Below are 55,530 nucleotides of genomic sequence, written 5' to 3' on the forward strand. Positions count from 1 at the left end.
GCTTGCTTCACCGCAAATCCGCCGCATAATCACAAAAACCAGATGAGCCAGATCCTCTCTTAGCTCAGGCGGCCATCTGTCCCAAAATCCCTGACGACGGACAGTCTCCGATAATCCCACGCTCCCGGATTCCTAGCCAAAGCTTGAGTAAGAAATCATCGAACTCATGCTCATGGATAACCGCGTTCCCATGTTCATTAAAGTTTGTGAAAGTTGTCAGATATCCCACTCTGGAGAAGTCACGACAGATGAAAACTTCGCCTTGTGAGTAGCGTCGTCGCACTACGCCTTCTGAATAAAAATTCGTTACTTCGTTCTCATGTTCAATATTGTTAGCGGCTTTAGTCAGAGCTTCCGATAACCTCGAAGGATCGCCACAGTATCGGATTGTGAACTGCCCCTGAATGCTGTTCCGGTCAATCGCGTGACTATCGAATTCAGTTTCTAAGGTGGTAGGAATAGTAACCACTATTGGCGAAGTAGATGCGAAGATGTTGCCTATTCGGACTTCGATCTCAGTATCCATGTTGGGTAAAGTACGAGTAACGCTCCGTTTAGGCCAATTAACTATTGCCCCAACTACCAAGCCAACTGGTATTAGAAACCATAACAACCATGCATAGGGTTCAATATCGGTCCTGAATTTAGTCAGAAGCCCAATGCTAAAAGCTGTCCAACCGACGCCAAGTGGTGCAAAGGTCATGCTCCAAAAATTTGGTGACTTGAGTAACTGTTTGATCTGCCATCTAAAAATTTTCATTGCAAACCCAGAGATTGATAAATGCTGTCTTTGTAATAGTAAGGTCCAGTTTCTCCTCGCGCTTTTAAGGCCGAGTGATTATGCGGCCAATCACCGAGAGCGTGTTCGATTATCTTGGCGTTAAAGCTGACATGCACAGCCAACTTGTCGCGCAGAAGTGGAGGGCAGTTGTTGGTGTCTTGATACCTAAGCCCGTTGAGATTGACACCAATGATGGGCATATCTCGCTTCAAAGCTTGTTCAATCTCCCAGCGCACAAACTTATATAAGAATTTCGTGCTGTTTCCGATAAGCAAGACAAAGGTTTTGCTATGTCTCATACGTTCCTGCAAACTGGACTTGATAGAGAGTTCGGAACTAGTGTCTCTTGCTGTTGTCACGTCATGTGCATTGAAGAAGTTAAACGACGTATGATCGCTTTGTTTCCACGCAAGCATGAGCCGATAGTAGTTCATGTCGCTATCGCCATCGAATGAAACAAATACCTTGTTGCGGTAGGGCATAATGTCCTCAGAAGATAGTTAAGTATGTTGACTAGCCGTATCGCAAAGAAGACTGGGGAAAAAGCTTAACTTTTCCACATAATTAGACCGTAAGTGTTCGCGGCACCTGTGCGTTACTCCCGTAAGCTGGAGTTAATGGAGCCATCTTCCCGATAGTGCCGAAACTCAATCAATGAGCTTGTGTACTTCCAACACTGGCCCATGCTGTTTGTCGAAGGTTAGTGTGTGTGTTGAAGTGATCGAAAGGTTTTAATCCCCTGTGTTTTCGATGGTAATGTTGTGGGTAGGACTATTCCGGTTCAGAATTTGAAAAAAGGTGACACAAAGAGTGACACATGTGATTTTGGCGTTGACGTAAGTATCTGTAAAATAATAGTAATACGATGTGAAAATTGGTAAAAAATCCTCTCAGGTGCGCCATAATCCTCTAATCTAAGAGACTTTAAGCTGTACGGCTCGACACATAAATTCAGTCAGGTCCGGCATACCCACCAAAAAACAAAGAGCGCCCCAAGGGGCGCTCATCGAAGCGGAACAGTTCTGACGACTTAACCGCCCCAGGTGCGGACTTCACCGCAATCCATGTGAACGAAGTTCGAACGGGAGTATTTGCCAACACCGCCGGCGCGGCAGGACACAGCCGCCTTGGCCATCTGCGATACGGAACGCGATGACAGGCGAAGATCGGCGGCCTGACCTTTCATGTGAAGCGAATTCTTGGCAACCCGGCGCGAACGAGAGCGTAACATTGCGTTGGTTTGCGGAGAACGATAGCCGGACAGCAGCATATAAGGTTCATTGACGTCCAGCAGGTTATGCGACGCAGCCATGATGTCGATGGTGCGCAGGTCCATGTCCTTGACCTGATCGGTGCGCCAATCGCGCATGAAGTGATTTACTTCCTTCACGGCGTCTTTGATGTATTTGCCGTCGACCCAATAGATCATGTCGATCCGTTCGCCGGTGCGGCCGGAATACATGCGAATACGACGCACATCTCCACCACCGCGAAGAAAGCCTGCTGCATTGGAATAAGTAGGTGCTGCGACGACTGCCGTAGCTGCAAATGCGCCCAATAGGGCACGACGGGTCAAACCCGAGGTACTGCTCTTCGTCATTTTTGTTTCGTCCCGTACTGTTCCTGCCTGCGCACGATGTTACGCGCGCGTTCTTAATTTTTTTCCCATCCCAGATGCGGGATTTATGACACAGACGCAAAAGTCAGCCAAGAAGTCTTTCAAATTCACCTTTTCAAGGGGGAATTTTCGGCAGTTTTTTGCGCAGATGACGCAAATATGTATAATCTTAGGGCGCTTGGCGGCGCGCTTCCGCCTGGCGATGCAAACAAGCATCAACCATCAAGAGATGCGCGGTATTGATACATTTGTGAATAGACAATCTTTTTACGGTGCAATCATAGTTATCGATGCGCACCCCGCTGGTGTAAAATAACGATTGATCAAGGCCATCCTATGTTCTCAGGTTTCCGGACACGTACTGGTATACTCTTCACTGCATGTTTTCTGGCATCAGCAGCTATGGCTGACAACGACACTAGACCAGCAACAGCATTTCAGATGGCAGTTGCAGAGTTCGCACCGACCGGGTCCGGGATTGCTGAATTTTATCGCGAGAACGGATTTGCGCCTGTCTGGGTCGGTAAAACACCTCAGCACACTGCGCGACGTGCGCGTTTGATCAGAGCATTATCTTCAGTTGATATGCACGGTTTGCCTCAGGGAACCTACAGCGTTCAGCTCTTACTGGGCCAGATGCAAGACGCCCGGACGACCCGAGATCTTGGTGCAATTGAGATACAGTTGAGCCGTGCATTTGTCGAATACGCACGGAACCTGCAATCCGGCACCTTGCAACCGTCGGATATCGACGATGGGTTGGTTCGGAAGGTCGAACGCCGTTCTACCAAAGATCACCTTGAGGGGCTTATATCAGCGGAAAACGGCACCTATTTCGATCAACTTGCGCCGCAAACCACCCAGTACCGATCGCTTATGAAGCAGAAGCTGGTTCTCGAGCAATTGATTCATCAAGGCGGCTGGGGGCCAACTGTTCCAGCAGATAAATTGGAGCTTGGAGATACCGGCCCAAATGTCATTAAACTAAGGAACCGCTTGGTCTCGATGGGGTATATACGGCCAACAGCCAGCCCCGAATTCGATGAAAAGCTTCTGACTGCCGTTCAGGCATTTCAAGCTGACCACGGTCTGGCACCGGACGGTGTGGCCGGGCAGGGCACGATATCCGAACTGAACCGCAGTGCGTCAGATCGCCTCAAAGCAGTTTACGTTGCGTTGGAGCGCGAACGCTGGTTGCCGCGCGAACGCGGTGAACGACATATTCTGGTGAATCAGGCCGATTTCTCTGCCAAGATTGTCGATGACGGGTTGGTGACGTTCGAAACGCGCGCGGTGATCGGTAAAAACACGCATGACCGACGCAGCCCTGAGTTTTCGGACGAGATGGAACATATGGTTATCAATCCAAGTTGGTATGTCCCGCGCTCAATCATCACCAAGGAATACCTGCCAAAGCTGCAATCCGATCCAAACGCTGTTGGGCACATCCAAATTACTGATCGAAGGGGGCTGCAAGTCGATCGCGGGGCGGTGGATTTTGCCCAATTCAACGCACGAAACTTTCCGTTTGCTATGCGCCAACCGCCCAGCAAAAGTAACGCGCTGGGGTTGGTGAAATTCATGTTCCCCAACCAGTACAACATCTATCTTCATGACACGCCTCAGAAAAGCCTGTTCGCGCGTGAGGTGCGGGCGTTCTCACATGGATGTATCCGTCTGGCAGATCCGTTTGACTTTGCCTATGCGTTGCTGGCCAAGCAAGAAGAAGACCCCAAGGCGTTTTTCCATCGCATTCTGGCTACGGGCAAGGAAACTACTGTGCAGCTAAAGCAACACGTACCTGTCCACCTGATCTATCGTACCGCGTATGTTGGACCGAAGGGAAAGGTTCAATACCGCCGCGATGTCTATGAGCGGGACGGAAAAATCTGGGAGGCCCTTCAGAAAGCAGGGGTGGCCCTGCCGGACGTTCAAGGGTAATCAACAGGGCAAGTCCTTAATTCCGGAAGCCCGACATGCACTATACCATTCAGCAAATTGCCGACGCTCTTGGGGCGGAATGCCAGGGTGACACCAGCCTTGTCATCGAACGTGCGGCTGAACCAGCGGACGCCAAAGCTAGTGATTTGGCGATGGCGATGTCTCCGAAATATGCTGAAGCGTTGAGTGGAGGGGCCGCAAGGACTGCCGTGCTGTGGGAGGGTGCAGATTGGCAAGCGCTGGGTCTTGCAGCTGCAATCTTTGTGCCTAGGCCGCGAATGGCAATGGCTGGGATCACCGCGATGTTGGATCGGGGGCAGGGCGTCGAGCCCGGTATTCATCCCTCGGCCGTGATTGATCCTACAGCAGAAGTTGGCGAGGGCGCAGCGATCGGACCGCTTGCGGTTATTGGCGCGCGTGCGCGTATTGGCAAGGGCGCTGTGATCGGGTCGCATTGTGTGATCGGGATGGACGCATCAATTGGCGACAACGCCACCCTGCGAGAGATGGTTAGCATTGGTGCCAGGGCGCAAATCGGGGATCGCTTTATTGCCCAGCCGGGCGCGCGGATTGGTGGCGACGGGTTCAGCTTTGTCACTCCAGAGGTATCGGGCGTCGAAAACGTCCGCAAGACCATGGGCGATCAGGGCGATGCCCGAGCGCAAAGCTGGCTCCGTATCCATTCACTGGGTGCTGTTGAGCTCGGCGATGACGTTGAGGTTGGGGCAAATTGCACCGTTGATAACGGAACGATACGCAACACCTGCATCGGCAGCGGCTCCAAACTGGATAACCTGGTGCATGTTGGCCACAACACTCGGGTGGGCCAGGACTGTCTGCTTTGCGGGCAAACCGGCGTATCTGGATCAGTTGAAATTGGCAACAACGTCGTATTGGGTGGTCAGACAGGTGTGGTCGACAATATTTTTATCGGCGATGGCGTTATAGCAGGGGGCGGAACCAAAATTCTGTCCAACATACCCGCAGGCCGCGTGATTATGGGCTATCCGGGTATTAAAATGGAAACGCATACTGACATCTATAAAGCACAACGCCGTTTGCCACGAATGGCGCGTGACGTAGAGGCTTTGAAAAAGGCTGTTTTCAAACAGCCCTCGAGCGATTAAATCATCCTCAACGGGATAATCAGAGGACCGACATGAGCATCACCGATCGCGTCATCGCAATCATTGCTGAACAGGCCGTGCTGGAGCCTTCGGACGTCACGCCCGAAAGTACGCTTGAGGATCTTGGCATCGACAGTCTGGGCCTGGTGGAAAGCATCTTCGCTATCGAAGAAGAGTTCGACATCTCGGTTCCCTTCAACGCCAATGAGCCTGAAAACAACGATTTTGACATCTCGAACGTGGCGGCAATCATCGCCGGGATCGAGAAACTTGTGTCGGAAAAGGTCTGACGCAAAGATATGAAACGCGTTGTCATTACAGGGGCCGGTACGATCAACTCGTTGGGCCATTCCGTCCCTGATACGCTAGAGGCCATGCGTGAAGGGCGCTGTGGTATCTCTGATCTGGAATTCCGCGATGTTGAACGGCTATCCATCAAAATCGGTGGCCAGGTTCGCGGATTTGAGGCTGAAGGGCGTTTTAACCGCCAGCAAATGAGCCTCTATGATCGGTTCACTCAATTCACGCTGACGGCCGCGAAAGAAGCGATTGACCAATCGGGAATCGAGTTCCACGGCGAATTGGCTGCCCGTTCCGGTGTAGTGCTTGGCACCGCCGGAGGCGGTGTTTCAACTTGGGATGACAATTACCGTTCGGTCTACGAAGACGGCAAAAACCGCGTTCATCCATTCGTGGTGCCGAAATTGATGAACAATGCGGCGGCCAGTCATGTTTCGATGGAGCACAATCTAAAAGGCCCAAGTTTCACGGTTTCGACAGCCTGCGCTTCTTCCAACCATGCAATGGCTCAAGCCTTTCAGATGGTACGCAGCGGGGCGGCTCCGGCGATGGTGACCGGCGGGTCCGAATCCATGCTATGCTTTGGTGGCGTGAAGGCTTGGGAAGGTCTGCGCGTTATGTCCAAGGATGCTTGCCGTCCGTTCAGCGCCAACCGCAACGGCATGGTGCAAGGCGAAGGCGCCGGGATATTCGTGTTCGAAGAATACGAACACGCTAAGTCCCGAGGGGCGGATATCCTTTGCGAGGTTGTAGGTTTCGCCATGTCGTCGGATGCGTCAGACATTGTGATGCCCAGCAAACAAGGCGCGGCACGGGCCATGTCCGGAGCATTAGCGGATGCGCGTTTGAATGCTGATCAGGTCGGTTATATTAACGCGCACGGAACCGGCACAGCCGCGAACGACAAAACAGAATGCGCGGCTGTTGCAGATGTTTTCGGTCCGCACGCGGATGATCTGATGATCTCGTCCACAAAATCCATGCATGGTCACTTGATCGGTGGCACAGGGGCGGTTGAGCTGCTGGCTTGTATCATGGCGCTGCGGGATGGTGTGATCGCGCCGACTATTGGCTATCAAGAACCTGACCCTGAGTGCGCTCTGGACGTGGTGCCAAATGAAGCGCGCGAAGCTAAGGTGGATGTGGTGCTTAGCAATGCCTTTGCTTTCGGCGGATTGAACGCGGTTCTTGCCCTAAAGCGGGTCTGAAGCCCAAGGATTTTTACAAAAACGCCGCCGAAATTTACCGGCGGCGTTATCTAAATCTTCGATTAGTTCTGATTAATGCCGAGACCGTCAAAACCTGCGGTAAAACCCGACAGGGACATATCCATATTCACGACCTGATCGGGGAATCGGGCAGGGACAAGTGAAAATACCGCTTTGGTGCCGGCCTTCATCGCGTCGATGTCTCCCTGGCTTAGGCCCAGTTGAGCAACGCAGCCCACAGGAATGCAGTGGTGGTAGTTATACAACTTTCGTGGTGCACCATCGATCGACAGAGCAAGTTGTGCCTGTAGCAACGTTTCCAAAGGAACAATAACGTTGGCCCATGCTACGGCCGCTCCGCCTTGCGGCAGTTTGCCGATGGTAACTTCGGCGATGGGCTCGCCTTGCTGTCCATTCAGGATTTGAACCATGGCACAGGGGTCATCACCCTCTTGCGCCTTGAGACATGAAATGTCCCAATCTCCGGTCTTTTCCTTAACGTACTGCTCACCGACACGGGGGCCGGACGTGCCCAGATCCAAGCCGTTTTCTGTGGGCGAGGCCTGAGTTTCATCGCTTTGCGTTTCCTGAGCGCTGACCGCGCCAGACACAAGCATGCCGGTCACTACGGTCAGGGGAAGAAGTTTCTTAATCATGAATGCCTCGGCTAAGTGGTTGGTCTTTTTGGTCGGTATTATCACCCTTAGATCGTGCTGTCAGGCGCTAAGCAAAATAAATAAAAGGACATACTCAGATTTTCGCCAATTTTGCCGTTCAATATTACGAATTGAAAATAAGAAAGGGAGCCAGCAGAGCGGCTCCCTTCCAAATAATTTTCTCCCCGTCGGACTGGCCGACTTAGTTATGCGCAGACGTTACGAGAGGGGAGCGCACTGGTCAACTACAAACCTGAACTTTTAATGGAAGATCAAGTATCCCGTTAAAAAAACCGCGCCCGAAGGCGCGGTCAGTCGACAGGGAGGAAGTTTGCCGCCTTGTACGTTTGACCGCGAAGACAGCGATTAAACTATCGCAGTCAAAAGTTAACTTTGTATGCTGGGGGCAGATCGGTGGAAATTAAGGCCTTACATACATGGACAAAAATATCTTTTTGGGCGGCGCGGGCGACGAGTACGTTCAGCCTCAATCACTAGCGCTGAAATATGCGAACCGGCATGGGTTGATCGCCGGGGCGACCGGTACGGGTAAAACGGTAACCCTGCAAATTCTTGCCGAGGGGTTTTCTGAGGCGGGGGTTCCGGTCTTTCTATCTGATGTCAAAGGCGATTTGTCCGGGTTGGCCAAGGCTGGCAGTGCCAGTCACAAGCTGCACCAAGCCTTCCAGGATCGCGCCGAACGTATTGGATTTCTGGACTACACCTATGCCTCTTGCCCGGTGACATTCTGGGATTTGTTCGGTCAACAAGGGCATCCGGTGAGAACCACGGTAACAGAATTGGGACCTTTGCTGTTGTCTCGCCTGATGGACCTGAGCGAGGCGCAGGAGGGTATTCTGAACATCGCTTTCCGAGTAGCAGATGAAGAAGGGATGCCGCTGCTTGATCTCAAGGATTTGCAAGCGCTGTTGGTCTGGATCGGAGAAAACCGGGCAAAATTTTCTCTGCGGTATGGCAATGTTTCAACCGCTTCAATCGGCGCAATTCAAAGGCGTCTTCTGGTTTTGGAGAACCAGGGTGGAACGAATCTGTTTGGTGAGCCCGCATTGGAGTTGGCGGATCTCATGCGTACCGATGAGAACGGGCAGGGGGTTGTGAACATCCTTGCCTCGGACAAGCTGATGGGCTCACCGCGGCTTTATGCAACGTTCTTGTTGTGGCTATTAAGCGAGCTGTTCGAAGAACTGCCCGAGGTCGGCGACCCGGACAAACCCAAGCTGGTATTTTTCTTCGACGAGGCTCATTTGCTTTTCGAAGATGCTCCCAAGGTTCTGGTCAACAAGGTGGAACAGGTTGCCCGATTGATCCGGTCAAAAGGGGTTGGCGTTTACTTCATCTCGCAAAACCCAGCTGACATTCCCGAAGATATTCTTGGTCAACTCGGCAACAGGGTGCAGCACGCGTTACGCGCATTTACGGCCCGAGACCGCAAGAACTTGCGCCTCGCCGCAGAAACCTATCGTGAGAACCCTGCGTTTGACACGGAAACTGCAATTCGCGAGGTCGGCGTAGGTGAAGCGGTGACATCTATGCTTCAAAAGAAGGGCGTTCCCGGAATCGTTGAGAGGACGCTGATCCGACCACCGTCGTCTCAACTCGGGCCAATTTCCGACGCTGAGCGTCAGGAGGTATTGGACGCGTCCCCGATGCAGGTCAAATACTACAAGTTGATGGATCGCAAATCTGCCTTCGAAATCCTACAGGCTCGTGCAGATCAAGCCGCGCAAGCCGCGGCCAAAGCGGAAGAAATGGAAGAAACACAAACTGTGGCCGAACGAGAGTTCGCCACAGCCCGACGATATTCCGGTAGCCGGGTCGGGAGATCCTCGTCACGTATGACCCGGAAAAAGGATACTTTTGCGACCGCAATGAGCGAGGCGGTCATCAAGGAATTGAAAGGCACCACCGGTCGTAGGATTGTCCGCGGCATTCTGGGCGGGCTGTTTCGCGCCAGATAAAGGCAAGGCGTTGCGCGGTCGATATGCCGCCCAACGCCAAACCACTTATTTTAGTCGGCGTTGGCCTTCCTGACGGCAATAACCGTCTGCTTCGGGCACAGACATCTTATCGGCCGGGAAGTTGATGGCGCGGTCCCACGTCACCCGGTCGTGGCGATACAACTGACACGTAACTTCACCTTTTGGGGTCTGAACCTTGACTGGCTCAGTCTCCAGATCTTCGGGCGATGGGATACATGCAGTCAGACCGGCGACAAGCGGCAGCATAGCGAGCTTGGCGATGAGCGAAGTTTTCATGTAGCGTCTTCTCACTCTTGAGAGGTGACCTTTAGTATCACCATGGGTTGACTAATTTAACGTGAAGGCGACCTGGCGCGGATCAAGGATGTGCCTAACGATTGTGACCTCTATTAAGGTTCTGTTCATAAATCAAGAAGCCGCCCCGATTATGCGGCGCGACTTCAAGGAACACTCTGAAACCGCGTTATTTCTCGGGAATCAGCCCCCTTGGACTGAATCTGAGAACAATCAACAGGATCAGGCCCATAGTGAGCAGTCGCATATGAGCGGCACTTTCGATCAGATGTGCCTTAAGTGCGCTGCCATCAGGCAGGCCAAAGGTAATCAGGCTCATCAGCCAAAGTCCGATGGGCTCTACCTGTACCCACAGGAACCAGATCAGAAACGCACCCAAAACCGCGCCCAGATTATTGCCCGATCCGCCGACGATCACCATAACCCAGACAAGAAAGGTAAAGCGCAATGGCTGATACGCGCTGGGGGTTAGCTGACCATCCAGAGTGGTCATCATTGCGCCTGCAATGCCGCAGATGGCTGAGCCCAGAACAAATATCTGCAGGTGACGGCGCGTTACGTCCTTGCCCATTGCCTCGGCTGCAACTTCGTTGTCGCGGATCGCGCGCATCATGCGTCCCCACGGACTGTGTAGCGCTTTTTGGGCCATCCACAGCAGCACCACCAGCACAATCAGGAACAGCAGCGAATAACCCAGTTTGACGGCAAGGGTCGAGGCGATGATCGGGTCGAGCCCCAACCAGTCTGCGCGTGCAACAAAGCCCGGATCATTCTGTAGGTCGACCTCATAGCCAACGACCGGAGCAGGGCGCGGGATGCCGTAGACGTTCTTGACGCCTCGGGCCAGCCAATCTTCGTTTTTCAGGATCGCGATGATGATCTCGGCAATGCCCAGCGTTGCAATCGCCAGATAGTCTGAACGCAAGCCCAAGGCAGTTTTCCCGATCAACCACGCGGCGCCTGCAGCCAGTAGCCCCCCTGCTGGCCAAGCCAGCAGAACCGGCAAGTTCAAGCCCCCAAGGTTACCCGCAACTGCCGGTTCGATTGCCTCAACAGCTGCAACGCTGGGGTCAAACACCGCACGATAGATAAAGAACCCGGCAATCAGAATGGCAATGATCGAAAGCGTGCGAACACGACCCTTTGGCATCTTTTGTGCCACCAGAACCGTGGCGACAACGGTCGCAGCCCCCAAAAGCAGGGCCAGAACGATACCGTACCCTCCGGCAGACCATGCCCCAGGCGTCATCGGGGTCGAGACCAGCACAACCGCCAGCCCACCCAACGCTACAAAGCCCATGACCCCAACGTTGAACAGGCCTGCAAAACCCCATTGAAGGTTCACCCCCAGCGCCATGATGGCCGAGATCAGCCCCATATTCAGGATCAAAATCGCGGCGTTCCAGCTTTGAGTGAAACCGGTCAACAGGATCAGACCACCGACCACTGCAAAGAGAAGCGAGTTTTTGACGGAGTCGGTCATACCGCTTTCCCCTTAAACAGGCCCGTAGGCTTGAACAGAAGCACGATCAGCAGGATGACAAAGCTGACGGCGAATTTGTAATCTGTGGACAGGAACTGAACCAAGCTGGACGGTTCCAGGTTTTCTGGTGCCAGATAGGTCAGAACTTTTTTCCAGGCATAGGTGATAGTTACTTCGGAAAAGGCGATAATGAACCCACCGGCGATTGCCCCCAGTGGGCTACCCAGTCCGCCTACAATGGCCGAGGCGAAGATCGGCAGCAGCAATTGGAAATACACGAAAGGCTTGAAGCTCTTGTCGAGGCCGTACAGCACGCCGGCAGTAGTCGCCAACGCAGCCACGATGATCCATGTGATCATCACCACACGTTCAGGGTTGATGCCGGACAGCAGCGCCAAATCCTCATTATCTGAATAAGCGCGCATCGACTTGCCGGTACGGGTTTTGTTCAGGAACCAGAACAGCAATGCCACGGCCACAACGGCGACGATCACGGTGATACCCTGAGAAGTCTTGATCGCCAGCCCCTCACGCAGCCCCGTCATGGCCTTGAAATCACGCGCCGAGACAATGAACCGTGCCCCATCCGAGAACCTTTGATCATCCGGCCCGATGACGAAACGCACCAAGCCGTTCATAATGAACATCACGCCCATCGAAACAATCACCAGAATGACCGGTTTGGCCTTTTGTTCTCGGTAGAAACGATAAACCAGTCGGTCGGTGATCAGCACCAGAACGATACAGCCGAGAATAGCAAAGGGCAGGGCCAGCAGTGCGGTTGGCAACGGCCCGAAACTGATCCCCGCTGCCTGCAGGCCCCAGGTGACCAGTACGGCGATCATCGCGCCAAAGGCCATTGTATCGCCATGGGCAAAGTTCGAAAAACGCAGGATGCCATAGATCAGCGTCACCCCCAACGCGCCCAGCGCCAACTGGCTACCATAGGCGATTGCGGGTACAAGTACAAAGTTGGAGAGCGCAACAAGCGCGTTCAGGAAGTCCATTTATTTTCTCACTGTCCGGGTGCGGTTTTATGGCATGGCGAAGTTGGGGCGCACAACATCATGCACCCCATTTTTTTGAGATATTTCACCCGGAAAATAAGTGTACGGACGACCTTAGATTATAGGTTCGTCACAACTGCCCCAATCATTGGTTGCGTGCGCACCTTTGATGGTCATGTCATAGCTCAAATCCTGAAAGTCGACTACAAATGTTATCACATCGCGGCCCATAATATGCAGGAAGGTCAGGGAATCGATCCCGGGCAGAATCTTTACTTCGCCTCGTATCTCACCGGCGTCGATAAAGCCCGCGTCGCTTGCTCCGGACCGCGCCAAAGTAACGGTTTCACCGCTCTGCTCCGAGGTGCAGGTGACCACGAAATCAGCACCATCCAACGGGCCAGTAGCGGCTGCCTGTGCAACAGCGGGAAGGCCGAGTGCAAGCGATAGAGTGATCAGTTTTTTCATGAGAGTACCTTATTCAGTTTTGCGCGCCTGCCCCTAAGGTCGGACGAGGTTTGACGGCCATTTATTGGATGATCACGGTGAGAGAACCCGCCGGGACTATAAAGCTACTCATATTTTCTGAGTTCTGAAGTATGTGACGATTGGAATCACAAACTATTGAAAATGCACAACCTAATGGTGAAATGTTTTTGTCAAAATGTGAATTCTATAACAGCCATTGCGTGCGTACAGCATGCTCCAACACCCCCCTTTGAATATCTCAAAGAAAGTGGTCCGGTCGCAATTCGACCGAAGGTCATGGCAACTTTGCCCGCAAATCGAGAGCGTCAGCCTCCCAAGAAACTCTTACGAACCTCGGGATCGGCCAGCAGTTCCTTGCCTGTTCCGGTATAAGCATTTCGCCCCTGGACCAACACATAACCCTTGTCCGCGATCTCCAGCGCCTGGCGGGCATTCTGTTCGACCATCAGGATCGGCAGCCCAGTGCGCGAAACCTCGATAATCCGATCGAACAGCTCATCCATCACGATGGGCGAGACACCTGCGGTCGGTTCGTCCAGCATCAAAACCTTGGGCTGAGTCATCAGCGCGCGGCCCACCGCGACCTGTTGGCGTTGGCCGCCTGACAGCTCTCCGGCCGCCTGATTGCGCTTGTCACGCAGGATGGGGAACAGGTCATAGACCTGCTCCATCGTCTGGCTGATGTCGTCTCGACGGATGAAGGCACCCATTTCAAGGTTTTCCTCAACCGTCATCGACGTGAAAATATTGTGGGTTTGGGGCACAAAGCCCATGCCTTTGATTACACGGTCCTGCGGCGAAAGATTGGTGATGTCTTCGCCATCCAGTCGCACAGAGCCCGAGCGCACGTCCAGCATCCCGAAAACGGCTTTCATCGCGGTGGATTTGCCAGCACCATTCGGGCCGACAATGACAGCAATCTCACCGGCATCAACCGCAATGGTGCAGTCATGCAAAATATCCGGCCCCTTGCCATAACCACCGGTCATGGTGTCACCGATCAGGAAGGGGCCACCGCTGACCTTGCGGGTCTCACCACTGGTAGGGTGCGCAGGAGTCATTGTACCAGCGCCTTGGGCGTTGGTGATCGTAGCGTCCTTGTTGCCGTGGTCATCCTGGTAGGGGTTGTCACTCATGCCCCTGCCTCCAGCTTGTCTTTGTTCTTCAGCCCGGTGCCCAAATACGCCTCAATCACGTGCTCGTTGGCTTTGATCTCGTCCAGAGTACCTTCGGCTAACACCTTGCCTTCAGCCATACAGATGACCGGGTCGCAAATTTTGCCAATGAAATCCATATCGTGTTCGATGACCACGAAGGTATAGCCGCGTTCCTTGTTCAGGCGTAGGATCGTATCCGCGATGGTCATCAGCAGGGTGCGGTTCACGCCCGCGCCGACCTCGTCCAGAAACACGATCTTGGCGTCGACCATCATGGTACGGCCCAGTTCCAACAGTTTCTTTTGCCCGCCAGAGACCTGACCCGCCTTGTGGTCAGCCAGATGTTCGATGGTCAGAAACTCCAGAACTTCGTCGGCCTTAGCTTTCAACGCGCGTTCTTCATCAGCAATGCGTTTGCGACCAAACCATGTGTTCCAAAGCGATTCACCCGATTGCGCGCCGGGTACCATCATCAGATTCTCGCGACAGGTCATCGAGGAAAACTCGTGCGCGATCTGGAAGGTGCGCAACAGACCCTTGTGAAACAACTCATGCGGGGGCAGGCCGGTGATATCCTCACCATCCATGATGACCTTGCCACTTGTCGGTGGCAAAACGCCCGCGATCACGTTGAATAGAGTGGTCTTGCCCGCCCCGTTTGGACCGATCAGGCCGGTGATTGAGCCTTTCTGGATCTCCAGCGAGGCGCCATCCACCGCGTGGAAGCCGCTAAAATGCTTGTGCACGTCCTCAACGACGATCATGGTTTTCCCTTGCCTTATCCCCGAAAACAGAGGTGCAGCCTTTTGTCACCGAAACAGCCCGGACACAAGGCCCGGGCTGTCAGGTTTTGCTTTGCGAGGCTATGAATTAACGGTAGTTGACCGTTTTCATTTCGCCATCGATGACCTCGATTTCGCGGTAAGAGCCAGCGCTCTCACCGGGTCCGATCAGCTCAACGCCGGACGCACCGACATAGTCGATCTCTTGACCTGCGGCGAGCAGTTCCAGACCTTTTGCCAGCTCGCCCGGATAGATCTTTTCACCGGGTTCGTTGGCAACGTCCATTATCTTGCTGCCATAGTCAGCCGGGCTGCTGGAACCGGCGGCCTGCATGGCCAAAAGGAACAACGCTGCGGCATCATAGGATTCAGGCACAAAGATTGACGAGCCATCAAATCCTTCTGCTTCGGCCATTGCATAGAAAGCGTCCGCAGCTTCGCTTTTCGAACCCGGAGCCTGGCCATAAGATCCGTCCAGATCGGGGCCGACGTTTTGGGGCAGCGAGTCGCCAATCATGCCACCCGGCAGGCCGAACGTGTCAAACGCGCCGCTGTCCAGCGAGGATTGGATGATGCCCAGACCGCCTTGGTCCAGATAGCCTGCAACAACCAGAATGTCGCCTCCTGCCGAGGCCAAAGCACCAACCTCTGCCGAATAGTCTGCCTTGCCGTCTTCATGCGCGGCCACGATGGTCACTTCACCGCCCTTTGCTTCGAAGGACGACTTGATCGCCTCGGACAAGCCTTTGCCATAGTCGTTGTTGGTGTACGTCAGAGCGATGGAATTGACCCCACGTTCTGTCAGGATCTCAGCCATGATTTCACCCTCACGCGCGTCCGATGGCGAAGTGCGAAAGAAAAGGCCGTTATCTTCCATCACCGACAGGCCCGGCGAGGTTGCCGATGGCGAGATCATGACCATGCCATTGGGTACGGCGACGTTTTGCAGAATCGCACCGGTAACGCCCGAGCAGTCGCCGCCGACAAGGCCGTTGATGCCTTCGGCAACCAGGCGTTCAGCGTTTGCCGTAGCCAGCGCGTTGTCGGCGCAGCCAGTGTCAGCGCGAACGGGTGTAACGGTGGACCCGTCAAGCAGTTTGCCCGAATCCGAGACTTCTTTCATCGCCAGTTCAGCACCGGATGCCATTGCAGGCGAAAGTGATTCAATCGGGCCGGTAAAACCGAACATAATGCCCATCTTGACATCTTCGGCCATGGCGGTGCCGGCCAGCAAAGCGGTTGCTGCGGTTGCTGTAAGCAGCTTTTTCATGAGGTTACTCCCTGAAGTGGTCTTCAATCTGGGCACGACCCTAGGCAAGCTTTCGAGAAATGAAAAGTCCTAACGAAAAAGTGTCTTTGCGTGTTGGCGCTCTATCTAGTCTGATAGCTGGATGCAGTTGCCGAGCAGGTTCCTTAAAACGCGGAGGATAACAGTGTTCCGGGCATTTTTGATGGTAGTTTTTACGTGGTCTGGCACCGCGTGGGCCGAAAATTTAACGACTTCGCAAGGCATAATCGACGTCACCGAAATAGTGGCCGGGCTTGATACCCCTTGGGCTGTGGGGATTTTGCCCGATGGTGGGTTTCTGGTGACCGAACGCGACGGATCGCTTCTGCACGTTGAAAACGGGCGGGTAAGGCACGTTTCTGGAACCCCTCAGATCGTGGCCAAAGGGCAGGGTGGATTGTTGGATGTTACTGTTGCTCGAGACTTCAATCGTAGCCGAGAGATCTTCCTGACTTTTTCGAAACGACAACGGGGCGGCGCAGGGACTGCGCTTGCGGTTGCGCGGTTGTCTGAAACTGGTGACAAACTTACAAATCTCAGAGTGATCTTCGAGGCCAATCCGGGTGGATCAGGCGGCCGGCATTTCGGTTCGCGCGTGGTTGAGGCTGTGGATGGAACGCTGTTTCTAACAATCGGGGATCGAGGAGATCGACCCATGGCGCAGGACAGGTCAAATCACATGGGGTCGGTGATCCGCATTAACCGTGACGGCTCGGTTCCCAGCGACAATCCCTTTGTTCAGGTAGATGGAGTTCGCCCTGAAATCTGGTCTTATGGTCACCGCAATCCTCAGGGGGCAGCATTGGATTCGCGCGGTCGGTTGTGGGTCTCAGAGCATGGGGCACGAGGCGGGGATGAGGTCAATCTGGTTCTATCTGGCCGGAACTATGGCTGGCCGATCATTTCCTATGGCACGCACTATTCGGGTCAAAAGATCGGTGAGGGCACCCATAAACTCGGAATGGAACAGCCCAGGCATTATTGGGACCCATCCATCGCGCCTTCGGGGCTACTGGTGTATTCCGGCAAGCTGTGGCCGAAGTGGAAGGGTGACATCTTTGTCGGATCGCTTAAATTCGATTACATCGCACGCCTTGAGGGTTCACCGCTGAGTGAGATTGAACAAATCAGGGGGCCAGAAACCGAACGGGTTCGAGACATTGTCGAAGCTCCTGATGGGGCGATCTGGTTCATATCAGTCGGGCAGGGGGCGATTTATAGGATGACCCCTGCCAGATAGGCCCAATTCAAACAGACAACCGGTCGCCCTGTGCGCCGCGCTCACGATAAGGTGTGGTGTTGTAATGCGCACGGTAGCATTTCGAGAAATGTGATGGGCTGGCAAATCCACAGGCGAGGGCGACGTTGATCACGCTCATATCTGTTTGCATCAACAAGTTGCGCGCTTTGTGTAGGCGTAACTCCATGTAATATCGCTTGGGCGACCGGCTGAGATAACGGCGGAACAGCCGTTCGAGCTGCCGCGTCGACATGCCGACATCTTTGGCGAGGATCGAAGGCGAGATCGGCTCTTCGATGTTCTTTTCCATCATTAGGATGACTTGGCTTAGCTTGGGGTGACGCACGCCAATCCGGGTAGGGGTCGACAGGCGTTGCGTATCCTGATCGGTGCGGATCGAGGAATAGATCATCTGATCTGCCACCGCATTCGCGAGGTCTTCGCCATAGTCATCAGCAATGATCTTCAGCATCAAGTCGATGGATGAGGTCCCGCCTGCCGTAGTCATTCGATTGCCGTCGATCTGGAACACGGATTTGGTCAGCTCAACCTCGTCAAACTCTTCAATAAAGCTGTCAGAGTTTTCCCAGTGAATCGTCGCACGCTTGCCATCCATCAATCCAGCTTTGGCAAGGGTATAGGCAGCCGTACACAAACCGCCGATACGAAGACCCCGGCGCGCCTCGCGGCGAACCCAGTTCAGGACTTTCTTAGTTGTCGCGGTCTGAACGTCGACACCGCCACAAATCAGTATCACATCGTCTCGCTGGAGCTCGATCAAATCTGCATCCAGTGTGAATGTTGTTCCCGCTGAACAGGTGACGGCTTCGCCGCCCTCGCCTATAAGTGTCCAGGAATACAGTTTTTTATCGGCCATGCGATTGGCGATCCGCAAACTGTCCAGTGCGGATGCAAACGAAAGCAATGAGAATTTGTCCAATAGGACAAATACGAAATTGCGAGGGTTGGTCCCCGAGTTTTCCACCGTGACAACTTGGCGTTGCTCTTTCATGGCGAATTGTCCTTGATTCGTTGGCCGCTGTACGATCACAGCGGGCATTGTAGCAGACACCATGCTCAAAGCTTGTTTGCGGCGTCAAGGGGCGCAAATCGTATATGGTCAGTCTTCATTGCATTTTGTATAGAGGCAACCTGAATACTTCAGCGGAGATCAAAGCTATGACTGAATGGCAAAAAACGAACTGGCGCAACAAGCCACGGGTTCAGATGCCAGACTATACCGACGCGGCCGCGCTGGCCAAAGTCGAGGCGCAGCTTTCGCAGTATCCCCCGCTGGTCTTTGCGGGCGAAGCACGGCGTCTTAAGCAACATCTGGGTGCCGCCGGTCGCGGCGAGGCCTTCCTGTTGCAGGGCGGGGATTGTGCTGAAAGTTTTGAACAATTCAGCGCGGATGCGATCCGCGATACGTTCAAGGTGATGCTGCAAATGGCGATGGTTCTGACCTATGGTGCCAAGGTGCCGGTGGTCAAGGTTGGCCGTATGGCGGGACAGTTTGCCAAGCCGCGCAGCGCCCCGACCGAGATGGTGGATGGCGTTGAGCTGCCCAGCTACCGTGGTGACATAATCAACGAGTTGGCCTTTACGCCAGAAGCCCGGATTCCGAATCCTGGTAAGATGCTGCAGGCCTACACTCAGGCGGCTGCAACGCTAAACCTTCTGCGCGCCTTCTCGACTGGTGGTTTCGCCGATATGAGCATGGTGCATTCCTGGACTTTGGGCTTCACCGATGAACAGGACGTTCAGAAATACTCAGAAATCGCAGATCGCATTCAGGACACCATCGATTTCATGGGTGCGGCCGGAATCACAGCGGACACAACGCATGAATTCTCTACCGTGGAGTTCTACACCAGCCATGAAAGCCTGCTGCTGGAATACGAAGAGGCGCTGACCCGTCTTGATTCGACTTCTGGCAACTGGCTGGCCGGTTCGGGCCACATGATCTGGATCGGCGACCGCACCCGTCAGCCGGACGGTGCGCATGTAGAATTCTGCCGCGGCGTTTTAAACCCGATTGGTCTGAAATGTGGTCCGACGACCACGCCAGAAGACCTCAAGGTTCTGATGTCCAAGTTGAACCCCGAGAACGAAGAAGGGCGCCTGACCCTGATCGCACGTTTCGGCGCGGGCAAGGCGGGTGAGCATCTGCCGCGTCTGGTCAAGGCCGTCAAGGAAGAGGGCGCCAAGGTAACATGGGTCTGCGACCCGATGCACGGTAACACGATCAAATCGGCGACCGGGTATAAAACCCGTCCGTTTGATTCAGTCCTGCGCGAGGTGCGTGACTTCTTTGGTGTGCATCAGGCCGAAGGCACCATTCCCGGCGGCGTGCATTTCGAGATGACCGGTTTGGACGTCACCGAATGCACCGGTGGTGTACGGGCGGTCACCGAAGAAGACCTTTCGGATCGTTACCACACTGCCTGCGACCCGCGTTTGAATGCATCGCAGTCGTTGGAATTGGCCTTCCTCGTGGCCGAAGAGCTGACCAATCTGCGCCGTGACCGCAACAAGCGGGCCGCCAGCTAAGGTTTAGAAACATAGCATTGGAACAAGGCGGGCTAAAATGACCCGCCTTTTTCTTTCTCAGTCATCGCGGGATGCGACCAGACGCAAATGAGATCTCGGCCGCTTGAACTCGCTTTGATCTTCGGCAAATCCGGCTGAGACCTGAAGGCTTTGTTCCTGCGGGGCCTGAATATCAGATACCGGACGCACCCGCGTATCCGGAACAGTGAACCGGCGCGGGGTTGCGCCGACCACGCCATCACTGACCAGCACACCCAGCACTCGGCTGACGTCCCCTAGGTCACTTTTCAAGGGCAATAGGATCATACGAGCCTGCAACCGGGTCCGGCCCAGCTTACCCGCGGAAATCATGCCAAGTTCTGCAACGGCAGGGCACGAGAACACTTGTTCCAAGACGTCAGAGACTTGTGTGCGAGCGCTTGGTTCAAAGAATGCCGTCAAAGGCATACCGCGCACCTCCATGCCTGCCAACTTGCTCAAATGGCTGCCGGCCAAACGGAATCGCGCCAGACCTGGAGCGATACGTTCTAAAATGAAGGTATATTCCAATATATTCTCAAGCCCACGGGGGTCGACTTGCGAACGCATGGGTACGCTGTCGCCTGTGAGCAAAGCGGTCCAATACGCTTCGGCTTGACGAAGGGGCGATAGGCTGCGCCCGCTGGCAAAACGATCCATTGCGACGATCTTTCCAATGTTTGACCCGGAACCGTTCCCGAAAAAGGTTTTCATTTACATCACCCTAGCGTCACTTGATCGCGATTTGTCTAAAATGCCAGATATCGGGTCCATCCTTTACCGACCAGTTCTGACCAAGCTCAAATTGACACGGGTTGAGTCAATTTTGGAGGAATTCTTTAATGAATGGTTAACTTATGAGTTGCGGTCGCAAACTCAGCAAACTCTTGCCCTGCGCCTGTCGATGGCTTTAGGTGCAGCAGACGAGCAGATAAGGACAGCCACCATGATCAGATCCATGACCGGTTTCGCCTCGGGCAAAGGGGCGTTCGGACCTCATAGCTGGACGTGGGAATTGCGCAGCGTGAACGGTAAGGGGTTGGACATGCGTCTGCGCGTACCGGATTGGCTGACCGGGCTGGAAGCGGCACTGCGCGGCCAGATGTCCAAAGCGCTGTCGCGTGGCAATGTCACTTTGTCCTTAAGGCTAAACCGCGATGAGACCGCACCTGATCTGGTTTTGAATGAGGCCGCGATGGCGGCTGCGTTGACTGCACTTGCAAGAACTCAGGAATTGGCCGCCGTACACGGCGTGACGCTGGCACCCTCGACCGCATCCGAAATGATTGCCCTTAAGGGGATGTTAGAAGCGGGCAGCGACGTGGATGATCCCGCGGCGCTGGTCGGTGAGTTGACGAATGAGTTTGCCGATCTGTTGGCTGCGTTCATTGAGATGCGCGAATCCGAAGGGCAAGCTTTGGCGGAAATACTCGGCGGTCAGCTTAAGCAGGTTTCTGCCCTGACTGCGCAAGCCGCGGAACTGGCCGAACAGCGCAAGGAAAAGACCGCTGAAACACTGCGCGAAAACCTCGCGCGGGTGTTGGAAAATGCCCAGGGTGCCGATCCAGACCGTGTGGCACAGGAATTGGCGTTGATCGCCGTGAAATCGGACATTACCGAGGAAATCGACCGCCTGAAGGCCCATGTCGCAGCCGCACGTGATCTGCTTTCGCAAGACGCAGCCGTGGGACGCAAGCTGGATTTTCTGATGCAGGAATTCAACCGCGAGGCCAACACACTGTGCTCCAAAGCGCAAAGCGTAGAACTGACTTCGGTGGGGCTTGAGTTGAAGGCCATAATTGATCAGATGCGCGAGCAAGTGCAAAACGTAGAATGACTATGGGAACAACAGATATGGCAGATCGCCGCGGCCTACTTATCATCCTTTCTTCGCCTTCCGGTGCAGGGAAATCCACCTTGGCACGCCGGTTGATGGCCTGGGATGAAGGTCTGGAGTTTTCGATCTCGGCCACAACCCGTGCGCCCCGTCCGGGCGAGGAACATGGGCGGGAATATTATTTTCTGTCCGAGGAAGACTTTAAACAACAGGTTGCCGAAGGGCAGATGCTGGAACACGCACACGTCTTTGGCAATTTCTACGGTTCTCCGGCCGGACCGGTGCGAGAGTCGATCAATGCAGGCCGCGATGTCCTGTTTGACGTCGACTGGCAGGGCGAGGTTCAGATTCGCAACTCGGATCTGGGCAAGCACGCGCTGTCGATTTTCATCCTGCCGCCCTCGATCCCCGAGCTGCGCCGACGGCTTGAAACCCGTGGTCAGGATAGCGAGGACGTAATCGCCAGGCGGATGCTGAAAAGCTGGGATGAAATCAGCCATTGGGGCTACTACGACTATGTACTGGTAAACGACGATCTGGATTCAACCGAAGAGAAGCTGAAAACCATCGTCAGTGCCGAACGGATGCGCCGCATTCAGCAACCAAATCTGCAAAACCACGTTCGAACTCTGCAGAACGAATTCGAGGGGCTGTCATGACCATCTACGCCTTGGGAGAACACGCGCCTGTAATCCACGAAGACACCTGGGTCGCGCCCGATGCCAACCTGATCGGCAAGGTAGTGCTAGAGCAGGGGGCCTCGGTTTGGTTCGGCTGCACCATTCGTGCAGATCACGAAGAGATTCGGGTGGGCGAGGGCAGCAACGTGCAGGAAGACTGCATCATGCATATCGACGCCGGGTACCCTCTGACCATCGGTAAAAACTGTACGATCGGGCACAAAGTGATGCTGCATGGATGCACGATCGGCGAGAATACTTTGATCGGCATGGGCGCTATCGTTTTGAATGGTGCAAAGATCGGAAAGAATTGCCTGATTGGAGCAGGGGCCTTGATCACCGAGGGTAAAGAAATCCCCGATAATTCTTTGGTCATGGGCTCGCCGGGTAAGGTCGTGCGTCAAATGGATGAGGCCGGGGCTCAAAAGATTACGCTTAGTGCACTTCATTACCAACAGAATATGCGCCGGTTTCGCGACGAGCTAAAGCCTGTGTCTTAACGCGCTCCGAAAGACCAACAGAATGCCCGAGAATCTGCTATCCGAATTTGTCGCGGCCATTCCAATGCCCGCGTTGATGGTCGATCAGACAGAACGGATCATCGCCGCCAATTCCGACGCAAAAACACTTTTGGCTCAGAATATCGAAGGTCGCCATTTCGCAACTATCCTGCGACAACCGCAAGTTATTGAAGCGATTGAGCAATGTTTGCGCACAAAAGGAACAGCAAAAACGCGCCATCTCTCAAATGACGGTGCACAAGACACAACTTTCGAGGTCGAGTGCCGGTATATGAACGGTGTCGGAGCTGTGTCCGGTGGCGCGATGCTGGCGACCTTTCAGGATGTCACGCATCTAGAACAGGCCAGCCAGATGCGCCGGGATTTCGTTGCGAACGTGAGCCATGAGTTGCGCACCCCCCTGACTGCATTGATGGGGTTTATCGAAACGCTACGCGGCCCGGCGCGCGATGACGTCAATGCCCGAGAGCGTTTTCTTCAGATCATGACCGACGAAGCCAATCGTATGAATCGCTTAGTTGGGGATCTTCTGTCGCTGAACCGGGTTGAAAGCGAAGAACGCGTGCGCCCGAAAGCGCAGGTTGAACTGACCGGGCTTTTACGATCCACGCTGAACTCACTGCGTCCTCTGGCTGAAGGTGGGGATGTTGAGTTGTCACTGACGGCGCCCGAAGATCCGGTTTCACTTGCTGGTGACAGCGATCAACTGCGCCAGGTGTTCACCAATTTGATCGAGAATGGGATCAAGTATGGTGGCAGTGGCGGCAGTGTAGAGGTGCGAGTTACGTCCTCGGAACGCGATTCTGCCATGAGGGGGCCGGCCGTGCGGGTTCAGGTTATTGATAGGGGGGCGGGCATCGATTCAGTGCATCTGCCGCGCCTGACCGAGCGCTTTTACCGGGCCGACAGCCACAGATCGCGGCAGTTGGGCGGTACCGGGCTGGGTCTTGCGATTGTGAAACATATCATCAATCGCCATCGCGGTCGTTTGCGGATTGAAAGTGAACTGGGCAAAGGTACGACGTTTACGGTGATTTTGCCGCTTTGAAACTCGGCGGAAGGTGAGCCAGCGTGACCGTTGTAAATTTTGCATGTCTGCTTTTCGCCGTGTAACCCCCATTTTTCGCCAACTGTCATAAAGCTGTTACAAGCCTGTCACAAAAGGCTTACGCACGGCTCTTAGAGGTTCGTGCAAGATCATCATGGGGATGATCACAGATTACAATTTTCAAGGAGACTGAAATGTCCTTTGTAAAACTGTCGGCTGCTGCGCTGGCAATCACTGCCATCTCGGCGACGACTGCTGCAGCTCGTGACAACGTTCAGGTTGCCGGTTCGTCTACCGTTCTGCCTTATGCCTCGATTGTTGCCGAACTGTTTGGTGAAAATACCGATTTCCCAACACCGGTTGTGGAATCAGGCGGTTCGTCGGCTGGTCTGAAGCGTTTCTGCCAAGGCGTTGGTGAAAACACCATCGACGTTGCAAACGCATCCCGCGCGATCCGTGAAAAAGAAATCAAAGCATGCGCCGAAAACGGCGTGACTGACATCATGGAAGTCCGCATCGGTTATGACGGCATCGTTTTCGCAAGCCAGCAGTCGGGTCCTGCCTTCAACGCGTTCGAGCCTTCGGACATCTTCAATGCTCTGGGTGCTAAGGTTCTGAAAGACGGCGCAATCGTCGACAACCCATATAACACTTGGGCGGAGTTCAACGCTGATCTGCCTGACGTTGAAATCGCAGGCTTTATCCCGGGCACCAAGCACGGTACCCGTGAAGTATTCGAAGAAAAAGTTCTGCTGATCGGATGTGAAGCAACCGGCGCCATGGAAGCGATGGTTGCTGGCGGCATGAGCGAAGACGATGCAGAAGATGCCTGCCTGAACGTTCGCACGGACGGTAAATCGGTCGATATTGACGGTGACTACACCGAGACACTGGCGCGCATCGACACCAACCCGAACGGTATCGGCGTCTTTGGTCTGGCGTTCTACGAGAACAACACCGACAAGCTGAAAGTTGCGACCATGTCAGGTATCGCTCCGTCGACCGAGACCATCTCGACCGGTGAATACCCTGTTTCACGCCCGCTTTTCTTCTACATCAAGAAAGCTCATATCGGCGTGATCCCTGGCCTGAAAGAATACGCTCAGTTCTTTACCCATGATGAAATTGCCGGTCCTTCGGGTCCGCTGGCAAACTATGGTCTGGTTGCCGATCCTGAGCTGGCAAATACTCAGGACGCAATTGCCAATGAAGTAACCATGGGTTCCGGCAGCTAAGCCCGGCATGTTCCGAAATGCGAGGGGGCGGCCTTTTGGGGTCGCCCCCATGCTAGTTTGAATTCTCAATCAAGACCACGAGGGTGTCATGCCAATTCTTTGGCTCTTTCTGATCGTAGCTGCCATATCGGCGGTGGGGTATGTGTTGGGGCGGTCACGTGCGCTGCAAAGCGCTGGTGGTGACATCCGTGGCTTGCATTCGTTGCCAAACTTTTATGGCGCGAATGTTGCTCTGAAAACCGTGGTGCCTGCATTTGGTCTTTTGATCCTTTGGCTGCTGGTGCAGCCGTTTTATATAAACTCGCAGGTGTCCGGCATGATCCCGGATACTGCCATCAAGGATGGGTCGTCACGCAGCCTGGTTATGGCCGAGGTGCGCCGCACCGCTGCCGGGTTGGAAGCAGCCGTGGCGCAGGGGCAGTTGCCTGAGCAGGTCGCACACAACGCGAATGCTGATATTGCCACAGTCACGCAAGGCCTTAAGGACGCCGGTCAGGTGGTTACCTCAGAGATTACGCAACCCATTCTAAATGCTTCACAAAGCTATATTGGCATGAATGACACCGGCCACAGCGTGATGTCCATTGCCGTGATTTTGCTGGCGCTGGCGGGGGCCGCGATAAGTTGGTGGCAAACCCACGCAGAGTACCGTGCGCGCAATGTTGTTGAGCAAGGCGTCCGCCTACTTTTGTTTGCGGCCGCATCCATTGCCATTCTCACCACGGTCGGCATTGTTCTTTCGCTTGTTTTCAACACGTGGGAATTCTTCAAGCTCTATCCCGCAACCGATTTCTTTTTTGGCACCACATGGTCGCCCAGTTTCTCTGGTCGTGGTGGGTCTTCCCAACTTGGGATTATCCCATTGCTGTGGGGTACCTTCTACATCTCGATCGTGGCCCTTCTGGTGGCCGTTCCAATCGGATTGTTCGCGGCGATCTATCTGAGTGAATACGCGTCGCCGCGCGTGCGTGCCGTAGCCAAGCCTTTGCTGGAAATCCTCGCTGGTATCCCGACCATCGTATATGGCCTGTTTGCATTGCTGACCGTCGGGCCGCTTTTGTTGGGCGTCTTTGGTGACAGCGGTCTGGGTTGGATGAAGGCGGGTACGGCAGTAATGACCGCGGGCCTTGTCATGGGCATCATGCTCATCCCGTTTGTCTCATCGCTGTCAGACGACATTATCAACGCCGTGCCGCAAGCCATGCGAGACGGGTCCTACGGTTTGGGCGCTACCCAGTCCGAAACTATCCGTCAGGTGGTCCTACCTGCGGCGCTGCCGGGGATCGTTGGTGCGATCCTTCTGGCGGCCTCGCGCGCCATCGGAGAAACCATGATTGTGGTGCTGGGGGCGGGCGCCGCTGCACGTCTGAGCCTTAACCCGTTCGAAGCCATGACGACCGTCACAGCAAAAATCGTCAGCCAACTGACGGGTGACGCTGACTTTGCGTCGCCCGAAGCGCTTGTCGCCTTCGCGCTTGGCATGACACTTTTCATCCTCACGCTGGGGCTTAATGTCTTTGCCCTTTACATCGTGCGCAAGTATCGGGAGCAGTACGAATGACCGACGCAAGCATGCAAGCCCCGGAAACAGGCCGTCACACAGTCTCCCTTACAGCGTCGGATGAACGTACGCGCAAGCGGGCCAAGGCCGAAAAACGATTCCGGATGTATGGAATAGTCGCAATCGCAACCGGTCTGTTTTTCCTGTTGGTGCTGTTCGCATCAATCCTGAAAGAAGGAATCCCTGCTTTCACGCGAACTGTGGTGAGCGTGGATTTCACGTTAACCGAGCAACAACGTGAGGCAGCCGAAGGTGAGTTGTTCAAGACCAAAGCCTACGCAAACCTGTTCATAGCTGAGCTCAAAAATGAACTGGATGAGCGCGGTCTGGAGGTTGAGGTCGATAACGCAGCGATCGAGCGCCTTCTGGGTAAAGTCGGCGGAACGATCCGCGAGTTCTACAGCCAGAATCCGGGCAAACTGGGGGAACCGATCGAGTTTGATCTGGCGGCGTCCAGCCGTGTTGACGGGTACTTCAAGGGCCGTGTATCTCGTGACACTCTTCAAGACAGCCGCTTTCTACAGCTAAGCGATCTTGATCTCGTGGATGCTTTGGAAGAGGCAGGCATTATCAAACAGGCCTTTAACTGGCCGTTCATCACAGGTGCGGATTCGGGTGTGGACAACCCCGGCGGCGCTGGTATCGGCGCATCGGTTGTTGGATCGTTCTTCATGATGCTGGTGGTTCTGGGCCTGTCATTGCCGATTGGCGTGGCTGCATCGATCTATCTGGAAGAATTTGCGCCACAGAACAAGTTTACTGATCTGATCGAGGTCAACATATCGAACCTAGCCGCTGTGCCGTCCATCGTGTTCGGTATCCTAGGTCTGGCCGTTTTCATCCAGTTCATGCATCTGCCGCAATCTGCGCCGCTGGTTGGTGGATTGGTTCTGACGCTGATGACTCTGCCGACGATCATCATCTCGACCCGTGCGTCGCTAAAGGCGGTTCCGCCGTCGATCCGCGATGCTGCGCTGGGGGTAGGGGCCTCGAAGATGCAGGCGGTATTCCACCATGTTCTGCCGCTGGCTGCACCGGGCATCTTGACCGGAACCATCATTGGTCTGGCCCAGGCGCTGGGTGAAACGGCACCACTGCTTCTGATCGGTATGGTCGGCTTTGTCGCCCGAGGTTACCCGGACGGATTCATTGCTGGATTTACCGAGCCGAATTCGGCGATGCCAGCGCAGATCTATACCTGGGCTGCCCGTGCGGATGTCGGCTTCTATGAAAAAGCATGGGGCGGCATTATTATTCTTCTGATGTTCCTGCTGACCATGAATATCATCGCAATCATCCTGCGTCGCCGCTTTGAACGTCGCTGGTAATGAGGGGCACTACAATGAACGACATGTCGCGAGTGGAGAGACAAGTGGACACCAAGAAAATTAAATTGGAGTGTCGGGACTGCCAAGTTTACTACGGCGACACTCATGCCATCAAAGATGTGAATGTCGACATTGAGGATAAGACTGTCACTGCTTTCATCGGCCCGTCCGGTTGTGGCAAGTCGACATTCCTGCGCTGTTTAAACCGGATGAATGACACCATCGACATTGCACGTGTTCAAGGGTCGTTCAAACTGGATGGCGAAGACATTTATGACAAGCGGGTTGATCCCGTTCAGCTGCGCGCCAAGGTGGGCATGGTGTTCCAGAAGCCGAACCCTTTCCCCAAGTCGATCTATGATAACGTTGCCTACGGGCCGCGAATCCACGGTCTTGCCAAGAACAAGGCAGAGTTGGATGAGATCGTTGAGAAATCCCTGCGCCGCGGCGCAATCTGGGATGAGGTCAAGGATCGTCTGGATGCGCCCGGCACCGGATTGTCGGGCGGTCAGCAACAGCGCCTGTGCATCGCCCGCGCAGTAGCGACCGAGCCCGAGGTTCTGTTGATGGACGAACCATGTTCGGCCCTCGACCCGATTGCTACAGCACAAGTTGAGGAGCTGATTGATGAGTTGCGCTCGCGCTATTCGGTGGTGATCGTGACCCACTCGATGCAGCAGGCGGCACGCGTAAGCCAGAAAACCGCCTTCTTCCACCTCGGGAATCTGGTCGAATTTGGAGAGACTGGGCAGATCTTTACCAACCCCGAAGATCCCCGCACGGAAAGCTACATTACCGGCCGGATCGGCTGAGCACAGGTATATAGATATGAGCGAACAACATATTGCATCTGCTTTCGACCGGGACCTTGAGACCATTCAAGCCCATATCATGAAGATGGGCGGGCTGGTTGAAGCCGCAATCACGAACTCCGCCAAATCGCTGGTAACACGCGACGAAGAACTGGCCCAACAAGTGCGTCAGGGCGACAAGGCAATCGACGCGCTGGAAGACGTGATTAACGAAGAAACGGCCCGCCTGATCGCTTTGCGCTCGCCTACTGCGGGTGACCTGCGTTTGGTTCTGTCTGTTCTGAAGGTTTCGGCCAATCTCGAACGGATTGGCGACTATTCCAAGAACATTGCCAAGCGCACCACCGTTCTTGTTAACGCGGGTGAGATCAATGGCAGCGCCGCCGCCCTGCGCCGTATGGCGCGCGAAGTTGAGCGGATGCTGCGCGACGCTCTGGACGCCTATATCCAGCGAGACGCAGAACTTGCCGCTGATGTGATCGACCGCGATGAAGAAGTCGACCAGATGTACAATGGTCTGTTCCGTGAATTCCTGACCTTTATGGCCGAGGATCCACGCAACATTTCGTCTTGTATGCACCTGCATTTCATCGCCAAGAACATCGAGCGTATGGGTGATCACGTCACTGCGATTGCCGAGCAGGTTGTCTATCTTGTGACCGGAGAGCGCCCGACCGAAGCTAGACCGAAAGCGGATATTACGTCGCATACCCCTCAGGAGATCTGACCAATGTCTGCGGATCAGCCCACCGTTCTGGTCGTTGAAGATGAACCGGCACAGCGCGAGGTACTGGCCTATAACCTCGAAGCGGAAGGGTTCCGCGTGTCCAAGGCCGGCAGCGGTGATGAGGCCATGCTGTTGGTCGATGAAGAACACCCTGACATAATCGTTCTGGATTGGATGATGCCGAACCTCAGCGGTATCGAGGTCTGCCGACGTCTGAAACTTCGCCCGGATACCCGCTCGATCCCGATCATCATGCTGTCAGCTCGCACCGAAGAAGTCGACAAGGTGCGTGGCCTAGAAACCGGCGCCGATGACTATGTGGTCAAGCCGTATTCAGTGGTTGAATTGATGGCGCGGGTCCGCGCTCAGTTGCGCCGGGTGCGCCCGGCGACCGTCGGGTTGAAACTGGAATTTGACGACATCATTCTGGACTCGGAAACGCACAAGGTCAGCAGGGGAAGTAAACCGTTAAAGCTGGGGCCGACCGAGTTTCGTCTTCTCAGTACATTCATGGAAAAACCAGGCCGCGTCTGGAGCCGTGAGCAGTTGCTTGACCGGGTCTGGGGGCGCGATATCTATGTTGATACGCGCACGGTAGATGTTCATATCGGCCGCTTGCGCAAGGCGCTCACTCAGCACGGCGGTGAAGACCCGGTTCGCACAGTGCGCGGTGCGGGTTACGCATTGGGATAGTTTCGGGGCATGGGTATGAGTTTTGCTCATAGTAAGTTGCAAAACTCTTACTGTCTTTTGTGATTTTACCGGGTTAATTTGCGTCGAAACAGACTACGCGGAGAAGCACCATGAACGCCCCTGACGCCAAGCCAACGCTGCGAGCCAAGGATGCGCCCGACATGGGCAATTTCACGTGGGATGATCCGTTCCGATTGTCCGATCAGCTGACTGAAGATGAACGCATGATCGAGGCCAGCGCCCGCGCGTATTCACAGGAGAAGTTGAAAACTCGTGTAACGGATGCGTTTCAGAACGAAGAAACTGATCCCGAGATTTTCCGCGAAATGGGCGAAATGGGTTTGCTGGGAACCACGATCCCCGAGGAATACGGCGGGCTTGGGGCAGGGTACGTGTCCTACGGTCTGGTGGCCCGTGAAGTAGAGCGTGTCGATTCCGGTTATCGTTCAATGATGTCGGTGCAAAGCTCTCTGGTGATGTATCCGATTTATGCTTACGGAACCGAAGAACAACGTCGGAAATATCTGCCAAAACTGGCTAGTGGTGAATGGATCGGTTGTTTTGGCCTGACCGAAGCAGATGCGGGCTCGGATCCGGCCGGCATGAAAACCCGCGCCGAGAAGATCGACGGCGGTTACCAGTTAACCGGCAGTAAGATGTGGATTTCGAACGCGCCAATAGCGGATGTGTTTGTGATCTGGGCCAAATCCGACGCACATGACGGAAAGATCCGCGGCTTTGTTTTGGACAAAGGTCTCAAAGGGCTGAGCGCTCCGAAAATTCAGAACAAACTGAGCCTTAGGGCATCAATCACCGGCGAAATCGTTCTGGACGGCGTTGAAGTTGATGAAAGCGCCTTGCTGCCGCATATTCAAGGCCTGAAAGGCCCATTTGGCTGTCTAAACCGGGCGCGGTACGGGATTAGCTGGGGCGTATTGGGGGCGGCCGAGTCCTGCTGGCATTCTGCGCGCCAGTATGGGCTGGATCGGAAACAGTTCAACCGGCCTCTGGCTCAGACACAGCTTTATCAGCGCAAACTGGCGGATATGCAGACTGAGATTGCCTTGGGACTGCAGGCAAGCTTGCGTGTAGGTCGGCTGATGGACGACGCTGAAGCCGCGCCTGAAATGATTTCGCTCGTTAAACGAAATAACTGTGGCAAGGCGTTAGACATTGCTCGGATGGCGCGTGACATGCACGGCGGCAATGGAATTTCGCTGGAGTTTCACGTCATTCGTCACATGATCAACCTTGAGACAGTAAACACTTATGAAGGCACGCATGACGTTCATGCCTTGATATTGGGGCGGGCGCAAACCGGATTGCAGGCGTTCTATTAAAATGAACTCATGTTGCAACCAAGTAGAAATGTCACTCGGTCTGCAAAGTAGAAATGTCCCAGTTGCCGCGGAACGGTAGTGCAGCCTGACAGGGTGGAGACCTCAAACATCGGAGCCCTGGCTGGCTGCACGCTTCTCTTTCGCTGCTTTCGCAAGCCTTGAGTTCCAGCCGTTGTTGCGCAGACCTGTTGGGCTGTAGCGTGTGGCCTGAGTACCGACGCGGCGCTTCTTCGGGGGTGCTTTATCCTGCTCTTGCTTGATGTGCTCCAGCACCGCGCTCAGTCGCTTGTTCCCGATGATCGCCGCGTGGCTCACACGTTGATCTTTGTCGTAAGCGGAGTAGGGCAGTGGAACACCCTTTGACCGGAATTCCAGCGTACCGTCCTGGTATTGATAGCTGTCCACATATTTGCCAACGAGACCACGGGTGAGGTCGTTCTCTTCAAGCGTGATCCGCTTGCGGTCGTAACGCAGCACCAGGTTCCGGTCGACGTAGCGCTCGTCGCGCCAGCACAGGATGTCCTGCAGACGGTCGGGCTCGACATTCAGGGCCCGGTGCAGATTGTCCGGTCGTCGCGGCGATTTGGCAAACCTGGCGTTGTAACGTTGCATGAATCCCGGCAGGAAAGCGTTTGCGGCTTCCATGTCCGAGATCCCAGCAAGCCGCAATTCCTTCACCAGCCGATCCTGGAGCGTGCGGTTGGCACGCTCAACACGGCCCTTGGCCTGGCTGCTGTTGGCGCAGAGGATCTCGATGTTCAACTCATTCAAAGCCCGGCCAAACTGGGTCATGCCATGGCCCGACTTCGCGCCTTGCTGCGCCACCCGAAACACGGTGTGCTTGTCGGAATAGAAGGCAACAGGGCGACCGTGATCAGCCAGGTAGCCTTCAAGCGCTTCGAAATAGCTGAAGGTGCTTTCCGACTTCACAAACCGCAGCTGCATCAATGTGCTGGTCGCATCGTCGATGAAGACCAGCAGCGTGCAGGGCGGGGCGCGATCTTCGAACCAGCGGTGGTCAGATCCGTCGATCTGGATGAGCTCGCCTAAGCATTCCCGACGCAAGCGCGGCTGGTGGAACGTCCTGCGCTGTTTGCGAGATAACCAGATTCCGTCTGCCTGCATCCACTTGCGCAGCGTCTCGCGCGAGACTTTCAGATCATGATGTTCCAACAACATCTCAACTGCCAGTGTCGGGCCAAAATCAGCGTATCGTTCTTTGACGAGTGCCAGGGCAAACTCTCGAATGGCCGGATCAATACGATTGTTGGATTTACGACCGCGCGCCTTGTGACGCAGCGCAGTCGGACCATTAGTCTGGAAAACCCTGAGCAAACGGTGAACTTGTCTGCGGCTCAAGTTCAGAACATTTGCGGCGGAAACCACCGTCATGCAGCCTTGGGAAACCTGGCTCAGCACTTCTATACGATTAAGCTCGCGTTCGCTCATGACAACCAATCCCACCGTCACACTCCAATCCTGCCTGCTCGACAGAGCAGTGTGACACTTCTACTTTGCTAATGTGGGACATTTTAACTTTGCGGCTTCTACTCATGTTCGTGTAATTGGTATTATGGTAAATAAAGAGTGTTGGCGAAGCTTTAAATGTTGTGCTTTGCCAATATCTTGTGCCGTTATCTTCATTAATTGTATAAGTCAAACGGCGCGCCTTTCGCATGAGACCTTCTTGAGCTACGGACGCAACCAGAGTACCGTTTTCCGCGAAGATTGATCCTCGGTTAAAGTTGCGTCCATGTCCGCTCCAAGGAGAATCCATCGAGTAAAGGTGCCAGTTTCCAAGGTTTACCGGTTCGTGAAACCACAGCGCGTGGTCTAGGCTGGCGCCATTTACCTCTCCGGTAAACCAACTAAGACCATGCGGTCGCATTCCCGACAGCATCAGATACATATCGGATGCGTAAGCCAAAATCAGTTGCTGCGTCACGGGGTCGGTTTCGGAGGCTGCTTTCATTCGAAACCATATCTGGTTTTGGTCATTCGATTTTTCAGGCTTGAATGGATTTAAGTGACTAACTTCACGAACTTCGATTGGCCGTTCGCGCAAGAGTTCGCCGCGTAGTTTTTTCGGGACCAGACCAACGTATTTCTTTCTTAAGTCCTCACGGGCCGGATAAGACTCCGGAGCTTTTGAATGTGGCATGGCGTGCTGGTGATCCCAGCCTTCATCCTGAACATGAAATGATGCGGACATATTGAGGATTTGCTTTCCATGCTGGATTGCAACAACGCGCCGAGTTGTCAGAGACCCTCCATCACGTGCTCTATCAACTTGATAAATCACAGGAATAGCCGGATCTCCGGCTCGAATGAAGTATGCGTGCAATGAATGGCACATACGGCCTTCAACAGTTCGATACGCCGCAGCCAAAGCCTGAGCGATAACTTGGCCGCCAAAAATACGTGTCGGGGTTTCGCCCCCCGATCCCGTACCACGAAACAGGTCCACTTCAAGCCTTTCGATGTCCAAAAGGTCTAGTAGGATACGTTCTGCTTCAGTCATTGACGGCCTCCAATTGTCTTCTCGGGTTGGGGTAGCAGCACTTAACGCGTCATTCATTCATGGCCCCAAGGACAAGCGCTTTTAGTTCCGCACGTGAAGGATAAGAACTGGATGGGGATAATTGCGTGAAAAAGACCGCGGTTAGATCATTTACTCGGTCGATCCAGAAAAAGGTGGACGCCATACCGCCCCAACTAAAATCTCCCAGTGAGCCCGGAACGCGGGTTCTGCCCGGGTTTATAACGACAGCGCCACCCAAACCGAAACCTGTGCCTTCCATCGGTTGTTCGGCGAAACTATTAGGTCCCATCGAAGCAATATCGCCGGGTAAGTGGTTGCTAAGCATGTAATCTATGGTTTTAGACCCTAATAAACGGTGTCCTGTGCCCTGCCCCCGGTTCCGCAGCATCTCGGCAAAACAAGAGAAGTCATCGATGGTGCTGACCAATCCGCCACCACCCGAAAATGTAGCGGCCTTTTCAAAGGGCGACTTTCCGGCCTGATCAACAAGCCGAAGTGTATCGCCCCCGGTCTTTGCCGCATTCAGGGCCATCGCGTCGCCTGCCAGAGGCGTGTAAAGAGAGGCGAGCCGATCCCCTGCCCCAGACGGCACAGAAAACCCTGTTTCCTGCATCCCGAGGGGTTCGAAAATCTCCTTTGCGAAAAACTCTTCCAGTGTCTTGCCTGAGACGATTTCGATCACACGCCCAAGGACATCTATTGCGACTGAGTATTCCCACCGTGTGCCCGGTTGAAACGCCAGAGGTAATCGCGACAAATCCAAAACTCGATTTTCCAACAGGCCCTGGTCTGGTCTGAAGATCAGGTCTTGTTCGTCCATCGCTGCAGGCAAAATCCCTGGATTGAAAGGATAGCTGAGTCCGCTGGTATGTGTCAGTAACTCATGCAGCGTGGGCGTCGGTGCAGGTTCGGTTTGATCCAAACGCTGTGCGCCGGGAACCAATGCCTGTATATTGGCAAACTCTGGAAGGAATTCTGATAGTTGCGCGTCGAGATGAAACAAGCCTTGCTCGACCAGCATCATCAACGCGACGGTGGTGACAGGCTTGGTCATCGAATAGATACGCGCAATCGTGTCACGCTGAAATGGTAAATTGTTTTCTATGCTTCTCTGACCGCAGGAATGGAAAAACACCTCGGACCCATGGTGTTTCACCAATAACGAGCTGCCCGCGTATTTTCGTTCATCGACATATCGCTGCATCCAGTCGGAAATGCGGTTCAGGCGCGCAGGATCAAACTTAGCCATCTGTAGTCAGCCCCTTGGAAATCAATCGGATTTTGCGAGTTTGCGCACTGAATTAACAGTGAAATCGACCAGAGCACTGCGTAACAACCTGTCTGGCTGTTACAATACAGGTGTAACGGATTCGCTTGTCACGAGTTGGTACAGTTTTGAACGTCCAAATTCAGGAGAAGCACCATGACACAACGCATTGAATTTGTGTATGATTTCTGCAGTCCAAATGCATTCCTTGCGTACAAGACTCTGCCGGCACTGACAGAAAAACACGGCGTTCGCGTAAGTTATTTTCCTGTGTTGTTGTCCACGATCTTCAAGTCCACAAACAATCAAAGCCCTTTCCAGGCATTTTCGGAAAACCGTCAAAAATCGGCGTATTTAACACATGATCTACACCGTTTTGCACGCGCTCGGGGGATCAGTTTCCATATGAGCCCCCACTTTCCGGTCAACACTAAATTCGCCATGCGAGGTGCCCTTTACGCAGCGGAAAAACCATGGGAAAGCATATATATAGATGCGATCTTTGATGCTATTTGGGTGCATGGGCAAAAAGTCGATGAACTTGGCGTACTAACCGAGATTCTGCAGGAACACGAACTGCCGGTTCGCAAGATCCGCGACGCGATGACCAATACTGAGGTCAAGCAGAAGCTCAAAGAACAGACCAAAGCCGCCGTGAAGCGCGGTGTATTCGGGGTTCCCAGTATGTTTTCAGGAACCGAAATGTTCTTTGGCAAAAACAGCATGGGGAATCTGGGGCTGGAACTGGAGAGAGAGACCTAAGAATCCAATGCGGCCAGCCCATGTTTTGCGAACATCGGCACGTACGAACCTAAAAGAACGGCACGCTCGGGATCGGATGCATTACCTTCCTGCGCGCGCTTGAAAACCCCCTGCAAGATTCCGGCCATGCGGAAGAAATTAAACGCCAGATAAAACCCGAAATTCTCGATTTCCGGCAGGCCGCGCCGATGGCAATATTGGTCGATAAAGGCCTGATCTGATGGCAACCCCAGACTGTCTCGGTCAACGCCTTGCAGGCCGCGCCCCTCGGTTCCCGAAGGCATCCTCCATTGCATGATTACGGCGGCGAGATCAGCATAGGGATGCCCGATCGTCGACAGTTCCCAATCCAACACGCCAATGCAACGCGGGCCCCCTTTTGCGAACATCAGATTATCGATGCGATAATCCCCGTGCACCAGCGTTCTTTGGCCATCATCTTCAGGGATGGCTCGTGGCAGTTCAGCAATCAGTTTGTCCATCTCGGCGATTTGATTGGTTTCAGAGGCTCGGTATTGTTTGGTCCATCGTGCAATTTGCCGTTCGAAATAGTTTCCGGTTGGACCGTAGTCCGACAGTCCAACTGCCTCGATGTCGACCATGTGCAAGGTGGCCAAAACCCTGTTCATTTCATCAATAACCGCCGTGCGGGTCGCGTTGGTTTCTCCGGCCATAGTAGGTTCAAGAAAGATCCGCCCGTCGAGATGTTCCATCACATAAAATTCCGAGCCGATGACGCTGTCATCTGAGCAGAGCAAATACATCTCAGGCACCGGAACCTTGCTATGGGCCAGCGCAGTTTGGACATGAAATTCCCGATCAACAGCATGCGCGGATTTGAGAAGAACGCCTGCTGGTTTTCGACGCAATACGTATGTCTTATAAGGTGTTAGCAACCGATAGGTCGGGTTGGATTGGCCTATAGCAAACTTGTCAGCCTTCAAGGGGCCGCGATAGTCTGGCAAGTTTTCTCGAAAATACGCGTCCAAGGCGTCCAGATCTAAAAACGAAGTTGTCATGCGGCGAACTCACATGGCTTCGGCAAAGATGTTTCCGGCTGTCACCACGTTGATACCACCGGAAACCGGAATGACCGCGCCCGTGACATAGCTTCCACCGCGGCCGCACAAAAACAGCATGCACCCTGCAATATCCTCGTCACGACCTACGCGCCCCAGCGGGACTGATTTACCGACCCTTTCCCTTGTTTCTTCATCGGCAGTGGCGAATGCCGTCATGCGGGATACGAAGGGCCCCGGCGCCAATGCGTTAACGGTGATATGATATGGCGAGAATTCCTTGGCCATGATTTTGGTAAGGTGCAACACTGCCGCTTTGGATGCTGAATAGCTGTATGCGCCGTCACCCATTGGAACCTCGCCCATAACTGAGCCGACATTAACTACCCGTGCCGGATCATCGGCTGACCCGGAATTCATCAATATAGGAAGCAGTTTCTGGGTCAGGTCAAATAGCCCGGCAACATTGACCGACATGACCTTATCCCACGCATCGTGGGGAAATTGTCCCATCGGCGCACCCCAAGACACGCCTGCATTATTCATAAGTATATCAAGCTTGTCTGTGCGGTTATTGACCTCGGACACAAGGGCCATGATGCCTACGCTGCTCGCAACGTTGCCACCAAAACCCTCTGCAATCCCTAAGGCCTCTAGGGCGTTCAACTCCGCCGCCACAGCTTCACATGCCTCGGCCTTGCGTGACGCGATCAGAACGTGCGCCCCGGCCCGCACCAACGCTTCGGCAGCCATGCGACCGATACCTGTCGCACCACCTGTTACAAGCGCGGTTTTACCCTGCAATGAAAACAGCGTATCGGGGGTCATGTTTTGCTCCTCACTCCCTGTGGCCTTTGGCGCGCCCTAATCGTTGGGTCGCTGGATTCTTGACAACACACGAAGCTACGCCAAAGCTCCTCTTTATTGAATAACAAGGATAATGGGACTGACATGCAAGCTTTACTCAGCGTCGCGCCAGGTGGCCCGGAAACTCTGGAGTTGACCACCCTGCCCGACCCCAAACCGGGTAAGGGCGAACTGCTGGTTGGTATCAAGGCGGCAGGTGTCAATTTTCCTGATACCTTGATTATTCAGGACCTCTATCAGATCAAACCTCCTCGTCCTTTTGCGCCGGGTGGTGAAATCGCTGGTGAAGTTCTTGCCATAGGAGACGGCGTAACAGGTTTCGAAATCGGCGATCGTGTTATGGCCCTTACTGGGCACGGAGGGTTCGCCACACACGTTACAATCCCCGCTGCGACCGCCATCAAGTTCCCAGCCACAATGCCGTTTGAACACGCGGCGTGTTTCATCTTTACATACGGCACGTCCTATCACGCGTTGAAGGACCGCGCAGAATTGCAACCCGACGAAACCTTGTTGGTGCTTGGTGCGGCCGGTGGGGTCGGATCAGCTGCGGTTGAGCTGGGTAAAGCCATGGGAGCGCGGGTAATCGCTGCGGTTTCATCACAAGACAAAGCAGATTTCTGTCAGCGCCTGGGTGCAGATGAAACAGTGCTTTATGCGCAAGACATGGACAAACCAAACCAGAAAGCATTCACAGATGAAATCAAGAGGCTCACAGCTCCTCTCGGCGTGAATGTTGTCTACGATGCCGTGGGAGGAGGCTATTCCGAGCCTGCACTACGCAGCGTTGGTTGGAATGGTCGCTATCTCGTCGTCGGTTTCCCTGCTGGCATTCCTAAAATACCGTTGAACTTGCCGCTGTTGAAAGGGTGCCAGATAGTCGGAGTTTTCTGGGGTGCATCAGTCCTACACAACCCAGAAGGGCACCTGAAAAATATGAATGATTTAATTGCGTTATATGGCAATTCTCAGATCAAACCGCAGATCAATGCCCGTTTTCCCCTTGATCGAGCAGGTGATGCGTTAACCCACTTGGCAAATCGCTCGGCTCTGGGCAAAACCGTTGTGGAAATACCTGCATAGAAAAGCTGAGGGTAGCGGCAATGTTATCGCTCACCCTATGGGTTCATTGGCCGGTGGACAATGCCACCCATTCGCGTTTATGAACTTGTTATGGGGATAGTGGAATAATGTACAAAGCTCTGATTTTAAACGGCCCAAACCTAAATCTTCTGGGCACACGTCAGCCCGAAGTTTACGGCGGCACCACGTTAGAGATGGTGGAAAACCTTTGTGTCAGCCATGGGTCCTCAATTGGTATGGAAGTCTCGTGCTTACAATCCAACCATGAGGGTACCCTGATCGATGCCATTCACGTGGCCAAAGGCGTGCAAGACGGTATCGTTCTGAACGCAGGTGCGTACACTCATACTTCTATTGCCCTTATGGACGCGATTGCATCCGTTGAATTGCCCGTAGTGGAAGTACACCTATCCAACATTCACGCGCGTGAGGCTTTCCGGCACGTCTCTTATATTTCCAAGGTCGCGGTGGGCCAGATTTGCGGGTTCGGCGCCCAAGGGTATGTCTTGGCATTAGACGCTTTGTCGGCGCACCTGAAATCAGAGTCCCCTGCATGACGCTGATCGAATATCTGCATTTTCTGAGCTACACTAAAACTCTGGAAGAGCTTTGGGACGCCCATTGCCGTCAGATGGAAAAGTTTGGTTTTGACAGACTGATCTACGGGCACACTCAATTCCGTACTGAAACATCCCTCGGAGACCCTGAAGATTTCCTGATTCTAACCAACCACGAAAAGCCGTACTTGGATGGTTTCTTGCGAGATGGTCTTTACTTTCATGCCCCAATGCTGAGATGGGCGCTATATAACGAAGGCGCGGCCAGCTGGAATATCGCTCAGAGTCTTGTGGCCAACGGAGATCTAACGGCCAAAGAACTTGAAGTCCTTGAGTTCAACAAGGCACATGGCGTTACCTGCGGCTACACTGTCAGTTTCACATCTGTCTCAATGCGATCGAAGGGTGCGATTTCCTTGTCTGCCGGGAATGCAGCCAATCAGGCAGAAGTTGATGCAATCTGGGCAGAGCATGGCGAAGATATTTTGCTGATGAACAACATGGCGCATCTCAAGATTCTCACCCTGCCCTACAACGCCCCTCATCGTGCGTTGACCAAACGCCAACGAGAGGCGCTGCAATGGGTCGGTGATGGGAAAACCACCCAGGATATCGCGTTGCTGATGGGGCTAACCGCAGCAACGGTAGAAAAGCATCTGCGACTCGCGCGCGAGGCTCTTTCGGTCGAAACCACGGCTCAGGCTGTCCTGAAAGCCTCTTTGCAGAACCAGATGTTCACTATGGAGGCATAGCTGCCGAAAATTGACGCCAAGTTGCGTCAATTTACCCTAGGTAAGGAAATCATGACTTTCGAATCCGGGGTAGTAGTTGCAAAGTGAGATTGTTCCGTGAGTGGTGGCTTTAGCCAGGGAACATTTGGTTGGAACTTTGCAATATCAGGGCTCTCCAACCGCTCTGACATCTAGGCGTCTATTTGTACGCGTCTGGTTGCTGGAAAATTGGGGGGCCTCGACCATCCCCATCATGCGGGGCCCCTCATACTCCTTTCAGGAGAAGTCTGGACGCGTCAGCGTCCTTTTTTGATTCAGCCTTACGCAATGCACAAAAAAAGCCGGCCACGTATCCCGTGACCGGCCTTCGATGGTATCCCGAACCACGGGGGTTCGGGAATGTCTAATTAGCCTTGAGCGGCCTTAGCAACTTCGGCAGCGAAGTCTTCTTTTTCGACAACGATGCCTTCGCCAACTTCCAGACGGATGAAGCCAGTGATGGTTGCGCCTGCTTCTTTAGCAGCTGCTTCTACGGTCAGGTCAGGGTTCACAACGAACGACTGGTTCAGCAGGGTCGATTCCGCGACGAATTTCTTCATGCGGCCTTCGATCATTTTCTCGATCACCTGCTCCGGCTTACCGGATTCGCGGGCGATGTCCATCTGAACCTGCTTTTCCTTCTCGACAACCGCCGGGTCCATGTCCGCTTCGGACAGGGCCGCCGGGTTCACAGCCGCGATGTGCATCGCAACCTGCTTGCCGATGGCTTCGTCACCACCGGTCAGAGCAACCAGAACGCCGATTTTGCCCATGCCGTTGGTGGCCGCGTTGTGGACGTAGGACACAACAGTGTCGCCCGACAGCTTGGCCATACGACGTACCGACATGTTCTCACCAATGGTGGCGATCTTGTCTGTCAGTGTGTCCGCAACGTTCTTGCCGCCCAGATCAGCAGCTAGCAGAGCCTCGACATTGTCCACGCCTTCAGCTGCGTAGGCGATCTTGCCAACCATTTCTTGGAACTCGGCGTTTTTCGCTACGAAATCGGTTTCCGAGTTTACTTCGACAGCAACACCGTTGCCACCGTTTACGTGAACAGCAACCAGACCTTCTGCTGCGGTACGGCCGGACTTCTTGGCGGCTTTGGCCAGGCCCTTGGTGCGCAGCCAGTCAACGGCTTCGTCCATGTTGCCGCCAGTTTCGGTCAACGCCTTTTTTGCGTCCATCATGCCTGCGCCGGTTGCGTCGCGCAGTTCTTTAACCATTGCTGCTGTGATTGCCATCTCTTGGCTCTCCTCAATTCAAACGGAATTGGGGCAGGTCTACCCTGCCCCATATGTCATTTACGTGACGGGCAGCTTACGCTTCGGCAGGTGTTTCTGCTTCGGCGGGGGCTTCTTCCGCAACGGCTTCTTCAACCGGAGCTTCTTCGAACGCGCCCAGGTCCACGCCTGCAGCACCCATCTGAGCGGTCATGCCGTCCAGAGCGGCACGTGCGGCCAGATCGCAGTACAGAGCGATTGCGCGGGCTGCGTCGTCGTTGCCGGGTATGATGTAGTCAACGCCATCGGGCGAGCAGTTGGTATCGACAACAGCCACAACCGGGATACCCAGCTTGTTGGCTTCGGCGATGGCCAGCGCTTCTTTTTTGACGTCGATGACGAACAGCAGATCGGGAACGCCACCCATCTCACGAATACCGCCCAGCGAAGCCTGCAGCTTGCCCTGGTCACGTTCCATGCCCAGACGTTCTTTCTTGGTCAGGCCTTCGGCGCCCGCTTCCATCGCTTCGTCGATCTGGTTCAGACGGTTGATCGACTGGGAAACGGTTTTCCAGTTGGTGAGCGTGCCGCCCAGCCAGCGGTGGTTCATGTAGTACTGAGCCGATTTTTCAGCGGCGTCTGCGATCGGCTGAGCTGCCTGACGCTTGGTACCAACGAACAGAACGCGGCCACCTTTTGCGACGGTGTCACGAACAGCCTGCAGAGCCTGATCCAGCATCGGAACGGTCTGGGTCAGGTCCATGATGTGGATGCCATTGCGCGAGCCGTAGATGAACGGGCCCATGCGGGGATTCCAACGCTGTGTCTGGTGACCAAAGTGAACGCCAGCTTCCAGCAGCTGACGCATGGTGAACTCGGGAAGAGCCATGCTATTTTCCTTTTCCGGTTTACGCCTGGGCGGGGGTGAAAGAAGCGAATGCTCCAACCGGCGGTCTTGATGAGGATGTCTCCCTCAAAAAGGCCAAACCCCGCCTGCGGGTTTGAATGGCGCGCGTATACGGCAGGTTTTGAAGCAGTGCAAGGGCCAATCGCCCTTATTTTTCAAGTCTCGCCAAGCTGTGCGCATGACGCACGGCCTCTTCGCAATGCGCGGCCAGCGCCTTGCGGTTCTCAAAGTCACTGACCTTGGCTGGGGCGTGATAGATCAACTCGACCGCCCCCTGCCTGCGCGCGCCCAATGTTTTCAGCAGATGTGGCCCGAATTCCATCTCTCCCCACCAGCCGTAGAACCGATCAGGCTGGCCTGTGGGGGCATGGAATACCACCGATACCGGCTGAACATACATAAAGTCACGTAATTCATCCGCGAAGAACGCCGCAAAGAGCGTTGTTTTAAATGGTAAAACCTGCAATCCGTCGGTTGAGGTTCCCTCTGGGAAGAACAGCAATTTGTGCCCAGCCTTCAGGCGGGTTTCAAATACCTTGGTCTGTTCTTTGGCCTTTTTGCGATCCCGCTCGATGAAAACCGTTCCGGTCGCTCGGGCGAGCCAACCGATACCGGGCCATTTGGCAACTTCGGCCTTGGACACGAAATAAATCCGCTTTCGCGCGTTCAGCGCAAAGATATCCAGCCACGAGGTATGGTTTGCAACTACAGCACCCCGTTCCTGCATCAACTCGCCTGAGGTGCGAAAGTCGATCCCTAGAATTCGAAATGCGTTGCGGCAGACGAACTGAGAAATATACGGCGTGACTGGACGCTGAACACCGAACAGTGGGCGCTCGATCAGGCGAACGGCTAGCAAAACGATCAGGCCGCCAAAGACCAGAATGGCCAAAGGCAACCCCCGCAAGATCACCAGTATACAGCCGATGAGACCCAATTTAACTGGATCAGGTGCCTGCTGACCATTCCAAGAAGATACGTTCACGGTTTATGTCCCGCCATAGATGCGTTTCTGCCGTTCGTTCATACGAGCAGTATCAAGGATCAGACAGACGTCGGTGGTGTTAAAGGCGTGGTCGACAAACGCACCCTCACCCACAAAACCGCCAAGGCGCAAATAGGCCTTGATCAGCGCCGGAACCCGAACCATCGCGGCACGGCGATCCAGATCATCAGGGGCTACAAGATCCATGGATTCATATACTTCTGGCTGCGCTCTCACACGCAAATCGGGCGGCGCAAGATGGTTATGGTGCAGCATCGACAAGGGTTGTGCCAACTCCTGAACATCCGTTCCGTGAAAACTGGCGACGCCAAACAGAACTTCGATTTCTCGTTCGCTCACATAGCCTGCTAATCCGTTCCACAGGTGGTACATTGCGGTGCCGCCGCGATAGTCCGGGTGCAGGCAAGACCGGCCCAACTCCAACAGCTTGCGGCCGCTTTGCTTTAGAACGGACAGGTCATATTCATCTTCGGAGTAAAACTGCCCCAATTCCGCTGCACGTTCGCCCGGTAACAGCCTGTAAACGCCAATAACTTCGCCCGTGAGGTCGTCTATCGCCAGCATGTGGTCAAAGTATGGGTCAAATTTGTCCCGCTCCAGCCCGACCTCATGGTCCACCATCTCACCACCGCCGCCTAGCTCGCGAACAAACACGTCATAGCGTAGCCGTTGGGCGGCACGCATTTCGTCCTCGGTTTTTGCAAGTTTGACGGTAAAGGAAGGGCCTGCATCCGGCATTGGTGTTTCCGTTTTTGTTTGCGCGCTGATACCGCAGTTTCCAAGGGGATGGCAACAAGAGCGGATGAACGGTAGTTGTTAACCTTTCCTAAACCAGTTTCACGGATCAAAGACCAGCATCAGGGCGATGCGTGTCCCGTCAATCACCACTTTCCCCTGCTCGCGGAAGTTTACGGTGATCTTGCCCCCGATATTGGACTGCACTTGTCCAACGCCCCAATCGGGGAAATCGGGGTGGCGGACAAACATGCCCGGTGCAAGAATGGCATTAAGGTCTGTCATTGGGGGCTCCGGTCCGTCGGCAGATACAGCAGGAGGTACGCATGAGCGACACCACAGTCAACCTGGCCGAGTTGATCGGTTCCCGGATCTGTCATGATCTGATCAGCCCGATTGGTGCAATCACCAATGGCCTGGAACTGCTCGAGATGGTTGGCGCGGTTCAAGGCCCCGAGATGGAGCTGATCTCGGGCAGTGTCGGCAGCGCCGGTGCCCGAATCCGGTTCTTTCGCGTGGCTTTCGGTTCAGCCAGCGATCAACCCCTGGGGCGGGCCGAGGTTGCGGACCTTCTGAAAGATGTGGAGCGTGCAGGCCGCGTTCGCGTCAATTGGCACCTAACTGAGGCTATTCCACGTAATCAGGTCAAACTCGCGTTTCTTGCCCTGATGTGCTGCGAAAGCGCGATGCCGTTTGGTGGAGAGGTTACAATTGATCACACCGAAGGCAGTTGGACGGTTACCGGAACGGCCGACAAACTGAGCATGGACAATGATCTTTGGAGCAACCTGCCTAGAGGCCGCTTTGCCAACAAGGTGACACCTGCACAGGTGCAATTCGCCTTGCTGCCGGAAACCGCGTTATCCATGGGGCGGCGGGTCGCGGCGGAAACCACCTCAACCCGCGTAGTGATCCGGTTTTAAGACCGGGTCGTCCCATTTCCGCGCACAAGATACTTGAAGCTGGTTAGCTGTGCCGCACCCACTGGGCCGCGCGCATGCATTTTGCCAGTCGCAATACCGATCTCGGCACCCATTCCGAACTCACCACCATCTGCGAACTGGGTCGAGGCATTGTGCATCAAGATCGCGCTATCAAGGCGTTCAAAGAACCGTGCGGCGTTATCAGCGTTTTCGGTCATGATACAGTCTGTGTGGTTGGAGCCGTATTGACGGATATGCGCAATCGCCGCGTCGATGTCAGCGACAGGTTTGGCGGCAATGATGCTGTCCAGATACTCCTTGCCCCAATCCTCGTCCGTGGCGTCGACGGTGCGTTCATTAGACAGGACCCCTTCGGCGTGAACCTCAACGCCTGCAGCCTGAAGCGCGGCTATTACGTCTCGTCCTAGTGTTTCTGCTACGTCCTGATGGATCAACAGACACTCCGCCGCACCGCAAATTCCGGTGCGCCGGGTCTTGGCATTCAGCACGACATCCAGCGTTTTCTGTGGGTCGGCATTCTTGTCGATAAAGATATGCACGATTCCTTCGAGATGCGCAAAAACCGGCACGCGCGCCTCGCGTTGAACCAAACCAACCAGCCCTTTACCGCCACGGGGCACAATGACATCGACATAATCCGTGAGCGTTAACAGCTCCTGAACGGCGGCACGGTCGCGTGTGGGCACCAGTTGGATGGCGTCCTCGGGAAGGTTCGCGGCCTTTAGCCCCTCGACCAGGCAAGCGTGGATGGCACCAGAGGAATGAAAGCTTTCAGATCCGCCGCGCAATATCACCGCATTGCCGGATTTCAGGCACAGCGCGCCCGCGTCCGCTGTTACGTTCGGCCGGCTTTCATAGATTACACCGATCACACCCAGAGGCGTTCGGACGCGCTGAATGTTCAGGCCCGAGGGCATATTCCATTCCGCCAGCGCCTCACCCACCGGATCAGCCTGGTCTGCCACGGTGCGCAACCCGTCCACCATGCCCTGAATGCGACCCTCATCCAGCATCAGGCGGTCCATCATTGCTGGGCTCAGACCTTTCTCGCGACCGAATTCCAAGTCTTTCTTGTTTGCTTCGATGATATCGGCCCGGTTCGCCCAAACCGCATCAGCTGCCGCGATCAGAGCGGCATGCTTCCGCTCGGCACTGGCATGAGCCAGATCAGCCGAGGCAACTTTGGCGCGTTGCCCAATATCGGCCATCAGCGCGGGAATACTGTCGAAATCCTTCATCTCATGTGCCTTTCGGTCGGTCTTTTGGTGTTCTAGCATCGCGCTTTTAAAGCGCCAAATCGTCCCGGTGGATCAATACAGCCCGACCTGGATAGCCCAAAGTCGCCTCGATTTCTGAGGATTTCCGGCCCTTGATCGCATCCGCTTCTGGTGCGGTATAACGACTGAGACCCTGAGCAAGACGACGGCCAGTCGGATCCAGAATTGCAACCGGATCGCCACGGCCGAAATCTCCGGTCACTTCAACAATGCCGGCGGGCAAAAGGCTTTTACCATTGCCAAGGGCCTTGGCCGCACCTGCATCGACGACGATTTCACCACGTGGCTTCATGGCAGAGATCCAGCGTTTTCGCGCCGCATGCGGATCCAGTGTCGCAGTGAACCATGTGCTGTTTGCGCCATTGTGAAGCATTTTCAAAGGGTTCAAGGGAGAACCTTCTGTAATAGCCATGTCACAACCCGCCGCAATTGCCATCTTGGCTGCCAGCAATTTGGTCTTCATGCCGCCCTTGGAAAGACCCGACCCCGCATCACCCGCCATTTCTTCAATTTCCGGCGTGATCTCGTCGATCACGTCGTATCGCGTGGCCGAGGCATCCTCGGTTGGGTTGCCGGTATAGAATCCATCAACATCAGATAACAGGATCAGTTGATCTGCGCCCACTGTAACGGCAATCTGTGCGGCGAGACGATCATTGTCGCCATATCGTATCTCATCAGTTGCGATTGTATCGTTTTCGTTGACAATTGGGACAACACCCAAACTTAGCAATGTCTCAAGCGTTGCTCGGGAATTTAAATAACGGCGACGGTCTGCGCTATCCTCGAGAGTTACCAGCACCTGCGCAGTGGTGATTTTATGTGGTGTCAGTGCCTCTTCATAAGCGCGGGCCAGACGGATTTGACCTACCGCAGCCGCGGCCTGAGATTGCTCGAGCGGTAGGTCAACCATTGGCAGGTCCAACACACCGCGCCCTAGGGCGATAGAGCCTGAAGAAACAAGAATGACATCTGTTCCCTGCCCTTTCAGCCAAGCGACATCCTGTGCCAAGGAATGCAGCCAGTCCGATCGCAATAACCCTGTCTTCCGGTCCACCAGCAACGCAGACCCGATCTTGACCACAAGTCGTTTGGCCGAGGTCAGGGTTGCCACGTCTTAGCCTCCTCAACGGGCTTTTGCCGCAGGCGGTTTTCGTCAATCTGTGCGCGCAACGCACGCAGGACTTCGGTCACGCCAAGATGGGCAACGCCGGACATGGTCATGACAGGGCCGCCGACGGCCTCTTCTAATTCTGCCTTGGCCAGATCGCGCTCCTCCTCATCCAGCGCGTCAACCTTGTTCAGCACCGTGATGCGAGGTTTTTCAGCCAGTTCGCCACCGTAAGCTTCAAGTTCATGAATGATGGTCCGGTAGTCGTCCGCGACGGTTTCCGAAGTGCCGTCAACCAAATGCAGAAGAACGGCACAGCGTTCTACATGACCAAGAAAGCGGTCGCCGATGCCCCGCCCCTCATGCGCGCCCTCAATCAGGCCGGGAATGTCTGCAACAACGAATTCCACATTGTCGACGCCTACGACGCCAAGATTGGGGTGAAGCGTGGTGAATGGGTAATCTGCAATTTTCGGCCGCGCGTTGGACGTCGCGGCCAGAAAGGTGGATTTCCCCGCATTTGGCATCCCCAGCAGGCCCACATCTGCAATCAGTTTTAGCCGCAGCCAGATGGTGCGGTCGATCCCAGCTTGCCCCGGATTGGCGCGACGCGGAGCCTGATTTGTGGCCGATTTGAAGTGCAGGTTGCCGAAGCCGCCATTGCCGCCCTTGGCCAGCAGAACCCGCTGGCCGACTTCTGTCAGGTCGCAGATGACGGTTTCTTCGTCCTCATCCAGAATTTCGGTACCGACAGGCACACGTAGCACAATATCATCACCGTCCTTGCCCGTGCGCTGCTGGCCCCTGCCCGGCTGACCGTTCTTGGCAAAGAAATGCTGCTGATAGCGGAAATCGATCAGGGTGTTGAGCCCATCGACCACTTCGGCCCAGACAGACCCACCCTTACCACCGTCCCCGCCATCGGGTCCGCCGTATTCAATGTACTTTTCGCGCCGGAAGCTGACGCAGCCGCCACCTCCGGCCCCGGACCGGATGTAGACCTTTGCAAGATCGAGAAATTTCATGTGTGTCCCCTACTGCAAAGGCCCCATCGGCCACAAGTCAGAGTTTCTTGGTGTATGTCCAGGTGGGCACGTTTGCATCACGAGCCACCGAATAACTTTCGGCATCGCCAAGGTATTGAAACCCACAATGAGTCAGCACCCGGGCCGAAGCCGGATTGTCCTGAAACACGCTGGCGAACATGTTGGCATTCTTAAGCGGATTGGCATTTACCAGAGTTTCAACGGCCAGCGACGCAACACCCGTGTTCCAGTAAACAGGCGCCACCCAATAGCCGACCTCAGACTGGTTGCGGTCCAACCGCGTTAACGAAATCAGGCCGATCAGCTCGGGACCACCGTCTTTGGTGGCGTCCATCGCCCACACATCCTCATCACGGTCCTCGGCCATCGAACGGGCAACAAATGCCTCGATTGAGCCGGGCGGCAGCGGATGCGGGATAGACGTGGTCATGCGAGCCACGCGTTCATCGCCTGCATAATGTTCAATGAGACCCAGATCCGACCGGCGCAGTGGGCGCAGGTCGAACCGCTCGGTTTCTATGACCGGCTGGTTTATGATCGTCTCAAGTTTCATGAGTTCGTTCCTCCTCCGAACAACACGTAAAATGCGGAAACAACTGAGAATCCAATTAACGTCCACATCAGATATTTTCTGGCCAGGCGATGTTCAACCACGTGGGCAATCCGACCTAGAGTCAGGTTCGGCATATTGCTTGCAAGGTTGGTCATCGGGGCCATTGATCAAATTCGTGTTAAAAAGACAAAAGGGACCGGCATTTTCTGCCGGTCCCCCAAGAATTTTAAAACCTTATGGGTTTCGGCTTACTCTGCGGCCTCCGCCACTGGCAGGACCGAAATAAAGGTGCGGTTCTTGAGTCCCTTGTGGAACTTCACGGCGCCATCAACAGTTGCAAAGATGGTGTGATCTTTGCCCATGCCTACGCCTTCGCCCGGCCAGAACTTGGTGCCGCGCTGACGCACGATGATGTTGCCTGCGATAGCGGCCTGGCCACCATACAGTTTCACGCCAAGGCGGCGACCAGCTGAGTCGCGACCGTTACGGGAGGAACCGCCAGCTTTTTTATGTGCCATTCTCTCTCTCCTTAGCCTTGAGCCAGCTCTTTGGCTTGCTCAACCCATTCGGGTTTCACTTTGATGGTGTCGATAGCAGCAATCTGCTCGTCCGACAAGGCGGCCAGAGCGGCAAAGCTCTCGATACCGGCTTCTGCCAGCTTTTTGGCAGCGGCGGGACCGACACCGTTCAGCTTGGTCAGATCGTCAGCGGCAGCCGCAGCGGCAAGTGCCTCTTCTTTGGCTTCAGCTTTCTTGGCAGGCTTTTTCGCCGCCGGAGCAGCTTCGCCAGCCGGAACCGAACCGGTTGCAGCTTTAATGCCCGACTTGTCAGCGCCCGACGACAGGATGTCGGTGATTTTGACCAGAGTCAGTTTCTGACGGTGGCCAACGGTACGTTTCGAGCTGTGCTTACGACGGCGCTTGACGAAGTTGATGACCTTGTCACCTTTGATCTGTTCGATCACTTCGGCCTGTACGCCTGCGCCTTCAACGAAAGGTGCGCCAACAACCGGAGCGTCGCCGCCCAGCATCAGAACATCGTTGAATTGAACTTTTTCACCTGCGTCGGCAGCCAGCTTTTCAACGCGGAGGATATCACCCGCCTGAACCTTGTACTGCTTGCCGCCAGTCTTGAGGACCGCAAACATGCGTCTTTCCTTTGTCTAACCGCGTTCTGTGGTCCCCGAATGGGTGTTTCTGGCCTAGGCCACCTCGAACAGCGCGCCCTTTTCGGGCTGTGTGACGACCCAAGGGCATACGCCCGGTAGGTCAATAATAACGAGACCCGGCGCGGAGATTCCGGCCGGGATGCGCGCTTATCCAAAGATTGCAGGAGAAAGTCAACATCAAATACAGGACTAAAGGTCAGACCCCTTCAGAACCTGCGCGACAGCCTGACCCAGCTTGTAATAGATGGAATCGAACATCTGATCAAAGCTCTCAAATAAAGCTGTGTTTACAGCCTTGCCCGTTTCAGTACGCGAAAACGCAATGTTCTCGCGCATCTCGCTGTCGCTCAGTGGTCTATAGGCAAGCAGAAAGAACGAATATAACCATGTCCGCGTTGACTCGGTCGTGTCGTCCTGTTGCTCCAGAAGTTGCGCGAGAAGTTCCGAGTCATCTCCCGTACCCAAACTCATTCCACGAAAAAAATTGAAATCAGCGCTAAGAGCGTTCTGAACATTCTGGTCAATCAGGTTGTTGACCACAATGTATTCTTCAACCAATCGAAAAAATTGTGCGTTACGATCCCATCCTACATAGGCGTCATTCGCCATCTCTTCGATCGCCTCATCCGACAATGCCACGCGGGCGGACAGTTCAAGCGAAGTGATGGTCTTTCCCAGATCACTTTCAAAAACCAATATGGCGCGATCCAACTGGCTGTCTGTAAGGGTTTCCTCGAACACCTGCGCGATGTGGCCACGCATGCTTTTCGCATCGTAAATCCGGTCTACCTGATCGAGAAAAACTTGCCCTCCCTGATTTTCCAGAAAGCTCTGCTGCAGGTCCTGCCCCAAATTGTGCCCTTCATTGCGAAGAATATCGATGACCTCATCGACCTGCAGAGCCTCCATCAAGCGTTCGACCTTTTCTTCGGCCTGGACAGGCATAGCCCACAGAGCGAGGGTCAGGAATGCCGCGGTCAAACGCATCAGATGTCCTGTGCCGGGTGAAGATCAGCCATCCGGACGGCCAGAGTTTCAAACTTCATCGCCATGATTTCGTACTGAACGGCATTCAGCAGTTCATAGACCTCTTGCATCAAAGGCTGTTCCAGCGCTTCGGCATAGGCAACAATATCTGCGTCCGAGAAATCCTGATAGGTGTAGGCTGCTCCTGCCAATGCAGACAAATGCAGAGACCGGCGCGCACCAGCCTCATTCCTTTGTATCATCTGGCGCAACTCATCAGGATCGAGTTGTAGGTCGATCACACCAGAAGCGCTTGCCGCGAGCAGAAACCGAAGCTGGATTTCCTGCAATGCCCGCAAAGAAGTCTCGCTGGAATCTATGGCTGCGTTCATCCGCTTGAGGGCTTCAACGCGCATTGATCCCTCTTTGATAAGCGCCGCGACAATCTCCTGACCTTGCTGTTGCCTACTATCATCATCATTCATGTGTGAAGCATTTTCGACCTCAACCAGCCGTTGACCGAGGTCCGAGGCATAGAACTCAACCGCATGGTTCAACGCCTCGTCGGTGAGCGTTTGCTCAAGAATCGACACGGCGATTTCATGCATATCCTCTGTGTCAAAGACTTCTTCGGTAAGGCGGGTCCAATCCGCACCAAATCCGTCCGGGTCGATGCCCAGCATCCGGGGCGCGGAAGCAGACGATAGTGCGATACTCTCTAACGCCACATCGAAACCTGTGGTCGTTAAAAAGGCTTCTATACGATCGCGCCCGGCAGCTGCGGACGGACCTGCCAGTGTGGCAAAGGCTAAAATCAGCGTGAAACAGGAAATTGCGATACGGCGTAGATGATAAGTCATACCAAAGAGCCTAGGCGTTTTGTGCTCTCTGGCAATGGAAAATACGGTAATGGTGAAAATCAGGAATTTTCTGCTTGCACCCCCGCGCGTTCCTCACTAAATCCCGCCCTCACAGACCCCCGCGGAGAGGTGCCGGAGTGGTCGAACGGGGCGGTCTCGAAAACCGTTGTGGGTGCAAGCCCACCCAGGGTTCGAATCCCTGTCTCTCCGCCACTAAAATCGCCTAAGTGTTTGTTTTTATTGACAACATCTGACATGGTGGTGTTGTTATCCCCCACTCTGTCCATATTTCGGACTGAAAACGGTTGCCTAACCATCGACAGGCGTCCTTTCGAAAAACTCAAAGTTCTTGATCTAACCGGGCCTATGCATTGAAACTGGCGCTTGGGGGAGGTCGATATATGATTAGTGCGAATACGATTACAGCAATTTATGATGCATCTTTTTCCGACAGACAGTGGCACAGAGCTCTTGATAGTTGCTCTGATGCGATGGGCGCAAAAGCAAGCGCACTCTACGAGTTTTCGAGCCTGAGGAAAATAAACTTCCCCTTAGAAGCAACCAGTTCTTTCTTTCTCTCGATTCCTGAGATGGTAAAAAAATATAATGAACTTGTTGAACCAGGCAAGGGTTCAAACTTCGATCGGGAGGGCTTGGGTGCGACCCATAAAATTCCTACTTTCGACGTCATTTTGGATGAAGATATTTGGAAATTGGATGATGAATACTTGAAGCGCCCGGAAGTAGAACTTGTCTTGGACGCAGTTGGCGCTCTACGCCGTTCTCTCGTGAACCTATCGGATGATCCAAGCACATTCCGTGGAGTGGTCTTTCTGTATGGGCGCGAACATGACAGACAGCTACCTATGTTTACGCGGAACATTGGGAATCAGTTAGCACCTCATTTGGCAAAAGCCATAGAGCTCAACAGATTTACCGCTGAGCTTAGAATCCGGTATAATGCCGCACTTTCGGTTTTGGACAAAATTGAAACGGGGATTTTCTTGCTGCTTGAGAACGGGGAGGTCATTTTAAAGAACCGTGCCGCCAATAAAGCTTTAGATTGTGGTGATGCAGTGGTTTTGCAAAAGAACAAACGACTGTTATGCCAATCATCCCAGTCCCAAGAAGCCTTGTTGCACGCGATACGCAGCGTGAGCCGGACAGCGAACGGAGATAATGATGACCCTGGTCGCTTTGTAAAAATTGAAAGGCTTGGCTTCGATCAACCTTTGCTTGCTGCAATATCACCGCTACGAGATAGCGAAATCGAACTAGACAGAGGTTTGCGCGGTGCATTTCTGACGTTAATTGACCCCTTGCAACCGATGCAAGTGCAGGCTGAAGCTATCGCTCTCGCATACAGTCTCACTAAGGCTGAAAAACGATTATGCAGCCTTTTGATATCAGGGAAAACGACAAAAGAGCTTTCAGAAGAGCTCGGGTTGAGCCCAGAGACGATAAAGAGTCACCTAAGTTCGATTTACTCGAAGAGCGGGTGCAGAAATCGAATATCGTTCGTCTGGCGTTTATTTCAATTTGCCCCACCTATATTATGAACGCACGGAAGCCTGTAGGGGCCGCTGCATCTTGATGGAGCGAAAGTTTCCACAACTGGTCAAGTAGTCATTTTTGAAGCCGATCTAGAACCTAACAGAAGTTGGTTTCCGAAAACCTGACGTTATTGATGAACTATCTATCCCCCGATTGGGGGAGGAAACACAGGTCGTTGTCTGGCATGATATTGCTGGTTTTGGAGCGTCGTGGATTCCGTGTTGTCGCGGCTTAGTATTTTCCAAAGTTAGAATCGGATACTTCAAAGTTCCTTTTTGAGAGCGTCGCTTCCTAAATCACTAAAAGTCATTTTTTTAAGTCAGGAGTTGAGCGATGGCTGACTATTGGGTGAAGGTGGACTATGAACCTCTCGTTGAAACTGGTGGGTGGAACTTTGCTCAACCGACCGTCGACTTTAGCCCAGTACTTTTTATGGGCGAACCAATCGAGAAGCCTGCGGTCTATGGTAATATCAATCCATTCTACCCATACCTGAACAGCGAACTGCCCTGGTCATTCTCTGCACAGGGGTTTGTGACTAATGACCCAAATGCTGGAAGCGATCCAAGTATCGTATGTGTATTTGACGGTACTTGCTACCAACTCACAGGCCGGACGTACTATTCGGTGTCTTTCAGTGTTACTGAGTTTGAATTGGCTTCGGATTTCACTCCTGAAAAAACTGTAGGTGATGATCAGCTGTATGTATTACCAGCTGGCTATAATACACCGCCAATTGAGTACGTGTTTGCGGACTATGTTTGGGTACTGGTTAAAGGTGATGGAAACGACGCCGAGCCACCTGTCGCTAAAGACGATTTTTTCTCTATTTCGGCGAGCCTTACGCGCCTCGAAGGTGAAAGTTCCCTACAATTTCAAGTAAATTCGCTATTTGGAATTCTGAATGTGGTGCCGTTCGACGAACTCAATGGAGAAGATCTAATTGACGCAAGCCTTGTGTCGAACGCCGAAGGACGTGTGACAGAGCAATCACCTGACGACAACTACTTCACCTACACAGTTGATCAAACAACTGGGCTGTCTCTACTCGGTGACGTAGACACTTTCACCTACGAAATTGAAACGATTGGAGGCAAAGACACTGCAGAAGTTCAAATTCAATACCCATCTGCTGAGGCGGTTGCCGAATTAATTGGGGCGAGGATTGATGAACTACAAGAAGAAATCACCGATTTGGAGCGAGATCGCACGGCGTATTTTAACAATGATAAAATAATTGCAAGGAATGAAAGGCTGGTGGATGAATTTGTCTTTCTTGCAGGGATAGAGACCGCGAAAGGTCTTGTGACGCTACCGCTAAAATATGGTGCTCTATTGGTGGAGCTAGTAGATCAATACATTTCGGGGCAGCTGCCAGACATTGACGAATCTTTTGTTAATGCTGCCATTTCTGATCTTGCCGCGTTCACAGAAGCGTTGGCGAGCGGCTCAAAACCAGCGATTGGAAGAGCCACAGGAGAACTTGCAAAAAACGTTAAGGAACTCTCAGGTATTGTTGGCAACGTTCTGACTGCAATTGATGTCGGGGATATTCTTTTGGAGGTTGCAGAACTTGAATTCGACACATTCCA

At 54.1% G+C, this 55,530-nt stretch carries 56 protein-coding genes, 1 tRNA gene and 1 pseudogene (1 of these 58 only partly in view); 27 read left to right on the forward strand and 31 right to left on the reverse strand.

What is annotated here, in order from left to right:
• Window positions 1-64: 64 nt before the first annotated feature.
• The 3 genes from ACR0D7_RS00005 to mepK all read right to left on the reverse strand — a co-directional run bounded on the left by ACR0D7_RS00005 (window position 65) and on the right by mepK (window position 2,381).
• Window positions 65-760, reverse strand: coding sequence for a macro domain-containing protein (locus tag ACR0D7_RS00005; protein ID WP_480677206.1), 696 nt, complete (start codon window positions 758-760; stop codon window positions 65-67).
• A complete protein-coding gene (locus ACR0D7_RS00010; protein WP_480677207.1) occupies window positions 757-1,263 on the reverse strand; it encodes a TIR domain-containing protein in 507 nt (168 codons plus the stop codon). Before ACR0D7_RS00010 ends, ACR0D7_RS00005 begins: the two co-directional genes overlap by 4 nt.
• 548 nt (window positions 1,264-1,811) lie before the next feature.
• Window positions 1,812-2,381: a peptidoglycan L,D-endopeptidase MepK gene (gene mepK / locus ACR0D7_RS00015; protein ID WP_480677208.1), complete on the reverse strand. Its 570-nt coding sequence runs from the start codon at window positions 2,379-2,381 to the stop codon at window positions 1,812-1,814.
• An 85-nt stretch (window positions 2,382-2,466) separates the two neighbouring features.
• On the opposite strand from mepK, the gene ACR0D7_RS00020 reads away from it, so the two are divergent.
• Genes ACR0D7_RS00020 through ACR0D7_RS00040 form a run of 5 tightly spaced genes read left to right on the forward strand, consistent with a single transcriptional unit; the run spans window position 2,467 to window position 6,975 of the window.
• Window positions 2,467-2,715, forward strand: a complete 249-nt coding sequence (locus ACR0D7_RS00020; RefSeq protein WP_480677209.1) for a hypothetical protein — start codon at window positions 2,467-2,469, stop codon at window positions 2,713-2,715.
• A 20-nt stretch (window positions 2,716-2,735) separates the two neighbouring features.
• Window positions 2,736-4,340: a L,D-transpeptidase family protein gene (locus tag ACR0D7_RS00025; RefSeq protein WP_480677210.1), complete on the forward strand. Its 1,605-nt coding sequence runs from the start codon at window positions 2,736-2,738 to the stop codon at window positions 4,338-4,340.
• A 35-nt stretch (window positions 4,341-4,375) separates the two neighbouring features.
• On the forward strand, window positions 4,376-5,467 hold the full coding sequence (gene lpxD / locus ACR0D7_RS00030; protein ID WP_480677211.1) for a UDP-3-O-(3-hydroxymyristoyl)glucosamine N-acyltransferase: 1,092 nt from the start codon (window positions 4,376-4,378) through the stop codon (window positions 5,465-5,467).
• A 32-nt stretch (window positions 5,468-5,499) separates the two neighbouring features.
• The gene (locus tag ACR0D7_RS00035) at window positions 5,500-5,757 is read left to right on the forward strand and encodes an acyl carrier protein (protein ID WP_170381115.1); all 258 of its coding nucleotides are present in this window, start codon (window positions 5,500-5,502) and stop codon (window positions 5,755-5,757) included.
• A gap of 9 nt (window positions 5,758-5,766) precedes the next feature.
• The gene (locus ACR0D7_RS00040) at window positions 5,767-6,975 is read left to right on the forward strand and encodes a beta-ketoacyl-[acyl-carrier-protein] synthase family protein (protein ID WP_170570347.1); all 1,209 of its coding nucleotides are present in this window, start codon (window positions 5,767-5,769) and stop codon (window positions 6,973-6,975) included.
• A gap of 62 nt (window positions 6,976-7,037) precedes the next feature.
• Here the strand turns inward: ACR0D7_RS00040 and ACR0D7_RS00045 are convergent, their stop codons facing one another.
• Window positions 7,038-7,631, reverse strand: a complete 594-nt coding sequence (locus tag ACR0D7_RS00045) for an invasion associated locus B family protein (RefSeq protein ID WP_480677212.1) — start codon at window positions 7,629-7,631, stop codon at window positions 7,038-7,040.
• Between the two features lie 437 nt (window positions 7,632-8,068).
• Here ACR0D7_RS00045 and ACR0D7_RS00050 point away from each other — a divergent pair, with 437 nt between their 5' ends.
• Window positions 8,069-9,610 (forward strand): helicase HerA-like domain-containing protein, encoded by a 1,542-nt coding sequence (locus ACR0D7_RS00050; protein ID WP_480677213.1) that lies wholly within the window; start codon window positions 8,069-8,071, stop codon window positions 9,608-9,610.
• A 45-nt stretch (window positions 9,611-9,655) separates the two neighbouring features.
• Here the strand turns inward: ACR0D7_RS00050 and ACR0D7_RS00055 are convergent, their stop codons facing one another.
• From ACR0D7_RS00055 to ACR0D7_RS00085, 7 genes are all read right to left on the reverse strand, one after another.
• Window positions 9,656-9,907, reverse strand: coding sequence for a hypothetical protein (locus ACR0D7_RS00055; RefSeq protein ID WP_480677214.1), 252 nt, complete (start codon window positions 9,905-9,907; stop codon window positions 9,656-9,658).
• A 187-nt stretch (window positions 9,908-10,094) separates the two neighbouring features.
• The gene (locus ACR0D7_RS00060; RefSeq protein ID WP_480677215.1) at window positions 10,095-11,408 is read right to left on the reverse strand and encodes a branched-chain amino acid ABC transporter permease; all 1,314 of its coding nucleotides are present in this window, start codon (window positions 11,406-11,408) and stop codon (window positions 10,095-10,097) included.
• Window positions 11,405-12,415: a branched-chain amino acid ABC transporter permease gene (locus ACR0D7_RS00065; RefSeq protein WP_480677216.1), complete on the reverse strand. Its 1,011-nt coding sequence runs from the start codon at window positions 12,413-12,415 to the stop codon at window positions 11,405-11,407. Before ACR0D7_RS00065 ends, ACR0D7_RS00060 begins: the two co-directional genes overlap by 4 nt.
• 114 nt (window positions 12,416-12,529) lie before the next feature.
• Window positions 12,530-12,883 (reverse strand): hypothetical protein, encoded by a 354-nt coding sequence (locus ACR0D7_RS00070; RefSeq protein WP_480677217.1) that lies wholly within the window; start codon window positions 12,881-12,883, stop codon window positions 12,530-12,532.
• Window positions 12,884-13,209: 326 nt separating this feature from the next.
• Entirely contained in the window at window positions 13,210-14,040 is an 831-nt protein-coding gene (locus tag ACR0D7_RS00075) for an ABC transporter ATP-binding protein (protein ID WP_480677218.1), read from the reverse strand.
• On the reverse strand, window positions 14,037-14,825 hold the full coding sequence (locus ACR0D7_RS00080) for an ABC transporter ATP-binding protein (RefSeq protein ID WP_480677219.1): 789 nt from the start codon (window positions 14,823-14,825) through the stop codon (window positions 14,037-14,039). The genes ACR0D7_RS00075 and ACR0D7_RS00080 overlap by 4 nt, the downstream gene beginning before the upstream one ends.
• A gap of 106 nt (window positions 14,826-14,931) precedes the next feature.
• Window positions 14,932-16,113, reverse strand: coding sequence for an ABC transporter substrate-binding protein (locus tag ACR0D7_RS00085; protein ID WP_170381125.1), 1,182 nt, complete (start codon window positions 16,111-16,113; stop codon window positions 14,932-14,934).
• 181 nt (window positions 16,114-16,294) lie between these two features.
• Here ACR0D7_RS00085 and ACR0D7_RS00090 point away from each other — a divergent pair, with 181 nt between their 5' ends.
• A complete protein-coding gene (locus tag ACR0D7_RS00090; RefSeq protein WP_480677220.1) occupies window positions 16,295-17,371 on the forward strand; it encodes a PQQ-dependent sugar dehydrogenase in 1,077 nt (358 codons plus the stop codon).
• Window positions 17,372-17,378: 7 nt separating this feature from the next.
• On the opposite strand, the gene ACR0D7_RS00095 is transcribed toward ACR0D7_RS00090, so the two are convergent.
• Window positions 17,379-18,383, reverse strand: a complete 1,005-nt coding sequence (locus tag ACR0D7_RS00095) for a GlxA family transcriptional regulator (RefSeq protein ID WP_480677221.1) — start codon at window positions 18,381-18,383, stop codon at window positions 17,379-17,381.
• 167 nt (window positions 18,384-18,550) lie between these two features.
• Between ACR0D7_RS00095 and ACR0D7_RS00100 the strand changes: the two genes are divergently transcribed.
• A complete protein-coding gene (locus ACR0D7_RS00100; protein WP_480677222.1) occupies window positions 18,551-19,921 on the forward strand; it encodes a class II 3-deoxy-7-phosphoheptulonate synthase in 1,371 nt (456 codons plus the stop codon).
• Window positions 19,922-19,978: 57 nt separating this feature from the next.
• Here ACR0D7_RS00100 and ACR0D7_RS00105 read toward each other — a convergent pair whose 3' ends face one another.
• Window positions 19,979-20,653: a PAS domain-containing protein gene (locus ACR0D7_RS00105; protein WP_480677223.1), complete on the reverse strand. Its 675-nt coding sequence runs from the start codon at window positions 20,651-20,653 to the stop codon at window positions 19,979-19,981.
• A gap of 232 nt (window positions 20,654-20,885) precedes the next feature.
• Between ACR0D7_RS00105 and ACR0D7_RS00110 the strand changes: the two genes are divergently transcribed.
• The 11 genes from ACR0D7_RS00110 to ACR0D7_RS00160 all read left to right on the forward strand — a co-directional run bounded on the left by ACR0D7_RS00110 (window position 20,886) and on the right by ACR0D7_RS00160 (window position 31,721).
• Complete coding sequence (locus ACR0D7_RS00110) at window positions 20,886-21,776, forward strand: YicC/YloC family endoribonuclease (protein WP_480677224.1); 891 nt, start codon at window positions 20,886-20,888, stop codon at window positions 21,774-21,776.
• Window positions 21,777-21,793: 17 nt separating this feature from the next.
• Entirely contained in the window at window positions 21,794-22,435 is a 642-nt protein-coding gene (gene gmk / locus ACR0D7_RS00115; protein ID WP_170570302.1) for a guanylate kinase, read from the forward strand.
• Entirely contained in the window at window positions 22,432-22,956 is a 525-nt protein-coding gene (locus ACR0D7_RS00120) for a gamma carbonic anhydrase family protein (RefSeq protein ID WP_170570300.1), read from the forward strand. The genes gmk and ACR0D7_RS00120 overlap by 4 nt, the downstream gene beginning before the upstream one ends.
• A gap of 22 nt (window positions 22,957-22,978) precedes the next feature.
• A complete protein-coding gene (locus ACR0D7_RS00125) occupies window positions 22,979-24,025 on the forward strand; it encodes a sensor histidine kinase (protein ID WP_480677225.1) in 1,047 nt (348 codons plus the stop codon).
• A gap of 194 nt (window positions 24,026-24,219) precedes the next feature.
• Window positions 24,220-25,260, forward strand: a complete 1,041-nt coding sequence (locus ACR0D7_RS00130) for a substrate-binding domain-containing protein (RefSeq protein ID WP_480677226.1) — start codon at window positions 24,220-24,222, stop codon at window positions 25,258-25,260.
• A gap of 88 nt (window positions 25,261-25,348) precedes the next feature.
• Window positions 25,349-26,821: a phosphate ABC transporter permease subunit PstC gene (gene pstC / locus ACR0D7_RS00135; RefSeq protein WP_480677227.1), complete on the forward strand. Its 1,473-nt coding sequence runs from the start codon at window positions 25,349-25,351 to the stop codon at window positions 26,819-26,821.
• Window positions 26,818-28,149, forward strand: a complete 1,332-nt coding sequence (pstA, locus tag ACR0D7_RS00140; protein WP_480677228.1) for a phosphate ABC transporter permease PstA — start codon at window positions 26,818-26,820, stop codon at window positions 28,147-28,149. The genes pstC and pstA overlap by 4 nt, the downstream gene beginning before the upstream one ends.
• A 14-nt stretch (window positions 28,150-28,163) precedes the next feature.
• Window positions 28,164-28,961, forward strand: coding sequence for a phosphate ABC transporter ATP-binding protein PstB (gene pstB / locus ACR0D7_RS00145; protein ID WP_302476989.1), 798 nt, complete (start codon window positions 28,164-28,166; stop codon window positions 28,959-28,961).
• Between the two features lie 16 nt (window positions 28,962-28,977).
• Complete coding sequence (gene phoU, locus ACR0D7_RS00150) at window positions 28,978-29,688, forward strand: phosphate signaling complex protein PhoU (RefSeq protein ID WP_170570289.1); 711 nt, start codon at window positions 28,978-28,980, stop codon at window positions 29,686-29,688.
• A 3-nt stretch (window positions 29,689-29,691) separates the two neighbouring features.
• Complete coding sequence (gene phoB / locus ACR0D7_RS00155; RefSeq protein WP_170381139.1) at window positions 29,692-30,381, forward strand: phosphate regulon transcriptional regulator PhoB; 690 nt, start codon at window positions 29,692-29,694, stop codon at window positions 30,379-30,381.
• Between the two features lie 110 nt (window positions 30,382-30,491).
• Window positions 30,492-31,721 (forward strand): acyl-CoA dehydrogenase, encoded by a 1,230-nt coding sequence (locus ACR0D7_RS00160; RefSeq protein ID WP_480677229.1) that lies wholly within the window; start codon window positions 30,492-30,494, stop codon window positions 31,719-31,721.
• Window positions 31,722-31,823: 102 nt separating this feature from the next.
• On the opposite strand, the gene ACR0D7_RS00165 is transcribed toward ACR0D7_RS00160, so the two are convergent.
• From ACR0D7_RS00165 to ACR0D7_RS00175, 3 genes and pseudogenes are all read right to left on the reverse strand, one after another.
• Window positions 31,824-33,185, reverse strand: coding sequence for an ISNCY family transposase (locus ACR0D7_RS00165; protein ID WP_480677230.1), 1,362 nt, complete (start codon window positions 33,183-33,185; stop codon window positions 31,824-31,826).
• 199 nt (window positions 33,186-33,384) lie between these two features.
• Window positions 33,385-34,242 (reverse strand): annotated as a pseudogene (locus tag ACR0D7_RS00170) (acyl-CoA thioesterase); the annotation flags it as partial.
• Window positions 34,243-34,291: 49 nt separating this feature from the next.
• Window positions 34,292-35,512: a serine hydrolase domain-containing protein gene (locus ACR0D7_RS00175; RefSeq protein WP_480677231.1), complete on the reverse strand. Its 1,221-nt coding sequence runs from the start codon at window positions 35,510-35,512 to the stop codon at window positions 34,292-34,294.
• A 174-nt stretch (window positions 35,513-35,686) separates the two neighbouring features.
• On the opposite strand from ACR0D7_RS00175, the gene ACR0D7_RS00180 reads away from it, so the two are divergent.
• Window positions 35,687-36,292 carry a DsbA family protein gene (locus ACR0D7_RS00180; protein WP_480677232.1) on the forward strand — a complete coding sequence of 202 codons (606 nt, stop codon included), beginning with the start codon at window positions 35,687-35,689 and terminating at the stop codon, window positions 36,290-36,292.
• Here the strand turns inward: ACR0D7_RS00180 and ACR0D7_RS00185 are convergent.
• Both ACR0D7_RS00185 and ACR0D7_RS00190 read right to left on the reverse strand, forming a co-directional pair.
• Window positions 36,289-37,311, reverse strand: a complete 1,023-nt coding sequence (locus ACR0D7_RS00185) for a phosphotransferase family protein (protein ID WP_480677233.1) — start codon at window positions 37,309-37,311, stop codon at window positions 36,289-36,291. The genes ACR0D7_RS00180 and ACR0D7_RS00185 overlap by 4 nt on opposite strands.
• 9 nt (window positions 37,312-37,320) lie before the next feature.
• Complete coding sequence (locus ACR0D7_RS00190; RefSeq protein WP_480677234.1) at window positions 37,321-38,139, reverse strand: SDR family oxidoreductase; 819 nt, start codon at window positions 38,137-38,139, stop codon at window positions 37,321-37,323.
• 123 nt (window positions 38,140-38,262) lie between these two features.
• Here ACR0D7_RS00190 and ACR0D7_RS00195 point away from each other — a divergent pair, with 123 nt between their 5' ends.
• The 3 genes from ACR0D7_RS00195 to ACR0D7_RS00205 all read left to right on the forward strand — a co-directional run bounded on the left by ACR0D7_RS00195 (window position 38,263) and on the right by ACR0D7_RS00205 (window position 40,570).
• Complete coding sequence (locus ACR0D7_RS00195; protein WP_480677235.1) at window positions 38,263-39,261, forward strand: NADPH:quinone oxidoreductase family protein; 999 nt, start codon at window positions 38,263-38,265, stop codon at window positions 39,259-39,261.
• Window positions 39,262-39,368: 107 nt separating this feature from the next.
• The gene (gene aroQ, locus ACR0D7_RS00200) at window positions 39,369-39,818 is read left to right on the forward strand and encodes a type II 3-dehydroquinate dehydratase (RefSeq protein ID WP_480677236.1); all 450 of its coding nucleotides are present in this window, start codon (window positions 39,369-39,371) and stop codon (window positions 39,816-39,818) included.
• Complete coding sequence (locus ACR0D7_RS00205; RefSeq protein ID WP_480677237.1) at window positions 39,815-40,570, forward strand: helix-turn-helix transcriptional regulator; 756 nt, start codon at window positions 39,815-39,817, stop codon at window positions 40,568-40,570. The genes aroQ and ACR0D7_RS00205 overlap by 4 nt, the downstream gene beginning before the upstream one ends.
• 386 nt (window positions 40,571-40,956) lie before the next feature.
• On the opposite strand, the gene tsf is transcribed toward ACR0D7_RS00205, so the two are convergent.
• From tsf to ACR0D7_RS00230, 5 genes are all read right to left on the reverse strand, one after another.
• Window positions 40,957-41,832 carry a translation elongation factor Ts gene (gene tsf, locus ACR0D7_RS00210; RefSeq protein WP_170381149.1) on the reverse strand — a complete coding sequence of 292 codons (876 nt, stop codon included), beginning with the start codon at window positions 41,830-41,832 and terminating at the stop codon, window positions 40,957-40,959.
• Window positions 41,833-41,908: 76 nt separating this feature from the next.
• A complete protein-coding gene (rpsB, locus tag ACR0D7_RS00215) occupies window positions 41,909-42,700 on the reverse strand; it encodes a 30S ribosomal protein S2 (RefSeq protein WP_480677238.1) in 792 nt (263 codons plus the stop codon).
• Between the two features lie 166 nt (window positions 42,701-42,866).
• A complete protein-coding gene (olsA, locus tag ACR0D7_RS00220; RefSeq protein WP_480677239.1) occupies window positions 42,867-43,703 on the reverse strand; it encodes a lyso-ornithine lipid O-acyltransferase in 837 nt (278 codons plus the stop codon).
• Window positions 43,704-43,706: 3 nt separating this feature from the next.
• A complete protein-coding gene (gene olsB / locus ACR0D7_RS00225) occupies window positions 43,707-44,462 on the reverse strand; it encodes an L-ornithine N(alpha)-acyltransferase (RefSeq protein WP_480677240.1) in 756 nt (251 codons plus the stop codon).
• A gap of 99 nt (window positions 44,463-44,561) precedes the next feature.
• Window positions 44,562-44,744 carry a DUF3553 domain-containing protein gene (locus ACR0D7_RS00230; protein ID WP_480677241.1) on the reverse strand — a complete coding sequence of 61 codons (183 nt, stop codon included), beginning with the start codon at window positions 44,742-44,744 and terminating at the stop codon, window positions 44,562-44,564.
• Between the two features lie 41 nt (window positions 44,745-44,785).
• Here ACR0D7_RS00230 and ACR0D7_RS00235 point away from each other — a divergent pair, with 41 nt between their 5' ends.
• Window positions 44,786-45,382 carry a histidine phosphotransferase family protein gene (locus tag ACR0D7_RS00235; protein WP_480677242.1) on the forward strand — a complete coding sequence of 199 codons (597 nt, stop codon included), beginning with the start codon at window positions 44,786-44,788 and terminating at the stop codon, window positions 45,380-45,382.
• Here the strand turns inward: ACR0D7_RS00235 and ACR0D7_RS00240 are convergent.
• The 8 genes from ACR0D7_RS00240 to ACR0D7_RS00275 form a co-directional block, all read right to left on the reverse strand.
• Window positions 45,379-46,641: a glutamate-5-semialdehyde dehydrogenase gene (locus tag ACR0D7_RS00240; RefSeq protein ID WP_480677243.1), complete on the reverse strand. Its 1,263-nt coding sequence runs from the start codon at window positions 46,639-46,641 to the stop codon at window positions 45,379-45,381. The two genes, ACR0D7_RS00235 and ACR0D7_RS00240, sit on opposite strands and share 4 nt — an antisense overlap.
• Window positions 46,642-46,687: 46 nt before the next feature.
• Window positions 46,688-47,794 carry a glutamate 5-kinase gene (proB, locus tag ACR0D7_RS00245; RefSeq protein ID WP_480677244.1) on the reverse strand — a complete coding sequence of 369 codons (1,107 nt, stop codon included), beginning with the start codon at window positions 47,792-47,794 and terminating at the stop codon, window positions 46,688-46,690.
• Window positions 47,782-48,816: a GTPase ObgE gene (gene obgE, locus ACR0D7_RS00250; RefSeq protein WP_170570252.1), complete on the reverse strand. Its 1,035-nt coding sequence runs from the start codon at window positions 48,814-48,816 to the stop codon at window positions 47,782-47,784. Before obgE ends, proB begins: the two co-directional genes overlap by 13 nt.
• Before the next feature lie 37 nt (window positions 48,817-48,853).
• Entirely contained in the window at window positions 48,854-49,390 is a 537-nt protein-coding gene (locus ACR0D7_RS00255) for a GNAT family N-acetyltransferase (RefSeq protein WP_170381158.1), read from the reverse strand.
• Between the two features lie 248 nt (window positions 49,391-49,638).
• On the reverse strand, window positions 49,639-49,908 hold the full coding sequence (rpmA, locus tag ACR0D7_RS00260; RefSeq protein ID WP_010440093.1) for a 50S ribosomal protein L27: 270 nt from the start codon (window positions 49,906-49,908) through the stop codon (window positions 49,639-49,641).
• A gap of 11 nt (window positions 49,909-49,919) precedes the next feature.
• The gene (locus tag ACR0D7_RS00265; RefSeq protein WP_480677245.1) at window positions 49,920-50,537 is read right to left on the reverse strand and encodes a 50S ribosomal protein L21; all 618 of its coding nucleotides are present in this window, start codon (window positions 50,535-50,537) and stop codon (window positions 49,920-49,922) included.
• 210 nt (window positions 50,538-50,747) lie between these two features.
• Complete coding sequence (locus tag ACR0D7_RS00270) at window positions 50,748-51,545, reverse strand: DUF2059 domain-containing protein (protein ID WP_480677246.1); 798 nt, start codon at window positions 51,543-51,545, stop codon at window positions 50,748-50,750.
• On the reverse strand, window positions 51,545-52,384 hold the full coding sequence (locus ACR0D7_RS00275; RefSeq protein WP_480677247.1) for a DUF2059 domain-containing protein: 840 nt from the start codon (window positions 52,382-52,384) through the stop codon (window positions 51,545-51,547). Before ACR0D7_RS00275 ends, ACR0D7_RS00270 begins: the two co-directional genes overlap by 1 nt.
• A 123-nt stretch (window positions 52,385-52,507) precedes the next feature.
• Here ACR0D7_RS00275 and ACR0D7_RS00280 point away from each other — a divergent pair.
• From ACR0D7_RS00280 to ACR0D7_RS00290, 3 genes are all read left to right on the forward strand, one after another.
• Window positions 52,508-52,597 (forward strand) — tRNA-Ser (locus tag ACR0D7_RS00280).
• 188 nt (window positions 52,598-52,785) lie between these two features.
• Entirely contained in the window at window positions 52,786-53,943 is a 1,158-nt protein-coding gene (locus ACR0D7_RS00285) for a helix-turn-helix transcriptional regulator (RefSeq protein WP_480677248.1), read from the forward strand.
• A 328-nt stretch (window positions 53,944-54,271) separates the two neighbouring features.
• Window positions 54,272-55,530 carry the 5' portion of a hypothetical protein gene (locus ACR0D7_RS00290; protein WP_480677249.1) on the forward strand. The gene runs 160 nt beyond the window's last position, so the window shows 1,259 of its 1,419 coding nt (coding positions 1-1,259); its start codon is at window positions 54,272-54,274; the stop codon falls past the right edge of the window.

The organism is Ruegeria sp. BB7 (assembly GCF_056539365.1).

What these genes read in the sequence shown, in the direction of transcription:
- olsB (WP_480677240.1), bottom strand. Translation starts at nt 44,462, where the DNA reads ATGCCGGATGCAGGCCCTTCCTTTACCGTCAAACTTGCAAAAACCGAG.
- ACR0D7_RS00185 (WP_480677233.1), bottom strand. Translation starts at nt 37,311, where the DNA reads ATGACAACTTCGTTTTTAGATCTGGACGCCTTGGACGCGTATTTTCGA.
- ACR0D7_RS00065 (WP_480677216.1), bottom strand. Translation starts at nt 12,415, where the DNA reads ATGGACTTCCTGAACGCGCTTGTTGCGCTCTCCAACTTTGTACTTGTA.
- ACR0D7_RS00270 (WP_480677246.1), bottom strand. Translation starts at nt 51,545, where the DNA reads ATGCGTTTGACCGCGGCATTCCTGACCCTCGCTCTGTGGGCTATGCCT.
- ACR0D7_RS00240 (WP_480677243.1), bottom strand. Translation starts at nt 46,641, where the DNA reads ATGAAGGATTTCGACAGTATTCCCGCGCTGATGGCCGATATTGGGCAA.
- aroQ (WP_480677236.1), top strand. Translation starts at nt 39,369, where the DNA reads ATGTACAAAGCTCTGATTTTAAACGGCCCAAACCTAAATCTTCTGGGC.
- ACR0D7_RS00105 (WP_480677223.1), bottom strand. Translation starts at nt 20,653, where the DNA reads ATGAAAACCTTTTTCGGGAACGGTTCCGGGTCAAACATTGGAAAGATC.
- ACR0D7_RS00160 (WP_480677229.1), top strand. Translation starts at nt 30,492, where the DNA reads ATGAACGCCCCTGACGCCAAGCCAACGCTGCGAGCCAAGGATGCGCCC.
- pstC (WP_480677227.1), top strand. Translation starts at nt 25,349, where the DNA reads ATGCCAATTCTTTGGCTCTTTCTGATCGTAGCTGCCATATCGGCGGTG.
- ACR0D7_RS00070 (WP_480677217.1), bottom strand. Translation starts at nt 12,883, where the DNA reads ATGAAAAAACTGATCACTCTATCGCTTGCACTCGGCCTTCCCGCTGTT.
- gmk (WP_170570302.1), top strand. Translation starts at nt 21,794, where the DNA reads ATGGCAGATCGCCGCGGCCTACTTATCATCCTTTCTTCGCCTTCCGGT.
- obgE (WP_170570252.1), bottom strand. Translation starts at nt 48,816, where the DNA reads ATGAAATTTCTCGATCTTGCAAAGGTCTACATCCGGTCCGGGGCCGGA.
- mepK (WP_480677208.1), bottom strand. Translation starts at nt 2,381, where the DNA reads ATGACGAAGAGCAGTACCTCGGGTTTGACCCGTCGTGCCCTATTGGGC.
- phoB (WP_170381139.1), top strand. Translation starts at nt 29,692, where the DNA reads ATGTCTGCGGATCAGCCCACCGTTCTGGTCGTTGAAGATGAACCGGCA.
- ACR0D7_RS00005 (WP_480677206.1), bottom strand. Translation starts at nt 760, where the DNA reads ATGAAAATTTTTAGATGGCAGATCAAACAGTTACTCAAGTCACCAAAT.
- tsf (WP_170381149.1), bottom strand. Translation starts at nt 41,832, where the DNA reads ATGGCAATCACAGCAGCAATGGTTAAAGAACTGCGCGACGCAACCGGC.
- ACR0D7_RS00180 (WP_480677232.1), top strand. Translation starts at nt 35,687, where the DNA reads ATGACACAACGCATTGAATTTGTGTATGATTTCTGCAGTCCAAATGCA.
- ACR0D7_RS00255 (WP_170381158.1), bottom strand. Translation starts at nt 49,390, where the DNA reads ATGAAACTTGAGACGATCATAAACCAGCCGGTCATAGAAACCGAGCGG.
- ACR0D7_RS00060 (WP_480677215.1), bottom strand. Translation starts at nt 11,408, where the DNA reads ATGACCGACTCCGTCAAAAACTCGCTTCTCTTTGCAGTGGTCGGTGGT.
- phoU (WP_170570289.1), top strand. Translation starts at nt 28,978, where the DNA reads ATGAGCGAACAACATATTGCATCTGCTTTCGACCGGGACCTTGAGACC.
- ACR0D7_RS00045 (WP_480677212.1), bottom strand. Translation starts at nt 7,631, where the DNA reads ATGATTAAGAAACTTCTTCCCCTGACCGTAGTGACCGGCATGCTTGTG.
- ACR0D7_RS00235 (WP_480677242.1), top strand. Translation starts at nt 44,786, where the DNA reads ATGAGCGACACCACAGTCAACCTGGCCGAGTTGATCGGTTCCCGGATC.
- ACR0D7_RS00120 (WP_170570300.1), top strand. Translation starts at nt 22,432, where the DNA reads ATGACCATCTACGCCTTGGGAGAACACGCGCCTGTAATCCACGAAGAC.
- ACR0D7_RS00285 (WP_480677248.1), top strand. Translation starts at nt 52,786, where the DNA reads ATGATTAGTGCGAATACGATTACAGCAATTTATGATGCATCTTTTTCC.
- ACR0D7_RS00125 (WP_480677225.1), top strand. Translation starts at nt 22,979, where the DNA reads ATGCCCGAGAATCTGCTATCCGAATTTGTCGCGGCCATTCCAATGCCC.
- lpxD (WP_480677211.1), top strand. Translation starts at nt 4,376, where the DNA reads ATGCACTATACCATTCAGCAAATTGCCGACGCTCTTGGGGCGGAATGC.
- ACR0D7_RS00080 (WP_480677219.1), bottom strand. Translation starts at nt 14,825, where the DNA reads ATGATCGTCGTTGAGGACGTGCACAAGCATTTTAGCGGCTTCCACGCG.
- pstB (WP_302476989.1), top strand. Translation starts at nt 28,164, where the DNA reads ATGAACGACATGTCGCGAGTGGAGAGACAAGTGGACACCAAGAAAATT.
- ACR0D7_RS00175 (WP_480677231.1), bottom strand. Translation starts at nt 35,512, where the DNA reads ATGGCTAAGTTTGATCCTGCGCGCCTGAACCGCATTTCCGACTGGATG.
- ACR0D7_RS00190 (WP_480677234.1), bottom strand. Translation starts at nt 38,139, where the DNA reads ATGACCCCCGATACGCTGTTTTCATTGCAGGGTAAAACCGCGCTTGTA.
- ACR0D7_RS00035 (WP_170381115.1), top strand. Translation starts at nt 5,500, where the DNA reads ATGAGCATCACCGATCGCGTCATCGCAATCATTGCTGAACAGGCCGTG.
- rpsB (WP_480677238.1), bottom strand. Translation starts at nt 42,700, where the DNA reads ATGGCTCTTCCCGAGTTCACCATGCGTCAGCTGCTGGAAGCTGGCGTT.
- ACR0D7_RS00055 (WP_480677214.1), bottom strand. Translation starts at nt 9,907, where the DNA reads ATGAAAACTTCGCTCATCGCCAAGCTCGCTATGCTGCCGCTTGTCGCC.
- pstA (WP_480677228.1), top strand. Translation starts at nt 26,818, where the DNA reads ATGACCGACGCAAGCATGCAAGCCCCGGAAACAGGCCGTCACACAGTC.
- ACR0D7_RS00100 (WP_480677222.1), top strand. Translation starts at nt 18,551, where the DNA reads ATGACTGAATGGCAAAAAACGAACTGGCGCAACAAGCCACGGGTTCAG.
- ACR0D7_RS00010 (WP_480677207.1), bottom strand. Translation starts at nt 1,263, where the DNA reads ATGCCCTACCGCAACAAGGTATTTGTTTCATTCGATGGCGATAGCGAC.
- ACR0D7_RS00095 (WP_480677221.1), bottom strand. Translation starts at nt 18,383, where the DNA reads ATGAAAGAGCAACGCCAAGTTGTCACGGTGGAAAACTCGGGGACCAAC.
- ACR0D7_RS00275 (WP_480677247.1), bottom strand. Translation starts at nt 52,384, where the DNA reads ATGACTTATCATCTACGCCGTATCGCAATTTCCTGTTTCACGCTGATT.
- ACR0D7_RS00205 (WP_480677237.1), top strand. Translation starts at nt 39,815, where the DNA reads ATGACGCTGATCGAATATCTGCATTTTCTGAGCTACACTAAAACTCTG.
- ACR0D7_RS00130 (WP_480677226.1), top strand. Translation starts at nt 24,220, where the DNA reads ATGTCCTTTGTAAAACTGTCGGCTGCTGCGCTGGCAATCACTGCCATC.
- ACR0D7_RS00090 (WP_480677220.1), top strand. Translation starts at nt 16,295, where the DNA reads ATGGTAGTTTTTACGTGGTCTGGCACCGCGTGGGCCGAAAATTTAACG.
- ACR0D7_RS00085 (WP_170381125.1), bottom strand. Translation starts at nt 16,113, where the DNA reads ATGAAAAAGCTGCTTACAGCAACCGCAGCAACCGCTTTGCTGGCCGGC.
- ACR0D7_RS00075 (WP_480677218.1), bottom strand. Translation starts at nt 14,040, where the DNA reads ATGAGTGACAACCCCTACCAGGATGACCACGGCAACAAGGACGCTACG.
- ACR0D7_RS00025 (WP_480677210.1), top strand. Translation starts at nt 2,736, where the DNA reads ATGTTCTCAGGTTTCCGGACACGTACTGGTATACTCTTCACTGCATGT.
- ACR0D7_RS00230 (WP_480677241.1), bottom strand. Translation starts at nt 44,744, where the DNA reads ATGACAGACCTTAATGCCATTCTTGCACCGGGCATGTTTGTCCGCCAC.
- ACR0D7_RS00265 (WP_480677245.1), bottom strand. Translation starts at nt 50,537, where the DNA reads ATGTTTGCGGTCCTCAAGACTGGCGGCAAGCAGTACAAGGTTCAGGCG.
- ACR0D7_RS00110 (WP_480677224.1), top strand. Translation starts at nt 20,886, where the DNA reads ATGATCAGATCCATGACCGGTTTCGCCTCGGGCAAAGGGGCGTTCGGA.
- ACR0D7_RS00050 (WP_480677213.1), top strand. Translation starts at nt 8,069, where the DNA reads ATGGACAAAAATATCTTTTTGGGCGGCGCGGGCGACGAGTACGTTCAG.
- rpmA (WP_010440093.1), bottom strand. Translation starts at nt 49,908, where the DNA reads ATGGCACATAAAAAAGCTGGCGGTTCCTCCCGTAACGGTCGCGACTCA.
- ACR0D7_RS00020 (WP_480677209.1), top strand. Translation starts at nt 2,467, where the DNA reads ATGACACAGACGCAAAAGTCAGCCAAGAAGTCTTTCAAATTCACCTTT.
- ACR0D7_RS00040 (WP_170570347.1), top strand. Translation starts at nt 5,767, where the DNA reads ATGAAACGCGTTGTCATTACAGGGGCCGGTACGATCAACTCGTTGGGC.
- ACR0D7_RS00195 (WP_480677235.1), top strand. Translation starts at nt 38,263, where the DNA reads ATGCAAGCTTTACTCAGCGTCGCGCCAGGTGGCCCGGAAACTCTGGAG.